Raw genomic sequence first — 54,164 nt, forward strand, 5'->3', positions numbered from 1 at the left:
TGTGGCTGTGCGCGGCTTTGGCCTGCTGCACGCTGACGGCTTCGGCGCAAATGCAACCGTTGAGCGAAGAAGAACTGTCCAACACGCGTGGACAAGGTCTGGTCGCGCTCACCAACACCAGCCTGGGCGGCTTTGATTTCAGCAAGGTCGCGCTGGACGCCGACATCACGCTGAGCGCCAACCTGCGCTATATGCGCCTGGGCGAATACGCCTACGCCCCGCGCAACGGCAGCGGCGCCGACCTCGACATCGGCCTGCTGCAATTCGGCCGCAGCGATGGCACCGAGGCGCAGCGCCTGGTCCACATCAGCAATCCCTATTTCGAATTCGTGTACAAGAACGCGGCCGATGGCGCCTCGCGTGAAGCGGTGGGCATGCGCTTCGGCTTCGAGGGCATCAGCGGCGATATCGGCATGAAGATCAACAGCCTGTCGGGCTCGATGCGGGTGACGGGCCTGGCGGCCGACGGCACCGGCGTGGTGCTCGATTCGCGCACCGACACGCTCGGCGGCGGCAAGCGCTGGGACGGCGGATGCACCGCGCCTTGCCTGTCGCTGGCGCAGCTGGGCGGCGTGACGGCCGGCGACGCCGCCGGACCGAGCCGCGATTTCTGGATATCCGTATTGAAGACCGGCGTGCAGTTTCCGACCGCCGCCGGCGTGCCGGCCACCGATGCGGCGCAGGCCGGCATCTGGATGAACTGGCGCGACAAGCTGCAAGCCTTGAACACGTCCGGCCTGGTGCCGCCGAATCTGCCGAAGGGCCGTTGATGACGGTCGCACGCGCTTCCTTGCTGATGCTGCTGGCCGCCGTGTGCGCGCCGGCGCCGGCGATGGAGCCCTTGAATGACGCGGCCCTATCGACGGTGCGCGGGCGCGATGGCGTCAGCTTCGACCTGAACGGCTTCGCCATGAGCGGCGATGCGCGCGTGAGCTACACCACGCCGGTCGGCTCCAGCCTGTACGTGGAAAAATTCAGCGCGTCGCGCAGCGACAATCCGCTGCCGTTTTCCGATCCCTACAAGCTCGATATCGTGGCCGGTGCGCCCGGCCTGGCCGATGTCATCAACATCGCTTTTCCGCTGAACGTCAATGCCGACCAGCGCTGGCAGGCCGCCTACGATTGGGGCGTGACGGCGGATGGTGTCACGCGTGAGCAGGGCAGCGTGGTCATCAAGGATCTGGTGTTTTCAGGCGGCGGCTTGCAGTTCTCCACGCCGCAAGTCAATGACGGCGTGGCCTTCGGTGCGGCGCTGCGCATGGATATCGGCAAGCTGTCGTTCCAGCCGCGCGGCCGCAACGACGCCACCGAGGCGATGGTGCTGAGCGGCGTGCACATCGGCGGCGTCGATGGCAATGGCGTGTTCAACAATACGCCGTGGATGCTGGCCAATGTGGCGTCGCAGCCGGCGGTGATCAATGCGCTCAACGACGAGACCGGTCCGCGCCTGCACATCGGTATCGACTGGCCGGATGCGCGCTACGGCAGCGGCGTGGCGCCGGCCGGCGGCGTCGTGGTCGACAATATTTCCTTCGTGAGCCCGGGGCAGCCGACGGTGGATCTTGGCTCCTCGCGCATAGGCTCGATCCAGATCCAGTATCTCGACATAAAGTTCAAGCACTGATGGCGCGCGCTCTGTTCCTGTGGATGATGCTGGCGGCGGGTGTGTCGCAGGCGGGGCCGTTGCAGGCGCTCGACGACGCCGAGCTGTCCAGGGTCAGCGGGCAGGACGGCATCAGCTTCGCGGCCCATATTTCGCTGAACGATCCGACGCTGGTGGGCGCGGTCAGCGACAGCCGTTTGTCGCTGGGCTTCAAGGGCGACGGGCAGAACCGCTACATCGTGTTCAAGAATGTGCGCGGCACGGTGGACATGTTTGCCGTCAGCCTGGGCGTGCAGACGCGCACCGACGGCGGCGGCGACTACATCGCCATCGGCTTGCCGGGTTATGTGCGCTACACCAACTTCGGCTTCGAATCGCTGAGCGTGCAGAGCGATCCGAACGCGCCCGTCACCGGCAACCTTGGCAGCCTCAACATCAATGGCACCGTGTCGCTGCAGGGGCAGGTGCGCCTCTGGTCGCACTAACAATCTGGGGTCAAGTCTGACATTTGGACACGAGCTCTGCCGTAGCTGGCGCTACGGCAGAGCTCGTGTCCAAATGTCAGACTTGACCCCAAGGTTATTCGGTGGCGAATACGCACAGCGCGGTGACGGGGAAGGCCAGGCCTGCCCACAGCACGCCGCTCCAGCCGTGCGCGGCAAACATCCAGCCGCCCAGCGATGATCCCAGCGCACCTCCCATGAAGAACAAGGCCATGTAGAGCCCGTTCAGGCGGCTGCGGATGTCCGCCGGCAGGGCGAAGATCGCCCGTTGCCCTGTCACCAGGTTGGCCGAGACCCCCATGTCCAGCACGATGGAGGTCAGCACCAGCACGCCCAGGTCGACCAGCCGGCCGGCGTGGATCAGCAGGGGCAGGGCGAAGGCCAGCGCACCCAGCGTCAGCGCGACAGCGGTGGTGGAGCGGCTCTTGCCATGGTCGGCGCGGCGGCCGGCGATCGGCGAGGCGATCGCTCCCGCAACACCCACCAGCGCGAAGATGGCGACGCCGGTCTGGCTCAGCTGGAAACGCGGGCCGGTCAGCTCCAGCGATACGCTGGTCCAGAACAGGCTGAAGGCGCCGAACATGCAGGCCTGGTAGGCGGCGCGGCGGCGCAAAACAGGCGTGGTCTTCAGCAGCTGCCACATCGATCCCAGCAAGGCGAAATAGTGCAGGCCCGAATCCGGCTGCCGCTGCGGCAGGCGCGCGCGCAGCAGGAAGGCCAGCGCGGTGGTGCCGACCGCCGAGATGACGAAGATCGCATGCCAGCTCAGCGCATCGGCCACCAGGCTGGCCACGGGACGCGCCAGCATGATGCCCATCAGCAGGCCGCTCATCACCTTGCCCACGGTCTGGCCGCGCGTCTCGGGCCGCGACAGGTGGGCGGCGAACGGCACCACGATCTGCGCCGCCACCGAACCCAGTCCGATGCAGAAGGCCGCCAGCAGGAACAGCGTGGCGCTGCTGGTCAGCGAGGCCGCCAGCAGGGCCAGCGCCGTGGTCAGCAGGGCGATGAAGATCAGGCGGCGGTTTTCCAGCAGGTCGCCCAAGGGCACGATGAACAGCAGGCCGAGGCAGTAGCCGATCTGCGTCAGCGTGACGATCAGGCCGGCCGCGCCGGGGTCGAGGCCGGTGGCGCGGCTGATCGGGCCGATCAGCGTTTGCGCGTAGTACAGGTTGGCGACGATCAGGCCGGTGGCGGTGGCGAACAGCCAGACCATGCCTGGCGAAATGTCGCGCTGGGCGTGGGGCGGGCTCACGCGCGCACCAGCGCCTGCCGCACTTCGGCGGCGATTTCATAGGAGCGCAGCCGCTGCCCATGGTCGAAGATCTGCGAGGTGATCATCAGCTCGTCGGCGCCGGTGCGGGCGATGAATTCCTGCAGCTGGCGGCTGACGGTGTCCGGCGCGCCGATGGCCGAGCAGGACAGCACTGCGTCCAGCATCGCCCTTTCCTGCGGCCCCAGCGATTGCAGATAGCCGGCCTTGGGCGGCGGCAGCTGCGACGGCTTGCCGGTGCGCAGGTTGACGAAGGCTTGCTGCATCGAGGTGGCGCGGTAGTGCGCTTCCTCGTCGCTGTCGGCGGCGAACACATTGAAGCCGAGCATGACGTGCGGCTTCGCCAGTTGCGCCGACGGCTGGAAATTGCCGCGGTACAGGGCGATGGCCTGCTGCATCATCTGCGGCGCGAAGTGCGAGGCGAAGGCGAACGGCAGGCCCATGTGCGCGGCCAGCTGCGCGCCGAAGGTGCTGGAGCCCAAAATCCACAGCGGCACCTTGGCGCCTTTGCCGGGCACGGCCAGCACGCGCTGGCGCGGCGTGTCGGACAGATAGTCTTGCAGTTCCAGCACGTCTTGCGGGAAGGCGTCGGCGTCGCTGTCGAGGTTGCGTCGCAGGGCGCGCGCGGTGGTCTGGTCGGAACCGGGCGCGCGGCCCAGGCCGAGGTCGATGCGGCCGGGGTAGAGCGCTTCCAGCGTGCCGAACTGTTCGGCGATCACCAGCGGCGCGTGGTTCGGCAGCATGATGCCGCCGGCGCCGACCCGGATGGTCGAGGTGCCGCCGGCCACGTGGGCCATGACGACGGCGGTGGCGGCGCTGGCGATGCCGGGCATGCCGTGGTGTTCGGCCAGCCAGTAGCGCTGGTAGCCCCAGCGTTCGCCGTGCTGCGCCAGGTCCAGCGTGTTGCGGAACGATGCGGAAGGATTGCTGCCTTCGGCGATGGGGGAAAGATCGAGGATGGAAAATGGAATCATGGTGCTTGTCCGGCCGATATGGACCAGTAAGCATACACAGAATGCGCGTAGCGCGCTGGCGGCGCCTTAAGTCGTGATAATCCGATAATTAATAATCATTTAAACAGTATTTTTATTATTGAGCTGCTATTTAACTGTGTTTATTTTGCCGATATTCTCGGCGAAGGTTAAAAAAATATTTCCCCGCGCGTGGTCATGATTTACCATTGGAAACAGTAACGCGCCTCGCCTTACTCCTCCCATATTCCTTTTTTATTCGTTCGATGGCATGCCCTGCTATCGCGGGGAAACTCATGCCTAAGAAAATTGCCATTCTATTTAGCCTGTTGATCTGCTGCTGTCAGATGGCGTTCGCGGCCGGTGTGGTCGAGCCTGCGACGTCCGCGCATCGCGGCCAGCTGTACCGGATCACGCACGATGGCAAGACCGGCTATCTGTTCGGCACCATCCATGTGGGCAGGGACGGCGTTTATCCGCTGGATCCGGTGGTGACGCGCGCGCTGCGCGACGCCAGCGCGCTGGTGATCGAGCTGGATATCCGCCAGGATGCGCCGTTCCAGCTGGCGCTGGCGCGCCATGGCCGCTATCCGGAGGGCGACATGGTCCAGCATCATCTGTCGCCTGCCGCGCTGGGCCTGATGGTGCAGGCGCTGGCGCGGGCCGGCATGTCGCTGCAATCGGTGCAGCAGTACAAGCCGTGGCTGATCGCCAACCTGTTGATCGGCGCGGAGATGGAGGTGCATGGCTTCCAGCGCAGCCAGGCGGTGGAGTACGCGCTGCTGGCGGCGGCCAAGAACCAGGACAAGGCCGTGCGCGAACTGGAGAGCGCCGATTATCAGCTCAGCCTGTTCGATACGCTGGACGAGCGCCAGCAGGAGCAGTATCTGCTGGAGAACCTGGCCGAGCTGGCCGATGGCGCCTCGCTGAAAAAATCCACCGCGCTGATCGAGGCCTGGAGCGCGGCCGACGCGCCGGGCATCCATGCGGCGTGGCAGTCCGCCACCAGCGGCGACACGATCTCCGCCGGCTTCATGAACCGGGTGTTGCTGGGCAAGCGCAATCCCGAAATGGCCAGCAATATCGAGCGCATCCTGCAGCAGGACCAGGTCGCTTTTGTGGGCGTCGGCCTGCTGCATCTGGTGGGCGAGGATGGCTTGCCGCAGCTGCTCAAGCGGCGCGGCTACCAGGTCGAGCAGCTGTACTAGTAGCTGCTCACCATGCCGTTGTTGTAGCGCACGCGGTCGCCGATCTTGTAGCTGGGCATGGAGTCGGCCACCACCATCTGCGTGCTGCCGTCGTCCAGGCGCACGGTGACGCGATAGACTTTGTCCGTCGGTAAGCCGACGCTGCCGCCTGCCGCCGCCGCGCCCGCGAGACCGGCGCCCACCTCCTGCCGCTGCATCTGGTCGATGGCTTGTACGACGCCGTAGCCCGTCTGCGCCGTGGTGCCGGTGGATGCGCTGCTGGGGGCGACGGTGCCGGTCATGCCGCTGGTCATGGTGCCGGTGGTGCTGCTCTGGTTGCCGGTCGTGCCGGTGGTGCCGGTGGTGCTGCTCTGGTTGCCGGTCGTGCCGGTGGTGCTGTTCGCATTGGGCTCGCCGCTGCGCTCCGACGCGCAGCCGGCCAATGCCAGGATGGTCAACGCGATCATGCTATTTCTGTTTGTGTTCATTTCATTCTCCCGTGGTCACTCATCAAAAAGGCTAGCCTTTTGATTCAGAGGACAAGCGCGCGGTTTTGTTCCCTTCACATCCCGGGGCAGTTGATATACATCAATTGCGGCGTGCTACTCGCACGCAATAATTGTTGGGTATCACTTTTAAGGATATCGATATGTTGACACGCGTGACAGACACTATTATCGAAGAATTAATTAACTCAACCTGTGGAGAAGCGCCGGACCCGCGTAGCCGGCATTTATTGACACATTCATTGCACGAGTTGGTACGCGTGGCCAAAGCCGAGCAATTACAGCAGATGCGCCTGGATGTGGAGTTGGCAGTGGGCAGGCCCGGGGAGCGCGCCGGGAATGTCAGTTTGACGGCTGGATGCGATAACGGGTCCACAAGCAGTACATGAACAAGGCCGTCAGTACCGCAGCATTGCAGTCGACCAGCCAGTCGGACACGGTCCCGTGGCGGTACGGGAAGAAACTTTGCACGTATTCGTCCAGCGCGCCCATCAGGGCGATGGTCAGCACGGCCTTGCCGGCCCGCAGCCTCAGGCTGCCGGTTCCGCCGGTGAAAATCAAGAAAGTCAGTCCTGCATAAGCCAGCGAATGCAGTATCAGCCCGGAAGCGACCTGGCCGATGTCCTGGCGGGCGCCGGGCAGCGAGCCGAGTATCAGGATCAGCAGGTACAGGACGATGGCGGTCCAGTATCGCAGCCGGGCGTGGGAATTGGTCAGAAGGAATTGTTTGATCATGAACCAGACAATACCATGCAGTGCGGGGAAGGGGGAGTGGTGCACCGGAGCCCCGGTGCACCTTTCTTCCGTCATGCCTATCGGTTGCATGTACTGAAGATGTGACCAGTATAGGAAGCGAATATGACGCCGTCATGACGGCGAGCAAAAAAAAAGCCCGCTGGTTAAAGCGGGCTTAAAACTATTTTCTTGGAGGAGAATAGTGGAGACAGGTGTAATTATGGGGGTCTCCGAGATATGTGTCTAATTGTTGTTTCAGATACCAGACATCAATAATGCGTATAACTCTTTATTTGACCGGCACCGTGTAGTTCAGGGCCAGGCGGCCGCCGTCCACGTACAGGGTCTGGCCGGTCATGTAGCTGGCGTCGTCGCTGGCCAGGAAGGCGGCGATGGACGCCACTTCCTCCGGTTCGCCGCAGCGGCCCATCGGCGTGCGCGACAGGATGGTGTTGCGCGCTTCCGGGCTGGCCATCACGGCCTGCTTGGCCAGTTCGGTCAGGATGGTGCCGGGGCCGATGCCGTTGACGCGGATGCCGTGCGTGACCAGGTTCAGCGACATCACCTTGGTCAGCTGGTTGATCGCGCCCTTGGACACCACGTAAGGCACCTGGTTGGGGATGGCCAGTTCGGCGTTCACGCTGGACATGTTGATGATGCAGCCGCTCTGCTGCTTGACCATCTGGCGCGCGACCGCCTGGCCGCACAGGAACATGGACTTGAGGTTGATGCGCAGCACGCGGTCGAAATCGTCCTCGCTGAGGTCGAGGAAGTCGGCGGCGTGGGTGACACCGGCGTTGTTGATCAGGATGTCGATGCGGCCGAATTCGGCCATCGTGGCGGCCACCAGGGCGTCGACGTCGCATTTCTGGCTGACGTCGGCGGCGAAGAAGCGGGCGGACTCGCCCAGCGTGGTGGCGGCGGCCGCGCCTTCGGGCTTGATGTCGACCAGCATGACCTTGGCGCCCTCGGCCACCAGGCGCTGCGCGCAGGCCAGGCCTATGCCCTGGGTGGCGCCGGTGACGATCGCGACTTTATTCGAGAGTTTCATGGGATGTGCTTTCTAAGGAGAGAGGGCAAATTTTAACAGCCCGATGCGGGCGCGTTACAATAGAGGGTTTGCAACAAAAGCTAAGGGTGCGTCGTGACTTTCATCAACAAATTATCTGCCGCCTGGACGGCCAACGACTCGCTGCTGTGCGTGGGCCTGGATCCGGACATGGACAAACTGCCGGCGCAGTTCCGGAACGACCCGCAAGGCATCTACCACTTCTGCCGCGAAATCATCGATGCGACCGCCGACCTGGCGTGCTCGTTCAAGCCGCAGATCGCCTACTTCGCGGCGCTGTCCGCCGAAGCCCAGCTGGAAAAAATCTGCCACTACGTGCGCGACAATTATCCGCATATTCCGCTGATCCTGGACGCCAAGCGCGGCGACATCGGCGCCACCGCGCGCCAGTATGCGCGCGAAGCCTACGACCGTTACGGCGCCGACGCCGTCACCGTCAACCCGTACATGGGTTCGGATTCGGTGGAGCCTTACATGGAGTGGAGCGACCGCGGCGTCATCATCCTGTGCCGCACGTCGAACGCCGGCGGTTCGGATTTGCAGTTCCTGAACGTCGACGGCCAGCCGCTGTATCAGCACGTGGCGCGCCTGGTGGCGCAGAAGTGGAACGCCAACGGCCAGTGCGCGCTGGTGGTCGGCGCGACCTTCCCGGAAGAGCTGGCGCAGGTGCGGGCGATCGTCGGCGACATGCCGCTGCTGGTGCCGGGCATCGGCGCGCAGGGCGGCGATATCGCGGCCACCGTCAAGTCCGGCAAGACGGCCGCCGGCGCCGGCATGATGATCAATTCCTCGCGCGCGATCCTGTACGCGGCGCCGCAGGCGGGCGAAGACTTCGCCGCCGCCGCCCGCCGCGTGGCGCTGGAAACGCGCGACGCCATCAACCAGCATCGCGCCTAAGCCGGCCTAGTGCGCTGGAGCGATCAGCTCCACGTACTCGTACAGCTCGGCCAGGATCTGTTCGGCACGCTCATCGGCATCCTGTTGCAGATGGTCGATCTCGCCGAAGAACTGGTCGATGCTGCGCGCACCGCCGGCGCCTTCGTAGAAGCGCGCCGCGCGGTGCTGTTCCCAATGCTCCATCTCGCCTTCCGATAAAGTCTCGGGGAAGTTGCGCGCGCGGTAGCGGAACAGCAGCTCCAGCAGGCGCGGATCGCTGAACGACGGCGACGCCGTGGCCAGCCGGGCCGGGGTTTCCTTGCGCAGCGTGTCGAGCATGCGGCGGTCTTCCTTGCCGACGAAGCCGTTGTACAGATCCTCGTCCACATCGAGCTCGGCGCCGGCCGGGCGGTGGAATACCTGTTCCCACACGATGTCCATATTGCGGCCGGCCGCGGCCAGCGCGGCGTGCGCCTTGCCCTGCTCCAGGTCGATGCCCCATTTGGCCGCCATCGCCGGCGACAGCGTCTTCAGGTTGGACACCAGCATCGGCGACTTGTTCAGGTGGATGCTCTTGACCGGCAGCCGCGTCATGCCTTCCGGCAGCGCATCGGCGCGGCTGAAGATGCGGGTGCGGATGGTGTCGGCGTCCAGCGTGAACAGTTCGGTCGGATCGTAGGTGCAATCCCAGACGATCACTTCATTCTTGTTGGTCGGATGCGTGGCCAGCGGCCACACCAGCGCGATGCAGCCGCGCTCGGCCGGGAACATGCCGGACACGTGCAGGAAGGGCGCGCGCAGCGCCGGCGCCAGGTGCATGCCGATCTCGTCGGCCACGCGGTCCTTCTTGTGCAGCGCCAGGCAGAAGTCGAACAGCTTGGGTTGCTTTGCGCGGATCAGGCGGGCCAGCGCGATGGTGGCGCGCACGTCGGACAGCGCATCGTGCGCCGCCTCGTGCAGCAGGCCGTTGGCCTTGGCCAGGTGCTCCAGTTTGAAGCTGGGCTTGCCGTCCTCGCGCATCGGCCATTCCATGCCTTCCGGGCGCAGCGCGTAGGTCATGCGCACCACGTCCAGCAAGTCCCAGCGGCCGCACTGGTTTTGCCATTCGCGCGCGTACGGGTCGATCAGGTTGCGCCAGAACATGAAGCGGGTGATCTCGTCGTCGAAGCGGATGGTGTTGTAGCCGACGCCGATGGTGCCCGGCTTGGAGAAGGCTTGCTCGATGGTGGCGGCGAACTGGTGCTCGGGCACGCCCCGTTCCAGGCACTGCTGCGGCGTGATGCCGGTGATCAGGCAGGATTGCGGATCCGGCAGGAAATCATTGGCCGGCTTGCAATACAACATGATGGGCGTGCCGATCTCGTTCAGCTCGGCGTCGGTGCGGATCGCGGCGAATTGCGCCGGGCGGTCGCGGCGCGCCTGGGCGCCAAAGGTTTCGTAGTCGTGCCAGAGAAAGGTCTGTGTGGTCATAGGTGCGGTCAAGGGGGCTACAGTTATTCTTAAATCTGCCGATAATTACAGGATATTCCATCAGGAGCAACATCATGGCGACTCCAGTATCGGCAACATCGGGCAGTACGGCTGCCACGTCCAGCGCACCGGTCCAGGCCAGGGACGACAGCAATGTGTCGGTCGCCGCCAAGGCCAAGGCACAATTGAACGTGTCCATCGTACAAGCTTCCTTGACGGTTTCGCTGAATTCTTCCAACGAACCGCTGTCGGTGCTGCTGAAAACGGCGCTTACCGGCATCAACGAGGCGCTCAAGGACGATTTCGGCGACAACGCCATCCAGAACGCGGTATCGCAGGATAATACGCCGGAAGGCACGGCGAGCCGCATTGTATCGCTGTCGACGGCGTTTTACGAAGCGTATAAGCAGCAACATCCCGGCGAAGAGGGCGATGCGGTGCTGAACAAGTTCATGGAAACGCTGAAAAAAGGCGTGGACCAGGGCTTCGAGGAGGCGCGCGGCGTGCTCGACGGGCTGAAGGTGCTGAACGGCGACATCGCCAGCAATATCGACAAGACCTACGAGCTGGTGCAGAAGGGGTATGCGGACTTCGCGGCTGCGCACAAGGCGCAGCCGGTCAAGCAGAGCGAGGCTTAAGTCTTTACATCTTGTAGTTCAGGCCGATGAGGAACTGGCGTCCGAAGCGGTTGGTGTAGCGCGGGCGCAGTTGATCAGGGTCCGGGCCGCCACCGACGTTGCTGTAGTAGGTGACTTGGGTGTCGAGCAGGTTGTTGGCCTGGAGTAGGATGGACAAGCCTTTGTACGGGCCGGTCTCGAAGTTATACCCCAGCTGCATGTCCACCACCCGGTCGGCCGAGTGCGCGCTGATGAATTTCTGCAGGTAGACATCGGTCGACGTCGCCGTGAACGGTGCGCGGTAGCGCTCGCTCACGCGCGCCGAGAAGCCGTTCTTTTCATAGTAGGCCGTGGCATTGAAGGCGGTGCCGGACAAGCCGTCGAGCTTGACTTCGTTGCCTGCCTTGTCCTGCAGATCGCTGCCCAGGCGAGAGGCGCCGAGGATCACGCCGAAGCCGTCCAGCGACTTGCTCAGCAATTCCCCACCCAGTGCGGCCGACAGTTCCAGGCCATGCAGCGCGCCGCCGTTGCCGTTGACCGGGCGCGTGTACGAGCCGTAGCGCTGGACCACGATGTCGGCCGGCAGCGTCGATGGCCGCGGCAGGAAGTTGTTGTCGCGCTCGGTGGTACCGTCGAACACATAGCTGAGCAGCTTCTTGTGGAAGGCGGCGGCGGCCACGTAGCTGCGCTTGCCGAAATACTTTTCCAGCGACAGATCGGTGCCGTTGGCCAGCCAGGGCTTGAGCTCGGGATTGCCGCCGGAAGCGCCGGTCCATTCGCCGTAGTGGTCGCCCGGCTTGTCGATGATGCTCGGCGTGCTGGTGCCGGCGCGCAGCTGCTGCATATTCGGCCGCGCCATCGTCTTGGCCAGGCCGAAGCGCAGCACCCAGTCGTTCTTCAAGTCGGCGATCAGATTCAGGCTGGGCAGGAAGTTGCGGTAGCTGGCGCCGCCCGAGTGCGGGAACACCAGCTTGGGATCGGGCGTGACGTTGTTGCCGCGGTATTCGAAGCCGTCCGAGTTTTGCTTGGAGTACACCGCCTGCATGCCGAGGTTGCCGCGGATCTCGTAGCCGGCCACGGCGGTGTCGAGGTCGAGTTTGGCGTAGGCGGTGGAGATGCGTTCGTGCACGCCGTAGTCATTGCTTGCCTTGCCGCCGAACAGATCCTTGTTCGAGACCACGCCGCTGGCGACCACGTCCGGCGCGCTGATGCGCGGCACGTAGCCCAGGCCCGCCCATGACATGTCGATCGGGTCGCGCACTGCCGATGCCGGCACGTCGCGCACATAGCCGCCCTTGCCGTCGGAGGCGAGCAGCAGCAGGGTGTCGCCGTTGGTGATGACCTTGTCGCGCTTGGTGACGTTCAGGCCCAGGTCGATGCTGCGGAAGGGGCCGTCGAGGTCGCGCTTGGCGCTCAGGCGCAGCGTCTTGAGCTCGTCCTTGAGCGGGCGGGTGCGCACGCCGCCGGCCCAGGCCGGCGCGTCGCTGGTATGGTAGCCGTGGGCGTCGCCCAGCACCGTATCCTTGAAGGTGTTGGGATTGACCGGCGTGAACGATTGCGCGGAACCGTCGTACGGGATGTTCCAGCTGAAGGCGCTGCGCTGCCAGTTGTTGATGGCCTTGTTGAACGGCGCGCCGTAGACTTCATCGTATTCCTCGTCGCGCTTGTCGCGCGAGAAGCTCAGGTCGGCGATCCCCTTCCATTTGTCGGCCAGCTTGAGTTCGGTGTTCCAGCCCAGCGCGGCGATGCTGTCGCGGCGCCGCGTTTCGGCGTTGCCGATCACGAAGCTCAGGTTGTCGGCGGTGCCGGTGGTGGCATAGGTGTTGCGGCCGACCTGGGTCGTGCCGACATTGCTCAAGGTGATGCGGTTGGCGGCGGCGCCGTAGGCGTTGTACATATTCTCGCGGAAGAACACGCCCACTTCCTTGGTGTCGAAGCGCGAGTAGTAGAAATCCAGCGTGCTGTGCAGGTCGCGGTTGGGCTTGTACTCCAGCACGCCCATCAGGCCGGTGCGGGTGCTGCGCTTGGTGTTGGCCGTGGTGTCCCAGAACAGCGGCAGCAGCGCGCGGTTGTAGCCGTTGGCCGGCTGTTGCTGCGGCGGCGCGCCGTCGATGGGGATGCCGATCTGGTCGCGGAAGTTGGCCGTCTGCGTGCGCTTGATCTGGCTGCCGCGGTCGAGGCGGGCCAGGCCCAGCGCCACGCCGATGGTGTTGTCGGCAAACTGGTCGATGTAGGATGCGCTGAAGCGCTTGCCGATCGGCGAGGCGACGTCGCTGACCAGGGTGCCGTTGGAATTCTTTTCGGCGCGCAGGTTGAGCGCGACTTCGCGGCCGCGCGTGGCCAGCGGGCGGCGCGTGTGCAGGTCGATGGTGCCGGCCAGGCCCTGGCCGATCAGCGCGGCGTCCGGGGTCTTGTAGACCACGGCTCCGCCGATGAGCTCGGAAGGGAACTGATCCAGCTCGACGGCGCGCGATTCGCCCGAGCTGACCATCTCACGGCCATTGAGCAGGGTGCTGGAGAATTCGGGCGACATGCCGCGCACCGATACCCGGTCCACATTGCCGTCGCCGCCGCGTTCGCCGGTCACGCCGGGCAGCCGGGCCAGCGCCTCGGCGATGCTGGAATCGGGCAGCTTGCCCAGGTCCTCGGCCGACACCGCCTCGACGATGGAGGTGTTGCCGCGCTTGACGGTCAGCGAGTCTTCCAGGCTGCGGCGCAGGCCCTTGACGATGACGGTGTTGGCGGCGGGGGCCGGCTCGGCCGCGCTGACGGCTTCGGCTGGCGCCTGCTGGGCGTGGGCCGCCCCGCACAGCAGGACGGTGGCCGCGCAGGCGGCGGCGATGGGGTTCAGCCTGAACAGATTGTGGGCGCGGCGATGGGCGCGCTGGGAATTGAAGGTTTGCAAAGCAGACTCCGTGAATGATGTGGATGTAATCGATAAGATTCAGACGCGCAAACCGCTGACGCGTCTGCTATGGAAAGCTTTCCAATTTGGTGTTGAGTTATCCCCTAAAAAAGTACCGCCGCTCACTGAGTGAGTCTGTTGGCGGTGGACAAAAAATTACCTCATCTATGTGGCCAGGATCAGCGACCGTCTTGCACGCAGCGAAAACCCAATGCCCCGGCGCGGTCGCGCGCGGGCGCCATCAGCAGGTATTTGCCGTGTTCGGTGAGCTTGCGCGCCTGCGGGAAGTACCAGTGCGAACCGGCAGGCTGGTAGAAGCTGCCGCCGCGCAGGATGGCGGTGCGGGTATGCGCGTCTTGGAATTCATCGGTCCATTGCCACACGGTGGCGACCATGTCTTCGACGCCGAACGGACTGGCGCCCTGCGGATGCTGGCCGACCGGCGGCAGCGGCGGCAGCTCGCGCGCCGACGACGGCGCCGGCACCAGCGCGGCATTCCATTCATTGCCCCAGGGGTAGAGGCGGCCGTCGCTGCCCTGGGCCGCGTACTGCCATTCCCACTCATGGGGCAGGCGCTTGCCGGCGGCCTTGCAATAGGCGCGGGCGTCTTCGATCGACACCCAGGTGACGGGGCTGTTCGCCTCGGCAGGGCGGGGCGCGCCGTCTTGCCAGTGGCGCAGGAAGTTGTGGGCGTCGGCCGGACGGTAGCGGGCGCCGTCGACGAAACGCTGGAACTCGCGATTGGTGACAGGGTAGCGGTCGATGTAGAACGCGGCCAGCTGCATGCGCCGGAAGTGGCCGCGGCGCGGCGCGTCTTCCCACGGATACTGGACGTCCATGCCGGGCCGGTTTTCGCCTTCGATCTCGATGCCGGTCACGCGGAAGTCGAAGCTGCCGGCCGGCACGCCGACCATGCCGGCCGGCGCCTGGCCGGCGCGCCCGGTGGCGGCGATGGGGACCGCCGTCTGCGGCAGGAATTCCCAGTTGCCGGAATACGATTGCAGCGGCTTTTGCGCCAGTGCGCGCATGGTCGCCAGCAGGGGAGCGACGTCGGCCGGAATCTGCGCGCCTTCGAATTGCAGCACCGCGCCGTAGCCGCGCGCTTCGAGCGGCAGGTCGAGCACGGCCTGGCCGCCATCGATGCGCGCTTGCAGTTCGCGGCCGTGCCACAGGTCCAGGTAGCGCTGTCCGGCGCGATGGTCGATGCGCAGGATGCCTTCGTCGATGTTGAACTCGTTGCGGTTGACCAGCGTCCACAGGCTGCGGCCGGCGCCGGGGAAGCGGCTGGCGTAGACGCCGTAGTGCAGCGTCGGCACATGGGGCGTCCATTGCGCGCTCACCAGCAGCTCCGGCACGGCGCGGTAGATGGTGGAGATGCGGCGCAGGGCTTCGCCGTCGCGCGGCGTCATGCGGTTCCACCAGCCCCAGACGTTTTCCCAGCTCTGCACGCCGACGCCGTTGAAGAAGGCCGCCTGGAAAGTGTTGCTGCGGTCCGTGGCCCAGCGATCGCTGACGTGCGGCATGTGGCGCGGTTCCAGCCACTTCCATTTGCTCACCAGCGGCACCGGCGAGCCGTCCCAGTAGGCCCAGCTTTGGAGATTGTTGGCCAGCATGGCGTCGTCCTTGAACGACAGTTCCGGCTCCAGCACCAGCGCGTGGCCGGTCTTGGCGGCGGCGTCGGCGTAGGCTTGCGGCAGGCCGTTCATGGTGTCGCCGTTGATGCCGTCTGCGCCGACCTCGGCCATGAGGAGGGCGGTCGCGTCGGCCGGCGCCATGCCCGGATCGCGCGAACCGCCGTCCCACGGCAGCGTCGGGAAGAACACGCGCACGCCCTGGCGCTGGAACTCCTGCACCATCTGGCGCGTGGCGGCCACGCCGCCCGGCAGGTCGCGCAGCAGGTCCCACTGGTTGCGGTGATCGATGCCCATGTTCGGGTAGAGCGGCCACAGCAGGACGCTGTCGATGCCGCCGTAGCGGCGCTTCAGGTCGTCCAGGAAGCGCTGCACCGTGTAGCGCCGGGTGACGGGATCGTACAGGTAGCGGTCTTCGATCATCGCCTGGGTCTGGATGAAATTCTTCTGCGTCCAGCGCAGTTCCGGGCGCCGGTACTGCGCATCGTCGTAGCCGATTTTAGCCAGGTGCCTGGTGCGCCAGTCCTGCATGGCCGCCAGCCATGAGGGCTGGGCGCTCGCGGTGTCGCGCTTCCAGTTGTTCAGGCGCGCCAGCCAGTCCGGTTCGCCGAGGTCCATTTGCGCAGGCCCGGTGAGCTGGCTCTCGCGCACCGCGAACGGCAGCGCTTCCGCGGCCCGGGCGGCGTGCAGCGCGCACAGGGCCAGCGCCGGCCAGCAGGCGGCAAGACGCCGTGCCAGGATGGTGGGGACGCTCTTTTCGCCTGTGTTCATTGCCAGTCTCCGTCGTAGTCAAGATGGTGAAGTACCGCTATCGAGCATGTTGGCGGTTTTGAAATATTGCAAAGCAAACGTTTGCGCAAACGTTTGCCAAGGTAGACTAGCTATTTAAAGTTGTCAATATAAACATCGAAAATCTGCCGCGGCCGTGCCAAAATCGGGCGCCGGGCAGAATTCGCCGAGATTTTCTTGACAATCGATAAACGAATAGCTACCGTAGAAAACGTTTGCGCAAACGTTTTCTTTTTTGCGCGTCCTGTCAGGCAGATGCATTTTTCGATGGAGATGTCAGGTGGTAGCTTACAAATTCAAGATGGTCGTGGCCGTTGCTGCGGCATTGCTGGCGCTGGCGCCGGCGCAGGCACAGGACAAGCCGCGCGTCGGCCTGGTGATGAAGTCCTTGTCCAACGAGTTCTTCAAGAACATGGCCGACACCGCGCGGGCCTACCAGGTCAAGCGCGGCGATTTTGATCTAAAGGCGGTCGGCATGAAGGACGAGACCGACGTCGATTCCCAGGTGGTGGCCGTCGAGAGCATGACGGTGCAAAAGTCGCACATCATCGTGCTGGCGCCGGCCGATTCGCGGGCCATGGTGGCGCCGGTGGTCAAGGCGCTCAAGGCCGGCATCATGGTCATCAACATCGACGTCGCGCTGGACGAGGCCGCCAAGAAGAAGGCCGGCATCGAGCTCGCCTTCATCGGCCCGGACAACCGCGAGGGCGCCAGACTGGCCGGCGATGCGCTGGGCAAGGCGCTCAAGCCCGGCGACAAGGTGGTCATCATCGAAGGCAATCCGGGCGCCGACAATGGCCAGCAGCGCAAGGCCGGCTTCCTGGACGCGGTCAAGCAGCACGGCCTGAACCTGGTGGTGTCGCGCAGCGCCATGTGGGGAACGGACGAGGCCAACCAGGTGTTCACCAACATCCTGACGGCCCATCCCGATATCAAGGGGGTGATGGCGGCCAACGATTCGATGGCGGTGGGCGTCGTCAAAGCCATCGACGCGGCCGGCAAGAGCGGCAAGATCAAGGTGGTGGGCTTCGATAACATCCCGGCCGTGCGGCCGCTGATCAAGTCGGGCAGGATGCTGGCCACCGTGGACCAGTTCGGCGCCGAGATGGCGGCCAATGCGATCGACCTCGGCCTGAAGGCGCGCAAGTCCGGCGTGCCGCTCAAGGGCTGGGTCAAGACGCCGGTCGCGCTGGTCACAGCCGCCGACCTGAAGTAGGCCGCCGCCACCATGCCCGCTGCCATTGACACCCAGGCCGACACGCCGGCGCTGCGCATCCGCGGCGTGAGCAAGCGCTATCCGGGCGTGATCGCGCTCGACGGCGTTGACCTTGACCTGTATGCCGGCAGCGTTCACGCGCTGGCCGGCGAAAACGGCGCGGGCAAGTCCAGCCTGATCAAGGTGCTGTCCGGCACGGTGGCGCCGGACGGCGGCAGCATGGCGCTGGCCGGCGTGCCGTATTGCCCGCACAGTCCGCTCGACGCCATGCAAAGCGGCATCCGCGTGGTGCACCAGGAATTGCTGATGCTGGAACACCTGACGGTGGCCGAGAACCTGCTGTTTTCCGCCTTGCCGCGCACCCGCTTCGGCTTGATCGACCGGGCGCAACTGCACCGCCGCACCAGCGAGCTGTTGAGCCTGGTGGGGCTGGATGATGTCTCGCCCGGCCAGACCGTTCATACGCTGGGCATCGCCCAGCGCCAGTTGATCGAGATCGCCAAGGCCTTGTCCGGCGCCAGCCGCATCATCGTGCTGGACGAGCCGACCGCGACGCTGACCGCGCGCGAAAGCACGCGCCTGCTGGACCTGATCGTCCGCCTGCGCGACAGCGGCGTGGCGATCCTGTTTGTATCGCACCATTTGCAGGAACTGTTCGCGGTGTGCGACCGCGTCACGGTGCTGCGCAACGGCCGCTCGGTGACGACCGAGCCGATCGCCGCCCTCACGCCGCGCAAGCTGGTCAACCTGATGGCCGGCTGCGACGTGCCGGCGCTGCCGGCCCGCGTGCGGCCGGACGCCGCCGCCGCCGCGCCCGCGCTGCGCGTCGACGGCTTGCGCTTCCGTGGGCAGGGGCAGGGCAAGACCATCGACTTCGCGGTGGGCAAAGGGGAGATCGTCGGCATCGCCGGCCTGGTCGGCAGCGGCCGCACCGAAACCCTGCGCGCCATCTTTGGCGCCGACGCCATGCAGGCCGGCCGGCTGCTGCGCGACGGCGTGCCGGTGCGGGTGCGCAGCCCGGCCGAGGCCATCGCCCACGGCATCTGCCTGGTGACGGAAGACCGCCGGGGCGAGGGCTTGTTGCTCGACATGCCGATCCGCGCCAATCTGTCGCTGGCCACGCTGGAGCGCAACGCCCGCGCCGGCTGGCTACAGCGCGCCCGCGAAAGCGAGGCCGCCGAGGCCATGGCGCGGGCGCTGCACATCCGCATGCACGGCGTCGAGCAGGCGCCGCGCACGCTGTCCGGCGGCAACCAGCAGAAGGTCGTGCTCGGCAAGTGGCTGTTGCGCGAGCCGGCGGTGCTGCTGCTCGATGAGCCTAGCCGAGGCGTCGACGTGGTGGCGCGCGCCGAGATCCACCGCCTGCTGCTGGCGGCCGCCGACGGCGGCATGGCGCTGGTGGTGGCCTCGTCCGACCTGGCCGAACTGATGGAGATCGCCGACCGCATCGTGGTGCTGTCGCGCGGGCGCGTCGCCGGCGAGGTGGGCCGCGATGACTTTGATGAAACCCGCATTCTTGAACTCGCATACAGCGAACTGATGCACTCTGGAGAACCCGATGTCGAAACCGTCTGACAGCGCCGTCGCCGCGCCGGCCTATCCCGCCACCCTGCTGCCGTCCGGCTTGCGCGCACTGGTGCGCGAATCGGGCATCGCGCTGGCCTTGCTGCTGCTGGTCGCCGTGTTTTCCATGCTGTCGCCGCTGTTCCTGACGGCCGACAACGTCAGCAATATCTTCACCCAGATCGCCATCAATATCTGCCTGGCGGTCGGCATGACGTTCGTGGTGCTGATCGGCGGCATCGACTTGTCGGTGGGGTCGCTGACCGCGCTGTGCGCGGTGGTGGCCGGCACCGTGCTCAAGCTCGACAGCCTCAGCGTCGGCATGGCGATCGCGCTGGCGGTGGCGGCCAGCATCGCGGTCGGCGCCGTGTGCGGGCTGATCAACGGCTGCGTGGTCAGCCGCTGGGGCGTGCCGTCCTTCATCGTCACGCTGGGCATGCTGTACGTGGCGCGCGGCGCCGCGCTGCAATGGACCGACGCCCGCTCGATCTATGAATTCCCCGACCTGTTCAACGAGTTCGGCACGGCGACGGTGGCCGGCATGCCGGCGCTGTTCCTGGTGGCGCTGGCGCTGGTGGGCCTGGCGTGGCTGGTGCTCACGCGCACCGTGTTCGGCCGCATCATCTACGCCATCGGCAACAACGAAGAGGCGGTGCGCCTGGCCGGGCACGATGTGTTCCGCTACAAGATCCTGGCCTTTACCATCTGCGGCGCCGCCGTCGGCATCGCCGCCGTGCTGTACATGACGCGGCTGACGGTGGCCAGCCCCATCCTGGGCGTGGGCTTCGAACTGAACGCCATCGCCGCCGTCGTCATCGGCGGCACCAGCCTGGCCGGCGGACGCGGGTCCATCATCGGCACGCTGCTGGGCGGCTGCATCATCGGCGTGCTGGCCAATGGCCTGGTGTTGATCGAGGTGGGCGATTTCGTGCGGCAGATGATCACCGGGGTGGTGATTATTCTCGCCGTTATACTCGACACCTACCGTTTGCGCAAAACCACCCGCAGCTAGCGGACGCACAGCGTGTGGGCCGCCGCCCATCCGACCATTCAATTTATCCGCAGGGAGTGAGCAGCAGTTTATGGCCAATATCAAGGATGTCGCACTGCGCGCCGGCGTGTCGGTGTCGACCGTTTCGCACGTCGTCAACGGGACGCGCTTCGTCAGCAAGGAGGCGCGCGAAAGCGTCGAGGACGCCGTGCGCGTACTGGGCTACGTGCCCAGCGCCGTTGCCCGCAGTTTGAAGAGCAACAACACGCGCACCTTCGGCATGGTGATACCGAATAACTCCAATCCGTATTTCGCGGAGATCATCCAGGGCGTGGAGGAGCGCTGCTACGCCGCCGGCTACAACGTCATCATCTGCAACTCCAACGACGATCCCGAACGCCAGGCCTCGTATATCCGGGTGCTGGCCGAGAAGCGCGTGGACGGCCTGATCCTGGTGGCGGCCGGCAGCGACGAGATCGTCCGCGCCACCATCGGCGAATTGAAGATCCCGCTGGTGCTGCTCGACCGCGAGGTGGCCGAGCTCGACTACGACCTGGTCGAAGTCGACCATGTGGCGGGCGGCCTGATCGCCACGCGCCATTTGCTGGAGCTGGGCCATCCCCGCGTCGCCTGCATCAGCGGGCCGTCCGGCTTGTCGCCGAGCTCGCAGCGCAACGCCGGCTGGAAGCAGGCGCTGGCCGACGCCGGCGTCGAGCGCTTCGACAGCGACCTGGTGCGCGGCGACTTCACGCCGCTGGGCGGCTACCTGGCCATGCAGGAGCTGCTCAAGTGCACGCCGGCGCCCAGCGCGGTGTTCGTCTGCAACGACCTGATGGCGATCGGCGCGCTGGCGGCCGCGCGCGAGGCCGGCGTCTGCGTTCCGGACCAGCTGTCCATCGTCGGCTTCGATGATATCGACCTGGCGGCTTACTCTGCGCCGCCGTTGTCGACGGTGGTGCAGCCCAAGCTGACCATCGGCACGCTGGCCGCCGAACTGCTGCTGGAACGGGTGGAGGAACATCGCGACAGCCAGCGCCACATCGTGCTGGCCCCGGAGCTGAAACAACGCGCGTCGACGGCTCCCTATCGGCGTCCGGAGGGGGCACATGAAGCGTAGCGACCCCGCCGCCGGTGCTGCCGCCAAGCCGGTAGTGGTGGTCGGCTCCCTCAACATGGACCTGGTGTTCCGGGTGCCGCGCGTGCCGGCGGCCGGCGAAACGCTGCATGGCCATGGCTACACGACCTCGCCCGGCGGCAAGGGCGCCAACCAGGCCGTCGCCTGCGCCCGTCTCGGCTGCCCGGTGGCGCTGGTGGGGCAGGCGGGCCGGGACGGCTACGGCGACGACCTGTGCGCGGCGCTGAGCGCCAACGGCGTCGATATCCGCCACGTCCGGCGGACCGGCGACGCCACCGGCGTGGCGATGATCATGGTCGACGACCAGGGCCAGAACCGCATCGTGCTGGCGGCCGGCGCGAACGGCGCGCTGCGCCCGGCCGATGTCGACGCCGCCGGCGAGCTGATCGCGGGCGCCGGGCTGCTCATCGTGCAGCTGGAAGTGCCGGCGGCGGCCGTGCTGCAAGCCTTGCGGCTGGCGGCGGCGGCCGGCGTGCCGGCGCTGCTCAACCCGGCGCCCGCCCAAGCCTTGCCCGATCCGTTCTGGCCATTGATCGACATCCTGGTGCCCAACGAAAGCGAGGCCAGCCTGCTGACCGGCATCGCCGTCACCGACGTGCCGAGCGCCTACCAGGCGGCGCAGCAGCTGCGCGCGCGCGGTGCGCGCCGCGTGCTGGTCACGCTCAGCGACAAGGGCGTGGTGCTGCTCGATGAGCTGGGACCGCGCCACCTGCCGGCGCGCGCGGTCAGCGCGGTCGATACGACGGCGGCCGGCGACACCTTCATCGGCGCGCTGGCGACCGGCCTGCACGAGGGCTTGACGCTGGATGAGGCGGCGGCCTTCGGGCAAAGCGCCAGCGCCCTGTGCGTGATGCGGGCGGGCGCGCAGCCATCCATTCCTTACCGGCATGAGCTGACGCCCTGATGCCGTCCCACCCACCATCGAACGAGGAAGCGCTGATGCCAGCCATTGCCCCCACTTGCACCCCATCCGCCGCGCGCACGCGCCTGGCCCTGGGCCTGGCCGCCGGCCTGTTCTGCCTTCACGGCGCAGCGTGCGCGCAGGCGTTGAACGTCGACGTGATGTCGTTTAACGTCCGGGTGCCGGTCGACCCGGCGCCGCATGACTGGGCCTCGCGCAAGGCGCGCGTGGCGGGGCTGGTGCGGCAGCAGCAGCCGGATTTCCTGGGCCTCCAGGAAGCGGTGCCCGAGGTGGTCGCCGACCTGCGCCTGGCCCTCGGCGAGTACGCCGCCATCGGACGCGGCCGCGAAAGCGACGGCGGCGGCGAGGGCACGCAGATTTTCTACCGCACGGCGCGCTGGCGCATCGATGCGCTCGACCAGGGGACGGTCCAACTGTCGTCGACGCCGGACGTGGCCGGCTCCAACGACTGGGGCATGCAATGGCCGCGCATCGCGACCTGGGCGCATCTGCGCGAGCAGGCCAGCGGACGCGGCGTCTACGTCTACAACACGCATTTCCCGCTGAAGCCGGAGGAGCGCGAACAGGCCGCCCGGCTGCTGGCCAAGCTGATTGCCGCCCGCAAGCAGCCCGGCGATCCGGTTGTGCTGACCGGCGACTTCAACGCCTGCGAGCAGGAACCGGCGGTGCGCTACCTGCTCGGCGAGGCCGGTTCGCCGCTGGCGCTGCGCGACAGCTATCGCGCCGTGCATGGCGACGCCGCCGCCGTCAGCTTCCATGCGTTCGGCAAGGAGCGGAATATGTGCCGCATCGATTACATCCTGGCCTCGCCCGATGCCGGCGTTGCGCGCGCCGAGGTGCTGGTCGATGGCCAGGACGGCCAGGGTTTTGCGTCCGACCACTATGCGGTCGTTGCCAGATTGTCGCTGGGGGCAGGGCAGCCGAAGCCGCGCTGAGCCGGGCTTGCGCGGCTCAGGCCGGCGGTTCGTGATGGGCCACGCGGTTGCGGCCCAGTTCCTTGGCGCGGTAGAGCGCGCCGTCGGCGGCGGCGATCAGCGCCGATTCGTCCTGCCCCGCCTGCAGCGTCGCCACGCCGAACGAGGCCGTCACGTGCGGCAGCGGCAGGCGCATATCGCCAAACACCACGGCCTGCTGCATGCGCTCGCACAGGCGCTCGGCCACCGCCACCGCGACCTTGTCGCTGGTGTCCGGCAGCAGCACCATCATTTCCTCGCCGCCGTAGCGCACGGCGAAATCGGTGGGCCGCAGCGCGCTGCTGAGCACGTGGGCGGCGGCGCGCAAGGCCTGGTCGCCGGCCAGGTGGCCGTGGCTGTCGTTGAATTTCTTGAAATGGTCGAGGTCGATCATGATCAGCGCCAGCGGCGCGTGCGAACCCTGCGCGGTGGCGACCATGGTCGGCAGCAGGTCGTTGAGCCAGGCGCGGTTGTACAGGCCGGTCAGGCCGTCGATCATCGACAGCTGGCGGTAGAACTCGCCCAGCTTCTGGCGCCGGCGCAGCTGCGCGTTGGCGGCGCGGATGCGGAAGGACAGCAGCCGCAGCAGGTTGCGCGCCAGCACATTCGATTCATCGATCAGCTTCCACACCAGGTCGGCTTCGATGACCAGCACTTCGCTCTGCTCCAGCGCGGTGATGCTGGACAGGTTGGCTTCCTCGTCCAGCACCGATTGCTCACCCACGCTTTCGCCCGGCAGTATCTTGCTGACGGTGCCGTCGGCCATGCCGGTGCGGGTGTCGGTGGCCACCGACAGCGCGCCGCGCAGCACGATGTAGAGCCGGGCGCGGTTCGACTCGGCCACCGCCTGGCCGCTTTCCAGCAGCATCACGGGGCAGTGCGCCAGCAGCCTGGCGAGGGCGGCGTCATCGTCCGAATTGCGCAACAGTTGCAAGTCGCTGATCTGGTAGCCGGAGCCGCCGAATGTGCTGATTTGTTTCAAAGTCGTCTTTCGAGGTGCTGATGGGCAAGCAAGCTAATCATAGCTGAACTGTCCTGGGCACTGTGTAAATTTCGTCCCTGTAGTTGTTGCGCGATGTATCCGCAGATGCTTCAATACCGCCATTGCCCACACTGGATGAGAACATGGAATATACCGACGCGATCGGCAACAAGCACCCGGCCGATCCGAACGCCCGCATCGTCTCGCTGGTGCCGTCGATTACCGAGCTGCTGTGCGACCTGGGCCTGGCCGGGCAACTGGTGGGCCGCACCGGCTTCTGCATCCATCCGGCCGAGGTGGTGCAGGCCATTCCCAAGGTGGGCGGCACCAAGGATGTGAATATCGACAAGATCCGCAAGCTGGCGCCGACCCATCTGGTGGTCAATATCGACGAGAACGAAAAGCCGACCGTCGAGCTGCTGGCGGAATTCATTCCGCACATCGTCGTCACCCATCCGCTGCGTCCGCGCGACAACCTGGAGCTGGCCCGGCTGATGGGCGGCGTGTTTTGCCGCGAGCCGGCGGCGGCCGGGTGGTGCGCGGCGTTCGAGGCGGAGTACGCGCTGCTGCGCGCCATGCCGCCGTCGCGGCCGCAGACGATGTTGTACTGCATCTGGCAAGACCCGTGGATGACGGTGTCGCGCGACACTTACATCGCCCGCATGCTGGAGGAAATCGGCTGGAGCGTGCCGGACCTGGGCGAGCAGCGCTATCCGCGCTTCGAATGGTCGGCCGAGCTGATGGATGGGGTGGATGGGGTGTTGCTGTCGAGCGAACCGTATCGCTTCACCGAGGCGCATGCCGATGCGCTGGAAAAGCAGCTGGGCAAGCCGGTGCTGCTGGTCGATGGGGAGATGATGTCGTGGTATGGCAGCCGGTCGCTGCAGGGCTTGAGGTACTTGAGGGAGCTGGCACGGCGCTAGCTCCCTCCCGATGGAATTATTCGGTGTCGTCGACGTCGGCTTCGGCCGGCACGGCGCCGTTGGCGTGGCGCTTGTCCTTGTCATGCAGGCGGCCCAGGGCGCTGTCGATGGCGCGCTTGAGTTTTTCCGCCGAGCCGCCGATGGCCTGGTGCAGCGTGGCGGCGTGATCGCTGACGGCGATCGGTTGATACCCGGTGACGCGGGCTTCCATCAGGCAGCGGTTGTCGCCGTCGGCCGATTTCTGCACCAGGTTGTCGCTCAGGTGGACTTCGACGCGGGTGATCTGCTCGCCGAAGCGGTGGAGGGCATTGCTGACGACCGTTTGTACATGTTCATCCAGACCGGCGTGGCGGTCGATGGTTTTGTCGGCATTGATATTGATTTGCATACGCTTGCTCCTGTTTGTTGAACTGCAAAACAATATTACTCCTTTTCTCCTTAGGTTCGCGTTAAGTCGCTAACGTTGAGCTAGCCATTGATGAGCGAAGCGGCAATATTGATCGATAAACCGAGGATGGCCAGGTTGTAGAAGAAGCACAGCACGGACTGGCCCAGCACCACCTGGCGCATGGCGCGGCTGCGTACGGCCACGTCCGAGGTCTGCACCGCGACCGAGATCGTGAACGAGAAATACAGGAAATCCCAGTAGTTCGGCGTCAAGGCCTGGTCGGGGAATTCGAGCGGCTTCTCGCCGTCGTCCTTGATGTAGTACAGATGGGCGTAGTGCGAGCAGAACATGGTGCCTATCATGAACCACGAGCCGGTCAGCGTCAGCGCCACGAAGCCGTAGTGCAGCGCCATGTCGGCCGTCTTCAGGTCCTTCAGCGTCGACAGCTGCGAGACGATGGCCGCCAGGCTGATCATGATGGCCACCGACAGCGTGGCCAGGATCACCGGCCCTTTTTCATCCTGGCGGCAGGCGGCGCGCTTGATGTCGTGCTGGTCGGCGCGCATCATCATCCAGGCCATCATCAGCAGGTAGGACCAGACGACGATATTCCAGGCCGTCAGCAGGCGGGCCAGCAGCGGCCAGGCGTGCGGCAGCAGCGGGCCGACCACGACGCCCAGCGCGACGGCCAGGCTCAGGTGGGGGCGACTGTGGATGATGCCGGGCAGCGGGATGCGTAGAGTCATTGCTTGTCCTCATGAGGGAAACGGTCCATGCGCGACAGTACAGGGAACAGCACGGCCCAGGCGCCGGTCACGGCCAGCGTGGCGGCGCCGCCGAACAGCACCGCGCGCGTCAGGCCCATCCAGCCGGCGGTCAGGCCGGACTCGAATTCGCCCAGTTCGTTGGAGGCGCCGATGAACACCGAGTTGACGGCGCTGACGCGGCCGCGTATCGCGTCCGGCGTTTCGTACTGCACCAGCAGGTGGCGCACGTAGACGCTGATCATGTCGCCGGCGCCCATCAGGAACAGCGCGACCAGCGCGACGATGAAGGTGGAGGTCGCGCCCAGCACCAGCGTGCAGACGCCGAACACGCCGACGCCGCCCAGCATCCACAAGCCGACCCGGCGCGTGATCGGGAAGAAGGCCAGCGCGATCGAGCAGAGGGCGGCGCCGGCGCCGGGCGCGGTGCGCAGCATGCCGAGGCCGGTCGGGCCGACGTGCAGCACGTCGTGCGCCAGCGCCGGCAGCAGCGCGGTGGCGCCGCCGAACAGCACGGCAAACAGGTCGAGCGAGATGGCGCCCAGCACCACCGGCTTGGACCAGACGAAGCGCAAGCCTTCGAGCACGGTGTGCCAGGTGGCTGGCTCGCGGTTGCTCGGCTGCTTGACCGATTTGACCAGGCTCATCATCACCACCGCGGCCACCAGCAGCGCCGAGGAAATCATATACACCGTTTTCGGTCCGGCCAGGTAGAACAGGCCGCCCAGCGTGGGGCCGAGGATGACGGCGACGTGGAAGCTCGACGAGCTGAGCGCGACGGCCTTGCTGAAGCTTTCCGGCGGCACCAGGTTGACCAGGATGGCTTGCGTGGCCGGCCCCATGAAGGCGCGCGCGCTGCCGAACAGCACCAGCACGGCAAACACCGGCCACACGGCGCCGAGCCCGGCGACGGTGAAGGCCAGCAGCATCAGCCCGCACAGCAGCTGCGCGCCCAGCGCCAGCGCGATCAGGTTGCGGCGGTCGTAGCGGTCGGCGGCGTGGCCGGCGATCAGGATCAGCAGCAGGAAGGGCGCGAACTGCGCCAGGCCGATCAGGCCGAGGTCGAACAGGTTGTGGGTCAGCGCATAGACTTGCCAGCCGATGGCGACGTTCTGCATCTGGACCGCCACGGTGGCGAGGGTGCGGGCGGAAAGGTAGAGGGTGAAGTTACGGTGGCGCAGGACGCTGAAACCGTTGGACGAGCTCGAACTGTCGGACATGGGCGCTTTCAGGGAGCAGAGCCTGGGGACTCTGCATCCCTGTCTGCTCCCGGTGGGGATGGATGCTTGCTGGTTAAGGCTTGTTGATGTCGGCTTCGGTGGTGAAGGCGTCGGCGTAGAACTCCTCCTCCGGCAGGCGGCATTGCGCGACAAAATCGCGCTTGGCGGAATCGACGACGATGGGCGCGCCGCAGGCATACACCTGGTGGCCGGACAGGTCGGGCAGGTCGGCCATGACGGCGGCGTGCACGAAGCCGGTGCGGCCGGTCCAGTGGTCTTCCGGCTGCGCGGCCGAGATCACCGGCACGTAGCTGAAGTTCGGCAGGATCGCTTCCCACTGGCGGCACAGCGCGTCCATGTACAAGTCCTGCGGGCGGCGGCCGCCCCAGTACAGCACCATCTGGCGCTGCGAATCCTGCGCGCGCAGGTGTTCGATGATGGCCTTGATCGGCGCGAAACCGGTGCCGGAGGCCAGCAGCACCATCGGCTTGTCGCTGTCCTCGCGCACGAAGAAGGTGCCCATCGGGCCTTCGAAGCGCAGGATGTCGCGTTCCTTCATGGTGCTGAACACCTGGTCGGTGAACAGGCCGCCCGGCATGTGGCGGATGTGCAGGCTCAATGGCTGGTCCTGGTCCGGCGGCGAGGCCAGGCTGTAGCTGCGGCGCTTGCCGTCGCGCAGCATGAATTCGATGTACTGGCCGGCGCGGAATTTCAGCGTTTCGTTGGCCGGCAGTTGCAGCGTCATGACGACCACGTCCGGCGCCATTTTTTCCATGGTCGCCACGCGCGACGGCATCTTGCGGATCGGGTAGTCGTCGCTGCCGGCCACTTCGCGCGCTTCGATGGTCAGGTCCGAGTGCGCGGTGGCGCAGCAGAACAGCGCCTGGCCGGCCGCTTCCTCGTCCTTGCTGAGCGCGCGTTCCTGGTGCGCCTTGTGCGTGACCGAACCGGCAATCACTTTGCCTTTGCAGGAGCTGCATGCGCCATTCTTGCAGCCGTAGGGCAGGCCGACGCCGGCGCGCATGGCCGCGGCCAGCACGGTTTCGTCTTCCTCGCAGCTGAATTGATGGCCGCTGGGCTGTACAGTAATTTGAAACGTCATACAATCCTTCAAATGAAAAAACTCACTAGTCAAAAATTCAAGCTGCCGCGCCTGCTGATCGTGGGCTGCGGCGATGTCGGCATGCGGCTGTTGCCGCTGCTGCGTCCGTATTTCCGCGTGTTCGCCACCACCAGCCAGCCGTCGCGCTGCGCCGAATTGCGCGCGATGGGCGCCGTGCCGCTGGTGGCCAACCTGGACCAGCCCGCCACGCTGCGGCGCCTGGCCGGGTTGGCGGCCTATGTCGTGCACCTGGCGCCGCCGCCCGCCGAGGGCGTGCTGGACAGCCGTACGCGCTGTCTGACCGCCATTTTACCTGAGCATGCCCGTATGGTTTATGTCAGCACCACCGGCGTCTACGGAGATTGCGGCGGGGCGTTGTTCGACGAGAGCCGTCCGGTGGCGCCGCGCAACGCGCGTGCGCTGCGCCGGGTGGACGCCGAGCGGGTGTTGCGGGGCTGGGCGCGGCGGGCCGGCGCGCAATTGTCCATCCTGCGGGTGCCGGGCATTTACGCCGGCGACCGCCTGCCGCTCAAGCGCCTGCAGGCGGGGACGCCGGCGCTGATCGAGGCGGACGATGTCTACACCAACCACATCCACGCCGACGACCTGGCGGCCATCATCGTCAAGGCCCTGTTCCGGGGCGGACCGAACCGGGTGTATCACGCGGTGGACGACAGCGATATGAAAATGGCGGCGTATTTCGATGCGGTGGCCGATGCCTTCCAGCTGCCCAGGCCGCCGCGCCTGCCGCGTGCTGAATTGCAACAGGTGGTGACGCCGGCCCTGTTGTCCTTCATGTCCGAATCGCGGCGGCTAGGCAACGGCCGCATCAAGCGCGAGCTGGGCGTGCGGCTGCGTTATCCCACCGTGGCGCAGATGCTGGCGACGCGCTGATCAGGCGCGTGGCGGGCGTTTCTTCTGCTGTACGCGCTGCTGCTGCTTCTTCTGGGTCTGTACCTTGTTCTGTTTGGCTTCGTACAGGGCGACGGCGTCGGCGCGGGCCTGTTCCGGATTGCGCAGCTCAGGCTGGTCGTCGTGCTTGACGAAATACTCGGCGTCCTGGGCGTCGACCACCAGTTTGATGGCGGCGGCGTCGTCCAGGTCGTAGATTTCGTGGAGCAGGGTTGTTACTTCGTCGAGGAATTCTTCGTAGGTCATGGGAAATGTAAAAACAAGTAAAGACAGGGCGGAAATTGCACTAATGCAGGCCGTTTTTGTAGCGTTTGTGCCAAAATGGCAACGCGTTTTGGCTGATCTATATCAATCAAGTCGTCACATGATACGATATTGTTAGCTATCTTACGAAGGAGCCATGCGCATGCCAGCCACTTCCCATCCTACCAAGGAACAGGTTCGTGCCTACATGCATCAGCGTGAGTGCGATCACCGCCCTCCGCCGACTCCCGACGAGATCCGCCGCCAGCTAGGCTGGCACCAGTATCCAGACGGCATAGGTTTTCCCGCCGCATCCTCCTTGCTCCTCCCAGGCACTATCGCCCAACTGGCCGCCTTGATGGCCGTTGAATGGTGTTTTCGTGCCGCCGGCCTTAGCCGTTCCAGCTGAATTTACAAAGATTTATACCTTTTCTTACAACAAATATCTTCCTAGCATAAGAAATAGGGGTAAAATCTCTCTAAATCTCACAGAAATGTCTGATGAGTTAGCCGTTCGTTAACGTAAACGTGTATTATCTCGGCTAAGCACTAAAAACCGGCATAAATGTCTGTGTTTTGTAGTGCTTCATTGGTAATAGAGCTAAAAATTTTTTTTACCCATGTGTCGTTTTTTGTCTAAGACGGCCAGAAACCTACTTAAAAACATTATGTCTATCAAAGAAATCACCGCATCGCCGACCTACAACCCAAACCGCGTGCTGGACGCCATCATCGAGAAGCTGCAACTGAAAAATGATGCCGCCCTGTCCCGCGCACTGGAAGTAGCGCCACCGGTCATCAGCAAGATCCGTCACAACACGCTGCCTATCGGCGCGACCATCCTGATCCGCATGCACGAGATCAGCGATTTCAGCATTCGCGAACTGCGCGAATTGATGGCGGCCTGATGACGGCCTAGTCGCAAAGAAAACGGCGCGGACCTCTCGGTCACGCGCCGTTGTCTTATGCGGCCCGGAGGCCGGTAATCAGGCCGACGTGCTGATGGTGGTGCCGATGCGCTGGCCGCTGGTGTTGACGGTCGGCGCGGACGCCGCTTGCGGCGGCGGGGGCGGAGCCGGCGGCGCGACGCGTTCGGCTGGTTGGGCCACTGCCTTCACCGGCTCAGGCTGGCGTGGCGGTGTCGCTTGTACTGTGGCGGTACTGGAAGCTACGGTATTGACAGCCATGATGCACTCCCGTCATCGATAAATATCCCCAGAGTATGCCACTTATTTGAGCAGCCTGCCTGTTCGCGTCGCCGTTTGTGGCGCAAACGCCAGCGCTCAGGCGGCCGGCGCCAGGCGCGGACGGTCGCTGTAGAAGCTGGCCAGCCGTGCTTTCTCGACGGCTGCGCCGGCGTCGGCTGCGGTTTGCAGGCCTTCCGCCACCTGGCCGGGAGCCGCCGAGTAGGCGGTCACGCCTGGCGCGGCCGAATACGCGGTCTTGGCGGCGTGGCCCGGGGCCGCCGAGTAGGCGGTCTTGGCCATCTGGCCCGGCGCGGCCGAGTAGGCAGTTTTCGCCATCTGGCCCGGAGCGGCCGAGTAAGCCGTTTTCGCCGTCTGGCCCGGCGCGGCCGAATAGGCGGTCTTGGCCATCTGGCCTGGAGCGGCCGAGTAGGCGGTTTGCGCCATCTTGCCGGGGGCGGCCGAATAGGCGGTCACGCCGGGCGCGGCCGAATACGCGGTGGCGCTCTGGCCTGGCGCGGCCGAGTAGGCCACGTCCTGGTGCGCGGCGCCGCGCAGGTAGGATTCGCCGAAAGTCTCTTCATACAATTCCTGCATGCGATGGCCCAGGCGCTCGTGCGCCTCCAGGTCGTCCTCGCCGCGCAGGCCGATGTAAGGGAAGTGGTGCAGGAAATAGCCGAACACGGCGTCGCAGTCGACGGCGTATTTCATCGTGTCCAGGATATGGTAGTGCCAGAAAGTGTCGACATCGACCAGCGGCGCGGTTTGCTCATTCGGGAACTGCTTCATCAGGAACAGGAAACGGCGGTACTCGGTTTCGATGGCGTTGGCGCGTTCCAGCGACCAGCCCTCGCCGGACTCTTTGTGCATCAGCTTGACTTTGATAGGTTCCAGGTCCAGTGCGTTGATGGCGTTCATGGCATTTCCTTTGCTGTGATGATGCGGGTTGAAAAAAAAGAAACAAAGTAATTTTTATCCGGCAAGAAAGCCGGGTTGTTGATCTTTCTCAATGTTTGTCAGGAATTTCCTAACATCGGAGGAAAATACTGAACGTCAGGCGCTGGCGCCGGCCGGCAGCGGGGCGCCGGCGTTGAAATCGTCGGGCGCGTGCGGCAGCAGGTAGTCCACCGGCACCGAGATCGATACCGTGGTGCCCGCGTTGTGGCCGCCGGTGATGGCGCAATGGCCGCCGAGCAGGCTGACGCGTTCCTCGATGCCGACCAGGCCGAAGGAGCCCACCTTGTTGCGGCTGCTCTCGCGCAGGCCGACGCCGTTGTCGCTGATGGTCATGGTGAGCATGCCGCCGGCCTGCTTCAGCTCGACCCGCACCAAGCTGGCGCGCGCATGCTGGGCGATGTTGCTCAGCGATTCCTGCAGCACGCGGAAGAAGGCGGTGGCGCAGCGGTCGTCGATGCGGATATCGCTCTGGTGTTCGATCAGTTCGCAGACCATGCCGGAGCGCTGGCGGAATTGCGCGATCTGCCATTCCACCGCCGCGTTCAAGCCCAGGTCCAGCACCGTCGGGCGCAGGTCATTGATGATGTGGCGCACGCTCTTGATGGTGCTGTCGATCTGGATCAGCGTGCTGCGCGCGCGCGCGTGCAGGCGCGGGTGGCGGTGGCGCGTGCGGCTGGCCAGCAGGTCGGCCTCGATGCGCAGCACCAGCAGGTTCTGGCCCAGGTCGTCGTGGATTTCGCGGGCGATGCGTTTGCGCTCCTGTTCCTTGATCTGGTCGGCGTGGGCAGCCAGCTGGCGCAGCTTGTGGTGCGACTGCTGCAGCTTGGCCTGGCTGTCGCGCAATTCCTTGGTCATGGCCTTGGCCATCTTGATGGCGCGCAGGCGCGACGACGACAGCGTGTGGAACAGCAGGTAGAACAGCATGGCGCCGACGAAGCCGCAGGCCAGGGCCAGCCACGGCAGGAAGGCGTCGAAACGGCTGTACCAGACCGACTTGGGGGCGCTGAAATGGGCCGACCACTGCCGTCCGTTGAAGTCCACCGGCAGCACGATGGCGAACTGGTCGGACATGCGCGGCGTGTGCTGGGTGCTGCCGCGGTTGTCGTACAGCAGGGTTTGCGGCGAGACGCTGCCGTCGGCGTTCTTGCCGTCGTCGTACAGCATCAGGTGCACATCGCGCACCTGCATCTGCTCCATCGCCGCCTGCACCAGGCGCGGCACGCTGAAGCCGATGCCGACCGAGCCGATGTAGGCCGCGCGGCGCTGCGCCACATCGGTCAGCGGCAGATTCTTGCGGTACAGCGGCAGGCGCATTGCCAGCGCCCAGCCCTGGGCGTTGCGGGTGTTTTCGATCGGCATGCCGGAGGTGATCAGCTCGCCGGTGTCGCGCGCCTTGGCGATCGCGCGTGCCGCCTGTTCGCGGGCGTTGATGTCGACCCCGAGCCGGTGGCGGAACGGCGCGACCGGCTCGATCATGGTCAGCACCGAGTACTCGGCGCGGCGGCCGGGCGGCTTGATGGCGAAGTCCGGATAGCCGTCCGGCCGGCCGTCGCCACTGTGGGCCGCTTCGCGCTCGAAGGCGTCGCGCCTGGCGTCGGTGACGTATTCCGTGAAGTTGATGTTGTCGAGCGCGGGGAAATGGCGCTCCAGGTCCAGCCCGCCGACGTAGCGGTGGAAGCTGGCGCGGTCGACACGGGCGCTGGCGTCGAAGAAGCTGGCGGTGCCGCGCAGCACGTCGGTGTAGGCGTTGATACGCGAGCTGATGTTGTACTGGGCGTTGCGGGCCTGCTGGTTGAAGCGTCCGGCGGCGTCGTATTCGATGGTCTTGAAGACCGTCACATAAAACACCGCTCCCACCCCTAGCGATAACAGGACGCCAGCCCACCAGACGGGTTTAGTCGGCGAGAACAATTGTTTTTGCGCGAGAAACGTTGCCATATGAATTGCCTGAAGCACCTCCTGGTAGCGGTGACGTAGGCTGAATATAGGAAACTTTGGCAATGCTAGTCAAGTAAATTTGCAAATTTGCTATTTGTCCTGGACGTTTTGTCATTATCGTTAATGCAAAAGGCCGGCGCCTCCCGTGGGGGACGGCGCCGGCCTCTGGCATTTTGGCTGCTTGCGCCTACTTGGCGACCCAGCTGTCTTTCAGCGTGACGATGCGGTTGAACACCGGCTTGCCTGGCGTGGAATCGACGCGGTCGGCGACGAAGTAGCCGTGGCGCTCGAACTGGAAGCGCTGGTCCGGCTGGGCCGCGCTCATGCCCGGCTCCAGCCAGGCGGTGACGACTTCCTTGGCGTTCGGGTTCAGCAGGGAGATGAAGTCCTTGCCGCCGGCGTCAGGGTTGGCGTCGGTGAACAGGCGGTCGTACAGGCGCACTTCGGCTTCCAGCGCGGTGGCGGCGGAGACCCAGTGGATGTTGCCCTTGACCTTGTAGTTGTCCGAACCCGGCGTGCCCGATTTCGAATCCGCGAAGTAGTTGACGTGGACGGCGACGACTTTGCCGTTCTCGTCCTTGTCGTAGCCGGTGCATTCGGTCACGTAGCCGTGGCGCAGGCGCACGCGGCTGCCCGGCTTGTCGTCGATCGGCGGGTAGTAGCGGAAATAGCCCTTGCTCGGCACTTCCATGAAGTCCTCTTCCTCGATCCACAGCTCGCGCGTGATCGGGAAGGTGCGCACGCCCATTTCCGGGTGGTGCGGGTGGACCGGCGAGGTGCATTCCTCGGTCAGGCCTTCAGGGTAGTTGTCGATGATCAGCTTCAGCGGGCGCAGCACGGCGGTGGCGCGCGGCGCTTTCGGGTCCAGGTCTTCGCGGATGCAGCCTTCCAGCGTGCTCATGTCGATCCAGCCGTCGGCCTTGGTGACGCCGATGCGCTCGCAGAACAGGCGGATCGCTTCCGGCGTGTAGCCGCGGCGGCGCAGGCCGACGATGGTCGGCATGCGCGGGTCGTCCCAGCCGTCGACGATGTTCTCTTCGACCAGCTGGCGCAGCTTGCGCTTGGAGGTGACGACGTAGGTCAGGTTCAGGCGCGAGAACTCGTACTGGCGCGGCACCGGCAGCTTGAAGAAGCCGCCGGCCGACAGGGTTTCCAGCAGCCAGTCGTAGAACGGGCGGTGGTCCTGGAACTCCAGCGTGCAGATCGAGTGGGTGATGTTTTCCAGCGCGTCCGAGATCGGGTGCGTGTAGTCGTACATCGGGTAGATGCACCAGGCGTCGCCGGTGCGCACGTGGTGGGCGTGGCGGATGCGGTAGATGGCCGGGTCGCGCAGGTTCATGTTCGGCGAGGCCATCGCGTCGGCGCTGGTCTTGGCGCGCAGGATGTGCTCGCCGTCGGCGTATTTGCCGGCCTTCATGTCGCGGAAGATCTGCAGCGACTCGGCGGCCGGACGGTCTCGGAACGGCGAATTCTTGCCCGGGGTGTTGAAATTGCCGCGGTTGGCCGCCATCTCGTCGGCCGACTGGCTGTCGACGTAGGCATGGCCTTGCTCGATCAGGTACTCGGCCATCGCGTACAGCTGGTCGAAGTAGTCGGAGGCGTAGTGCAGATGGTGCTCGACGCCGCCGTCCGCCTTCGGATAGTCGTAGTCAAAGCCCAGCCATTTGACGCTGTCGATGATGGTGTCGACGTATTCCTGTTCTTCCTTGGCCGGGTTGGTGTCGTCGAAGCGCAGGTTGCAGCGGCCCTGGTAGTCGCGCGCCAGGCCGAAGTTCAGGCAGATCGATTTGGCGTGGCCGACGTGCAGGTAGCCGTTCGGCTCGGGCGGGAAGCGGGTGATCACGCTCGGCATGCCCTCGCGGACATGGGTGCCGGCCGCCAGGTCGGATTCGACGATGGCGCGCAGGAAGTTGGAGGTCAGGACGGGCGCTGGGCTGTTTTTGTCGTTGCTCATCTGAAAAGTTGGCTTTGCAAAAGTTCGAGTAAAGGGCATTTTACCGTATCCCCCCTATGAGAGCGGCGGAAATGCTGCGTTGCGGCGGTCCGGCGGGAAAATGCACTGCTCACACGGGTATAATTCGTCTTTAATTGTTCGGCATCACGGCCCGGAGTTTCCAAAATGGAAAATTACTACAACACACTGGGTATCGCGCCTAACGCCACCGACGACGAGATCAAGAAGGTCTACCGCTCGCTGGCGATGCGTTTCCACCCGGACCGCAACCAGGCGCCCGGCGCGGAGGCGCGCTTCAAGGCCATCACCAAGGCCTACGAAATCCTGTCCGACCCGGTCAAGCGCGAGGAATACAACCAGAGCGTGAACCACCGCATCATCATCGATGCGGAGGCCGAAGCGTACCAGTTGTGGCGTTCGGTGTTCAACCTGCATGGCACCGTGCTGCCACCGGCCTGAGCCGGCCACACAACAGAAAAATAACGAAAGTTTGCAATGTCTAGAAAAGTACACCCTGAGTTCGCCTATCAATCGCGCGAGCTGGAAGGCCAGATCGAGGGCATCCTCGGCGATCCGCCCGACCGCAAGAACTACCAGCGCATGATCGACGCGCTGGTGTCCGAGTACGCCAGCGGCGGCGGCATCGAGGACGTCAACATGCTGGCCTTCGCGCTGGTCGACCACCTGGAGTTCAACAATCCGAAAGGCCTGCTGGCCGAGGCGGAAGACTACGAGTTCGGCGACGCCGCGCGCGTGTTCGCGATGGCGTCGTGCAAGGGCGAGGAAGCGGCGCGCATGTACGCGGCGCTGGAAGAGAACCTGCCCGACCTGGCCCGCCAGGCCATCATCACCGCTTTCCTGTACAAGAATCCGCGCAAGTGGGACGACGACGACCAGTCGCTGGACCAGCTGTCGGCCAACGACGACGGCGACGATGTCGACGACGAAGACCAGGCGACCGACGACTTCGCCCAAATGTTCGATCAGGATGGAGACTAACCATGACCGAGAAAAGTAATCTGCCGGCGCTGAGCAAGCAAGTGACCGAGCTGGTGCTGGCCGGTTCGCTGAGCCACGCCGAGCAAGCCTTTGCCGAGGCGGCCGACCAGTTCGGCGACCTGGCGGTGGTGGAAGTGCTCAACAACATTCCGCCGCAGGTGACGGCGCTGCACATGGCCGGCTTCGACGGCGGCAAGATGTCGCTGGCGACCTTGCTGGTGCCGCCCAAGGCCTGGGCCGACAGCCTGGCCTTCTTCGCCGCGACCTGGCCGGACGACCTGATCGAGGACGACCCGGAGCGCATCGCCGAATCACTGTTCGCGCACATCCACGGCGTGGTGTTCTCCACCGACGACGAGGAACGCCGCAACGAACTGCTGGCGGCCGCCTCGGCCACCGACCACGGCTCGACCGCGTTCGCGATCCTGTTCTCGATGGCGCCGAAGGAAATCCTGGAAGTGGCCGGCGAGATCATCTCGAAAGGCCCTTACCTGACCGGCCAGACCTCGTCCGACAACGACGTGGTTCCGCTGGCGATCGCGCTGGCGCAGGCGTCGGAAGACGGCTGGGACCGCGCGCTGTTCGAGCTGTTCCCGGAGTTCCGCCACAGCGCCGACCTGGCCGACGCCGAATTCAGCGACGACCCGGACGACGAGCCGACCTTCCTGCAGCGCTCCACCAAGGAATTGCTGTATCGCTTGCGCAAGCAGGTGCCGTCCACGCGCAGCGCCGCCAAGCCTGGTTCGCGCCGCAGCCTGGGCACCGGCATTTTCTCGTGATGGGTGTCTGATACATGCTGCCAGCAATCGTCGTAGAAAATTTACCGCGCCTGACCCGCGCCATCCAGCAACTGGCTGCCCATCCGGACGATGACGCCGCCTACGCGCTGGCCGATGAACTGACCGGCATCACCGCCATGGTGGCCGAGAAGTTCACCAACGACCGCACCGCCGACGGCATCCAGAAAGCATTGCAGCTGACGGTGGGCGGCGTGTCGCTGGGCCTGGACCACGCGCTGATGCACGAGGGCGACCTGGCGGCGTTGGACTTCCTGGTCGAGCACGGCGCGGAGCACGCGTTCCAGATCGGCTTCCGCCTGATCAAGGAGCTGTCGGCCCTGCCGGAGGATGCGCTGGTCGGCGAATACGATACCGATCCGGTGTACTCGGCCCGCCGCCTGCGCGACCTGTTCATCGATTTGTGCCAGACCGATCCGAATGAAAACTGGAACGGCCTGGAACGCTACGAGGTCATGCTCAAGCAGCGCAAGGAAGTGCAGGCCGTGGTGCGCCTGGCCGGCTGGCTGCGCCGCCACAACAGCGAAGGCCCGGTCAGCGATACCGACCTGAACGCCGAGGGTGTGATTGCGCTGTCCATCATCTTCGCCATCGAGGGTGGCGGCCGCGTGGTTGCGCGCACGGGGCAGAAGGAGTTCGAGCGTTTCGTCAAGTCGGTGCGCAAGGCCAAGCCGGATTACGAGGAAGGCTGGGCGGCGCTGGTGGCCAAGGTGCCGGTGCAGCATCATCCGGTGCTGCTGGACCGTATCGCCAGCTACCGCAGCAGCTGCACGGTGATCCAGAATATCAAGGGCCGCACGGCGATGAAGACACTGTTCGCGGAGCTGGAGAACTACGCCGGCTCCGAGCTGGACGCCGACTACAATTAAGCCGCGGCGGCCTCCGTTGCAATCGCGACGAAGGCCGCCACCAGCGGCGAGACTTCGTCCTTGCGCTGCGCCAGCAGCAGCGTGGTGTTGGCCTCCGGGTCCGCCAGCGGGCGGTAGCAGACGCCGCCCATGCGGATGATGTCGAAGGAGCTGGGCAGCACCGAGATGCCGCAGCCCGCCGCCACCAGGCCGATGATGGTCGACGCTTCGTTCGCTTCCATGGCGATGGTCGGCAGGAAGCCGGCGGCGCGGCACAGGCGGAAAATCTGATAGTAAATCCCGGTGCCGGCCGTCTTCGGATACATGACGAATGCTTGTCCCTGAAGGTCGCTGATGGCGACCTTTTTCTTTTTGGCCAGCGGATGCTCCAGCGGCAGCACCAGCGTCAGCGGATCGTGGCGCAGCACGGTCATGCCGACGGCGTCGGACACGGCCACTTCGGGCGGGCGCACCAGGCCCAGGTCCAGCGTGCGGTCGGCGATGGCTTCGAATTGCGGCACGGTCGACATTTCCAGCAGCGTCAGCGTCACGCCCGGATAGCGCTGGCGGTAGCGGTTGACGATGGTGGCGAACAGCGGCGTGAGCGGAGTGGAGAAGGTGAAGCCCACGCGCAGTTCGCCGGCCTCGCCGCGTTCGGCGCGGCGCGCTGTCTGCACCGCCTGTTCGGACAGCGCCAGCACGCGGCGGGCGTCGTCCAGGAACAGCTTGCCCGCTTCCGTCAACCGCACCCAGCGCTTGCTGCGTTCGAGCAGCAGCGCGCCTACCTCCGCTTCCAGCATCTGGATCTGGTGGCTCAGCGGCGGCTGGCCGATGTGCAGACGCTCGGCCGCGCGCGTGAAACTGAGCTCCTCGGCGACGGCGACGAAGTAGCGCAGGTGGCGTAATTCCATCTCTGTTATCTTTTTAAAGTATGAGTAACGGCTTAAATATATATTGGACAGTGGTTCGGTGCAATCCTAAGATGAAGACATCGTACCTCTGAAGAGATCACCATCATGTCGTTGAGCGCCGCCGCAATCTCCCACATCGCCGTCGGCAGTCCCGAATTCAAGCGCAGCAGCCGGGCGCTGTTCTTCGGCGGCTTTTCGGCGTTCGCCCTGTTGTACAGCGTGCAGCCGCTGATGCCGGTGCTGTCGCACGAGTTCGCGCTGAGCGCGGCGCAGAGCAGCATGGTGCTGTCGGTGTCGACCGGGGCGCTGGCGGTGTCGCTGGTGGCGTCGAGCGCGGTGTCGGAGCGGCTGGGCCGCAAGCCGCTGATGGTGGTGGCGATGGTAGTGGCGGCGCTGCTGACGATCTTGTGCGCGTTTGCGCAGAGCTATACGCAGCTGCTGGCGATGCGCGCGACGCTGGGCGTGGCGCTGGGCGGCATGCCGGCGATCGCCATGGCCTATCTGGGCGAGGAGATGGAGCCGACTTCGCTGGGGGTGTCGATGGGCTTGTACATCAGCGGCAGCGCGTTCGGCGGCATGGCGGGGCGGGTGATCTCGTCGGTGCTGAGCGACCATTTCTCGTGGCGGCTGGCGCTGGCGGCGGTGGGGGTGGCCGGCCTGCTGGCGGCCTGGGAATTCTGGCGCTCCTTGCCGGCGTCGCGGCATTTCGTGCCGGTGCATAGTGGCTGGCGCGCGCTGCCGAGCGGCTTCCGCTTGCATCTGTCCGATGCGGGATTGCCGTGGTTGTTTGTGTTGTCCTTCCTGCTGATGGGGAGTTTTATCAGCCTGTACAACTACATCGCCTATCGCTTGCTGGCGGCGCCGTTTCACTTCAGCCAGAGCCTGGTGGGGGCCGTGTCGTTCATGTATCTGCTGGGGATTTATGGCTCGGTGTGGGCGGGGCGGCTGGCGGATCGTTACGGCCGCCGCCATGTGCTGTGGGCGGTGATGACCATCATGTTCGCCGGCCTGCTGCTGACCTTGTCGGACTGGCTGCCGTTGATCGTCGTCGGCGTGGCGCTGTTCACCTACGGCTTCTTCGCTTCGCATTCGATCGCCAGCAGCTGGGTGGGACGGCGGGCCACCAGCAACAAGGCGCTGGCGTCGGCCTTATATCTGTTCTTCTACTATCTCGGCTCCAGCGTGGTCGGTTCGGCGACGGGCGTGATGTGGGGGCGCGGCGGTTGGCCGGGCGTGGTGCTGGTGCTGGGCTTTACGCTGACGCTGGCCATGCTGGTGGCGCTGCGCCTGCGCCGGCTGGCGCCGCTGGCGCAGGCCGAGCGCTGATCATTTGGGGCAGAGGGTGTAGCTCTTGCGGCCGTCCGGGCGGATGTGGATGCAGTACTCGCCGACGGCGGTGATGATTTTGTAGGTGCGCGTCTTGTTCTCGCCGTCTGGCGTGCTCAGTTCGACGATCCGGGCGCCCTGGTACCACTTCGGCGGCACCGCGTCGTGCGCGGCGCTGATGCCGCGCTCCAGGCGGGCTTGCTTGCTGTCCGGCGGCGGCTCCGGCGGGCGCTGCCGATAGCTTGCGCGCAGTTCCTTGTCGATTTTTCCCACGTCCAGTTTGGCCTGGTTGAGGATGTCGCTGGCGCTCTGCGGGCGTTGCGAGGCCGGCGCCTGGGCGAACGGATCGTCGGGCAAGGCGGCTGCCGGCGGCTGCGGATCCGGCTGAGCGGCCGGGGCGTCGGCGGCTTTTGGTGGTGCGACGGCTCGCAGCGGCGGTGTGGCGATGGGCTGCGGTGCGGGCTTGGTCTGCGGTTTGCTTTGCGGTTGGCGCGGCGGCTCGATGGCGGGACGGGCCATCGGCAGCAGCCATTGGATCTCTTCCCGGTGCGCGCGCGGCGTGTCGGCCATGTGCTGGCGCTGCATGAATGCATAGATGATCGCTATGTGCAGCAGTCCGGTGACAAGCAGTCCCGGCAGGTAGCTTCTTCGAGGATTGACCATGCCGGGAGGATAGCTTGCAAAATAGATATTTGTCCATCTTTTAACATCTTCTTACAAAGGCTGTAAGGCTGGGGCCGGCGGCGCGACCAAGGTGGATCGTACTGAGACCTGGAGACGCCGTGAAGCATTTCATCCTGAGCCTGGCCGCTGCGGCCGCGCTGAATATTCCGCCAGCGCTGGCCGCCGCTTGCAGCGCGCAGAGTCCCGCTTATCGCATCGCCTTGCTGGAGTTGTACACGTCCGAGGGATGCAGCAGTTGTCCGCCGGCCGATCAGTACGTCAGCGGCTTGCGCGGCGAGGGTGTGTCGGCGCAGCAGGCGGTGCTGTTGTCGGAGCATGTCGACTACTGGAATTACATCGGCTGGAAAGATCCGTTTTCCAGCAAGACCTTTACCGAACGCCAGCGCTGGCTGAGCGACCTGGCCGGCTCGCGCACGATCTACACGCCGGAGATTTTTGTCGGCGGCAAGGAGCAGCGCGGTTGGCCGCGCGGCGTGGTGGAGACGGTCAAGCGTATCAATGGCTTGGCGGCGCAGGCGGACATCGCCATCACGCTGGGGGCGGCCGATGCTGGTGGCTTGCCAGTTGCCGTCACGGCCAAGTCCGGGCGCGAGGGGAAGTTGTTTGTCGCGCTGGTCGAGAATGGCGTGGCCAGCCAGGTGAGGGCGGGCGAGAATCGCGGCCGCTTGCTGCGGCATGATTTCGTCGTGCGGGAGTGGCTGGCGCCGGCGCCGTTGTCGTCGGGCGGCGCGGTGGTCAGCCGGACTTTGCCGCTGCCGGCGGGTGCGGTGGCGGGCAAGCTGGGCATCGCGGCCTTTGTGCAGACGGACAAGGGCGAGGTGCTGCAGGCGCTGGCGCTGCCGGTTTGCGGCGGCTAAATTTGAGGGCGCGCTGATCTGCGTCAGTGCTGCCGCGATCGGCGTCCCTTGCGTCGAAACTGGCGGCGGCCTCCACTGTCGAATCTGCACGGGCACGCCTGTGCCTGAGCAAACAGAGGAGGAGTTCATCATGCTGCAAACGAACGACATCCAGCATCGTTTTCATTTATTGGAGCAAGCGATAGGGCAGGCGGCGCAAGCCTGTTCGGCAGAGCCTTACATCCCCGGCGAACTGCGCGACAGCATCCAGCGCCTGGACCGGCAGTCCGATACGGCCAGGGAAGTATTGCTGTCCCAGGACCAAATGCGCATCCACAAACTGGTGCGTGAAATGGAGCGGCTGGCTGAGCGCGCCCGGCAGGTGTGCATCAACGTGCCGCGGCTGTCGGCCCATATGCGCAGCGCGGTCAATTACATGCACGGGCAGGTCATGGAGCTCAAGCGCGACTTGCGCATCAGTTCGTAACCACCAGGAGGCAGGCCGCCTTCGCGGCGGCCTGAACGGAAACGTTCAAGAGAATGAGTCTTTGGGAATCACATGCCTGAAGGTCGGCTCGATGTTTTTCTCGTGCAGGTGCTGGATGATGTCTTCCAGCGTCGCGTCCTTCAGCAGCAGGCCGGCTGGCGCCGAATGCGCCGCCGGCGTTGGCGTCTTGTGCGTGCGTTCCTTGCCGTGCGGCGGGTGCATGATGGTGATGGCTTGCGTGAACTGCTTGTCGCTGATGCCTTGCAGTCCTTCCAGGAACGCAGCCTGCGCCGCATACGGCGGCATCATCTCCAAGCCGGTGTCGTCCGCGAACGATGCGCCCATGCCGGGATTGATGAACGCGGCCCAGGTGCCGCTGCCCATGTGCAGGCAGGGCGGCAGTTCGGCCGTGGTGCTGGTCAGCGTGTCGGGACGCAGGCCGATCTCTTCGTTCGGTATGTCGGGGAAGTAGGTCTTGCGCAGCAGGTGCAGGAAATGCTGCGCCTGGTTCAGCGGGACCGGCCTCTCCAGCGACAGCCACAGCGCATAGCCGTTGCCGCCGTTGATGCTGACCGCCGGCGCGGGCAAACCCAGCTGGTCTTGCAGCGCATTGGCCACGCCGCACAGGCGGTCCCAGTGCTGCAAGGCCGGCGCGTCGCCCATGCGGTTGAAGTCGACGATCATCGTCCGCACCAGGCCGTTGTCGGAGACCAGGTTGAGGGCGATGGTCTTGTCGCCGCCCAGGTGCTGCGCCAGCATCTCAGGCGTCAGCTCGCCCGCTGGGAAGCACTCCTGGTCTTCGAGCAGGTACAGCCGCTTCAGTTCCGCGATCAGTTTTTCCATCATCACAGCACCCCCTGTGCGCGCAGGGCGGCGATGTCTTCGTCGCTCTGGCCCAGCATGTCGCGCAGGATTTCGTCGGTGTGCTGGCCCAGCAGCGGCGGCGCGACGGCGTTGTCGGTCGGCGTCAGCGACATCTTCATCGGGCTGCGCACCAGCCTGGTGGTGCCGGCGGTCGGGTGCGGTACGTTCATCACCAGCTCACGCGCCAGCACTTGCGGATTTTTGTAGACATCGTCGAGGTTGTTGATCGGGCCGCATGGCACGCCGACCGCTTCCAATTGGTCGATCCAGAAATCACGCGGCTGCGCCAGCACCATCTCGGCCAGCAGCGGCACCAGCTCGTCGCGGTGCTGCACGCGCAGCGGGTTGGTGGCGTAGCGCTCGTGCTGGGCCAGGTCGCCGCGGCCGCCCACTTCCACGAACTTCTGATACTGGCCGTCGTTGCCGGTGGCGACGATGATGTAGCCGTCGGCGCACTGGAAGGTCTGGTAGGGCACGATGTTCGGATGCGCGTTGCCCCAGCGCTTGGGCGGCTTGCCGCTGTTGAGGTAGTTGCTGCCCATGTTGGCCAGCATCGCCACCTGCACGTCCAGCAGCGCCATGTCGATGTACTGGCCTTCGCCGCTGCGGTCGCGGTGGGTCAGCGCGGCCAGGATGGCGATGGTGGCGTACATGCCGGTCATCAGGTCGGTCAGCGCCACGCCGGCTTTCTGCGGGCCGCCGCCGGGCAGGTCGTCGCGCTCGCCGGTGACGGACATCAGGCCGCCCATGCCCTGGATCAGGAAGTCGTAGCCGGCGCGGTGCGCGTACGGGCCGTCCTGGCCGAAACCGGTGACGGAGCAGTAGACCAGGTCGGGCTTGATGGCTTTCAGCGATTCATAGTCCAGGCCGTAGCGCTTGAGCTGGCCGACCTTGAAGTTTTCCAGCACCACGTCGCAATGGCTGGCCAGCTCGCGGATCAGCGCCTGGCCGTCGGCGCTGGCGATGTCGATCGTCACCGAGCGCTTGCCGCGGTTGGCGGCCAGGTAGTAGGCTGCTTCGGTGGTGTCGCGGCCTGCGGCGTCCCTGGCGTAGGGCGGGCCCCAGGCGCGGGTGTCATCGCCGCTGCCGGGACGTTCGATCTTGATGACGTCGGCGCCGAGGTCGGCCAGATTCTGCGAGCACCACGGTCCCGCCAACACCCGGCTCAGGTCGAGGACGCGGATATGGCCTAGCGCTTTTGGAGCTGTCATGATGTGTGTAACCTTTTGAGTAATCCAATCAGGCCGCTAGTGTAGTGGCTCAGTCCGGCGCGTGCACCTGATTTTTTTGCAAGACGGCGGCCAAGGCGCGCGCGGCCTGCCAGCGCGTCAGCGGCGACGGGTAGTCGGGCTTGCTGCGGCGCGGCGAGACGCTGCCCCGGAACATCTTCTTGAAATAGCCGGCCAGCTGCTCCGCCGGCCAGCCGGCGCGCCAGGCCAGCTGCATGCCTTCGCGGTCGGCTTCGGCTTCCTGCTCGTAGTTGGTCGCGGCCAGCTGGTCGATCAGGGCGCTGTCGTGGTCGACCGCGTGTTCCAGTTCGAGGAAGGGGCGCCCGGCCCAGCGCGGCTCCAGCCGCAGCGCCTGCTGGTATTCCTTCAGGTTGTGGTGCAGGGCGGCGTGTTCGATTTCATGCGCCAGCAGCATGGCCAGTTCGGCGTCGGCCAACTCCAGCCGCTGCACGTAGGCCTGGCTGACCAGGATTTTGCCGCCGGCCATGCAGTCGGCGTTCTGGTCGGGATCGTTGGTGGTGTGGACTTCCCAGTCCCAGTCGGCGGTTTCCGGATAGTCGCGCCTGGCGCGGGCGATCAGGGTGGCGGCGATGTTGGTGACGCGGGCGGTGAAGCGGGTGTCGGCGTCGAGCACGTGGTCGTTCAGCCGCGCCGCGTACAGTTGGGCGGCGCGGGCTTCCACCAGTTGCTGGGTCAGTTCGGCGGCCTGCGGCGCGGCGGCGCAGGCCGCCAGCGCGAGCATCAGCATGCCTGCCTGCCGCCGCAGCCTATTTGACGCCCGCCGCATTCGTGATAATGTTGACATCGTTTCCATCTTTCGAGGCATCCACCATGTGGCCTTACCCAAGAATCGTTGCACATCGCGGCGGCGGCACGCTGGCGCCGGAAAACACCATCGCCGGCCTGCGCGCCGGGCTGGCCTACGGCTTCCGCGCGGTCGAGTTCGACGTGATGCTGTCGCGCGACGGCATCGGCATGGTGATGCACGATCCCGACTTCGGCCGCACGGTGGCGGGGCAGGGCAGCGTGGCCACCACGGATGCCATCGAGTTGTCGGGCATGGATGCCGGCAGCTGGCTGGGGCCGCAGTTCCGCGATGAGCCGGTGCCATTCTTCACCCAGTTTATCGATTATTGCAAGCAGCAGCGCATCTGGATGAATGTGGAAATCAAGCCGGCCGACGGCTTCGAGCGCGAGACCGGCAGCTGGGTTGCAAAAGTGACACGCGAGTCCTTTGCCGATGAAATCGCCGCCGGCGACCCGGCCGCCGTGCCGCTGCTGTCCTCGTTCAGCTTCGAGGCGCTCGCCGCCGCCCGCGACGCCGCGTCCGACCTGCCGCGTGGCTACCTGCTGGACCGCATCCCCGCTGACTGGCAGGCGCAGGCGCGGGAACTGGGCGCGGTGGCCATCCACACCAACCAGAAGCATCTGACGCCGGAACTGGCGGCGCAGATCAAGGCGGCCGGCTATGGGCTGTTTTGCTACACCGTCAACGATCCCGGGCGGGGCAGGGAGATCCTGTCATGGGGCGTGGACGGCTTTTGCACCGACCGTATCGATTTGATCGGGCCGGGTTTCGCCTAAGAGGACGTTTTAAAATGCCCACACCCCCCTGTTATTCTTTTAACTTTGCTCATCATGACGATTGGCCTACAATAAAATCGCCATGAATCGACTTGCCTTGATCGCCACAGCAATGATCCTGTGTTCCGCCAGCGGCGCCTACGCCGCTTGCGGGGAAGTGCGCTATGCCTATCCCAATCAGCACCGCCCTCCGTACTGGCTTGGCGAAGGCCAGGCGGTGCCGGACCCGCCGGGGGCGGGAGTTGAATTTGCGCGGGAGTTTGCGGCCAGCGGCAATTGCTCGCTTGTTCTTGTGCGCTTGCCTGTTCTACGTTTGCGAACGGCGTTGAGCAGCGGCGCCGTGGATTTTGCGCCGGTCGATATTACTGCCGACGGCCAGGCCGGCATCGTGATACCGCGCGATGCGCAAGGCAAACCCGATGCCAAACGCGCCACGCCCATCGTTGTGGTGCTGTTCGTGCGGGCCCAGGAAGGCATCAACCGGGAAACCGATCCGCTGGACTTTGTGCGCGACCGCCAGGTCGGCATGACGCATGGCGCCACTTATGGCACGATCTTGCAGCGCGCCGGAGCCAGGCTGGACCTCGGTTCGACTTCGGCCAGCGCCAATTTCGAAAAGCTGCGGCGCGGGCGAGTTGACGCCTTTGCCCTCTCGTTAATGACGCCCGGCGACATGGACAAATATGTCGAGACCCACTTTCACGGCGATATAGTAAGGCTGGAAAAGCCAGTCTCCAGAGTCCTGGTATGGGTAGGGAGCAGCCAGGCCTATTACGATGCCCATCGCGCCCAGGTGGAATCCATGTGGGATTGGCTTGGGAGCGATGGGACCCGCCGCTACTACTCGATCCTGAAGAAATACACCGAACAGTAGTCGAATTCACGAGGCTTTCCTTCGGCTGCCTGCGCGCTCATTTGCTGGCGCTCTCTTCAATGGCCGGCGAAGTCATTTTGCAACGTCTACTATGACCCTATGACTCTCACGGTCATATATAATCAACCCTTTGCATTTGCCAGCTACCACTGCTTACGACATGAAATCATCTGAAATCCGCGACAAATTCCTCAAGTTTTTTGAATCCAAGGGTCATTCGATTGTCCGTTCCAGCTCCCTGGTGCCTGGCAACGACCCGACCCTGCTGCTGACCAACAGCGGCATGGTGCAGTTCAAGGACGTGTTCACCGGTACCGACAGCCGTCCGTACACCCGCGCCACCTCCGTGCAGCGCTGCGTGCGCGCCGGCGGCAAGCACAACGACCTGGAAAACGTCGGCTACACCGCGCGTCACCATACGTTCTTCGAGATGCTGGGTAACTTCAGCTTCGGCGACTACTTCAAGCGCGACGCCATCAACTACGCATGGGAACTGCTGACCAAGGTCTACGCCCTGCCGGTCGACAAGCTGACCGTGACCGTCTACATGGAAGACGACGAAGCCTACGATATCTGGGCCAACGAAGTGGGCGTGCCGAAAGAGCGCATCATCCGCATCGGCGACAACAAGGGCGCGCGCTACGCGTCGGACAACTTCTGGCAGATGGCCGACACCGGCCCATGCGGCCCGTGCACCGAGATCTTCTACGACCACGGCGCCGACATTCCGGGCGGCCCTCCAGGCTCGCCCGACGAAGACGGCGACCGCTTCATCGAAATCTGGAACCTGGTGTTCATGCAGTTCAACCGCGACGAAGCGGGCGTGATGCACAAGCTGCCGAAGCCGTGCGTCGACACCGGCATGGGCATGGAGCGCCTGGCCGCCGTGCTGCAGCACGTGCATTCGAACTACGAGATCGACCTGTTCCAGGCCCTGATCAAGGCCGCCGCGCGCGAAACCGGCGCCACCGACCTGGAAAACAAATCGCTGCGCGTGATCGCCGACCACATCCGCGCTTCGGCGTTCATGATCGTCGACGGCGTGATCCCTGGCAGCGAAGGCCGCGCCTACGTCCTGCGCCGCATCATCCGCCGCGCGCTGCGCCACGGCCACAAGCTGGGCCAGACCAAGCCGTTCTTCTACAAGCTGGTGGCCGACCTGGCGATCGAGATGGGCGCCGCCTATCCCGAGCTGGAAGAAGCCAAGGACCGCGTGGCCCAGATGCTGAAGGCCGAGGAGGAGCGTTTCGGCGAGACGCTGGAAACCGGCATGAAAGTGCTGGAAGCCCAGCTGGCCAAGGATGGCAAGGGCATCGACGGCGCCACCGCGTTCACGCTGTACGAAACCTACGGCTTCCCGCCGGACCTGACGGCCGACATCTGCCGCGAACGCGATATCGAGTTCGACCAGGCTGGCTACGACGCCGCGCTGAAGGAAAGCCAGGAGCTGTCGCGCAAAGGCGGCAAGTCGACCAAGGACGCCAAGGTCGAGTACACCGGCGAGAAAAACAAATTCGTCGGCTACGACAACCTGACCCACAACAGCAAGATCGTGGCGCTGTACGCAGCCGGCACGCCGGTGCAGGAACTGAAGGCTGGCCAGGCCGGCATCGTGGTGCTGGACACCACGCCGTTCTACGCTGAATCGGGCGGCCAGGTCGGCGACCAGGGCGTGATCGCCACCGGCGCGGCGCAGTTCGCCGTCAGCGATACGCTGAAGATTCAAGCCGATGTGTTCGGCCACCACGGCGTGCTGGAATCCGGTTCGCTGAAGGTCGGCGACGCCGTCAGCGCCAACGTGGACGAAGCCAAGCGCGCGCGCACCATCCGCAACCACTCGGCCACCCACCTGATGCACAAAGCCCTGCGCGAAGTGCTGGGTTCGCACGTGGCACAGAAAGGTTCGCTGGTCGATCCCGACAAGGCCCGTTTCGACTTCAGCCACAACGCACCGATGACCGCCGAGCAGATCGCCCAGGTGGAAGCCATCGTCAACCGCGAAGTGCTGGCCAACACCTCGGTCCAGCAGCACCACATGTCGTTCGACGACGCCGTCAAGCATGGGGCGATGGCGCTGTTCGGCGAGAAGTACGGCGATGAAGTGCGCGTGATGGACATCGGCAGCTCGAAAGAACTGTGCGGCGGCGTGCACGTGCACCGCACCGGCGACATCGGCCTGTTCAAGATCATCTCGGAAGGCGGCGTTGCGGCCGGTATCCGCCGCGTGGAAGCCGTGACCGGCGAAGGCGCGGTGGCGCTGGTGCAGGCTATGAACCGTCGCCTGCTGGAAGCTTCGGCGGCGTTGAAGGCGACCCCGGAAGAGCTGACCGCGCGTATCGGCCAGGTGCAGGACCACGTCAAGGCGCTGGAGAAGGAACTGGCCGCGCTGAAATCGAAACTGGCTTCGGGCCAGGGCGATGAGCTGGTCACGCAAGCGGTCGATGTCAACGGCATCAAGGTGCTGGCTGCCGTGCTGGATGGCGCCGACGTGGCCCGCCTGCGCGAAACCATGGACAAGCTGAAGGACAAGCTGAAGACCGCCGCCATCGTGCTGGCCAGCGTCGCCGACGGCAAAGTCAGCCTGATCGCGGGCGTGACGGCGGACGCTACGTCCAAGGTCAAGGCCGGCGAGCTGGTGAACTTCGTTGCACAACAAGTGGGCGGAAAAGGCGGCGGACGCCCCGATATGGCGCAAGCCGGCGGTACCGATCCTAGCGGTTTGCCTGCTGCTCTGGCGGCGGTTCCGGCATGGGTGGGCGAGCGCGCCTAAGTTGCTAGAAAGCCTTGTAATGCAGTAACTATGCGGCCTGCGTATCTTACGCAGGCCGTTGTTGTCTGGAGCGAGCTGTTGTATACTTGCCAGTTCCCGTTGCAAACTTGCAACGCACTATGAACTATTTTGGTGCAGCGCGTCATGCGGTCCGTTTTGGAGTAGTATGACGACAGTCCTAACAAAACATGCGGGTTCTTGATGAGCGACACGATACTTGAAAACGAAATCATGGAATTCCACAAAGAACTCGACGCGCGCGGTTTGAACTGTCCGCTGCCGATCCTCAAGGCCAAGAAAGCCTTGTCCGAGTTGCAAAGTGGGGAAGTCCTGCGCATCATGGCTACCGACCCGGGTTCCGTGCGCGACTTCCAGGCTTTCGCCAAACAGACGGGCAACGCCCTGTTGTCGCATGTCCAGACCGGCCGCGAATTCGTCTTTTTGATGCAGCGCAAATAATCCTGCTGCGTATTTTTCCTAGAAACATCGTCTGAGAGATTTATTTTTTAGATGATTTCTACTAGCTAAAAAACGCACGATCGTGCTTTATTTTCTTGTGCGGGCTGAATTTCTCATATAATCTAGCCCACATAATTTAGTCCCGAATTCTTTAATTTTTCCAAAGGCACAGCTATGAAAGTCTTGGTACCCGTCAAACGCGTGGTCGACTACAACGTCAAGGTGCGCGTCAAGTCCGACGGCACGGGCGTCGATATCGCCAACGTCAAAATGTCGATGAACCCATTCGATGAGATCGCTCTGGAAGAAGCGATGCGCCTCAAGGAAGCCGGCAAAGTCACCGAAGTGGTCGCCGTATCGTGCGGCGTGACCCAGTGCCAGGAAACCCTGCGCACCGGTATGGCGATCGGCGCCGACCGCGGCATCCTGGTGGAAACCGCCGTTGAGCTGGAGCCGCTGGCCGTTGCCAAGCTGCTCAAGGCGCTGGCCGACAAGGAACAGCCACAGCTGATCATCCTGGGCAAGCAGGCCATCGACGACGACTCCAACCAGACCGGCCAGATGCTGGCAGCGCTGCTGGGTTGGCCGCAAGCGACGTTCGCGTCGAAAGTGGTGCTGGAAGACGGCAAAGTCACCGTGACCCGCGAAGTGGACGGCGGCCTGGAAACCCTGGCGCTGACGCTGCCTGCCATCGTCACCACCGACCTGCGCCTGAACGAGCCGCGCTATGTGACGCTGCCGAACATCATGAAGGCCAAGAAAAAACCGCTGGATGTGACCAAGCCAGAAGACCTGGGCGTCGATGTGACCCCGCGTCTGAAAACCCTGAAAGTCGTCGAGCCTGCAAAACGCTCGGCCGGCATCAAGGTTCCGGACGTCGCCACCCTGGTCGCAAAACTGCGCACCGAAGCTAAAGTCATCTAAAGGATAAATCATGGTCGCATTAGTTATCGCAGAACACGACAACGCCAGCCTGAAAGGCAGCACCCTCCACACCGTGACCGCCGCAGCACAATGCGGTGGCGACGTGCACGTCCTGGTCGCTGGCTCGAACGCCGGCGCCGCCGCTGCCGCTGCCGCGCAAATCGCCGGCGTGTCGAAAGTTATCGTGGCCGACGCCGCTTACTTCGCCGACGGCCTGGCCGAGAACATCGCCGAGCAAGTGCTGGCGCTGGCCGGTTCGTACAGCCACATCCTGGCCCCGGCCACCGCCTACGGCAAAAACATCCTGCCGCGCGTCGCCGCCAAGCTGGACGTTGCGCAGATTTCGGAAATCACCAAAGTCGATTCGCCGGACACTTTCGAGCGTCCTATCTACGCCGGTAACGCGATCGCCTACGTGCAATCGTCGGACAAGATCAAGGTCATCACCGTGCGTTCGACCGGCTTCGACGCCGCTGCCGCCACCGGCGGTTCGGCTGCGACCGAGACCGTCGCCGCTGTTGCCGACAACGGCAAGTCGGCCTTCGTCGGCCGCGAGCTGGCCAAGTCGGACCGTCCGGAACTGACCGCCGCCAAGATCATCGTTTCCGGTGGCCGCGGCATGGGCTCGGGCGAAGCGTTCAAGATCCTGGAACCGCTGGCAGACAAGCTGAACGCCGCCATGGGCGCATCGCGCGCCGCGGTCGACGCCGGCTACGTGCCGAACGACTGGCAAGTCGGCCAGACCGGCAAGATCGTCGCGCCTACGCTGTACATCGCCGTCGGTATCTCGGGCGCGATCCAGCACTTGGCCGGTATGAAGGATTCCAAGGTGATCGTCGCGATCAACAAAGATCCTGAAGCGCCGATCTTCTCCGTTGCCGACTACGGCATCGTGGGCGATCTGTTCGACATCGTGCCGCAACTGGTTGCAGAACTGGGCTAAGCAAGCCAGTGTGAATACAGGGCCACGCTGATCCGGAACACCGGATTGCCGTGGCCTTTTTCTTGGAGAGATAAGATGCCATATCAAGCACCCCTGAAAGACATGCTGTTCGTGATGAACGAACTGGCCGACCTGGCCGGCGTCAACGCGCTGCCGGGCAATGAAGACGCGACCCCGGACACGGCCGAAGCCGTGCTGGAAGAGAACGCGAAATTCGTCGCCAACGTGGTGGCGCCGCTGAACAACCCGAGCGATAAAGAGCCGAGCTTCTGGCACGATGGCCAGGTGACGACTTCCAAAGGCTTCAAGGATGCCTTCAAGGCCTTCGCCGAAGCTGGCTGGCAAGGCGTGCAGCATCCGGTGGAGTTCGGCGGCCAGGGCCTGCCGAAGCTGCTGGCGACGCCGTGCATCGAAATGCTCAACGCGGGCAGTATCTCGTTCGCGCTGTGCGCGCTGCTGTCGGATGGCGCGATCGAAGCGCTGCTGACCGCGGGCAGCGATGCGCAGAAAGCCACCTATCTGGAAAACCTGGTGTCGGGCAAATGGACCGGCACCATGAACCTGACCGAGCCGCAAGCCGGTTCCGACCTGGCCGCCGTGCGCACCCGCGCCGTGCCGCAGGACGATGGTACTTACAAAGTGTTCGGCACCAAGATCTTCATCACTTACGGCGAGCACGACTTCACCGAGAACATCGTGCACCTGGTGCTGGCGCGCACGCCGGACGCGCCTCCTGGCGTGAAGGGTATTTCGCTGTTCATCGTGCCCAAGTTCCTGGTCAATGCCGACGGCACGCTGGGCGCGCGCAACGATGCGCATTGCGTGTCGATCGAACACAAGCTGGGCATCAAGGCCAGCCCGACCGCCGTGCTGCAGTTCGGCGACCATGGCGGCGCCATCGGCACGCTGGTGGGCGAAGAGAATCGCGGCCTGGAATACATGTTCATCATGATGAACGCGGCCCGCTTCGGCGTCGGCTTGCAGGGCATCGGCCTGGCCGAGCGCGCTTACCAGAAGGCCGTGGCCTTCGCCAAGGACCGCGTGCAGTCGCGCGATCTGGCTGGTTCGGCTGGTCCGGTGTCGATCATTCATCATCCTGATGTGCGCCGCATGTTGATGTCGATGCGTTCGCAGACCGAGGCGGCGCGCGCGCTGGCCTATGTCGGCGCCGGCATCAGCGACGTGGCGCACAGCCATGCCGATGCCGAGGTGCGCAAGGCCAACCTAGCCGTGTACGAGTATCTGGTGCCGGTGATTAAGGGCTGGTCGACCGAGATGTCGCAAGACGTTACCCGTGATGGCGTGCAGGTGCATGGCGGCATGGGCTTCATCGAAGAAACCGGCGCGGCGCAGCACTACCGCGATTCGAAGATCCTGACGATTTATGAAGGCACGACCGCGATCCAGGCCAATGACCTGGTTGGCCGCAAAACCGTGCGCGATGGCGGCGCCGTGGCCAAGGGCATCATCGCCCAGGTGCGCGCGACCGAGGCGCAGCTGGCTGCGGTGGATAGCGCCGACTTCAAGGCTATCCTGGCGCAGCTGTCGTCCGGCAGCAAGGATCTGGAAGCGGTGGTGGACTATGTGGTCGCCAACATGAAGAGCGATATCAAGGGTGTGTTCTCGGGTAGCGTGCTGTACCTGAAGCTGGCCGGCCTGGTGCTGGGCGGCTGGCAGATGGCGCGCGCGGCCCTGGTGGCGCAGCAGAAACTGGACGCCAACGAAGGCGACGCCAGCTTCTACAAGGCCAAGATCGCCACCGCGCGTTTCTTCGCCGACCACATCCTGTCGCAAGCATCGAGCCTGCGCATCGCCATCATCGACGGCAGCGCCGGCGTGCTGGCCTTGAGCGAAGACCAGTTCTAAGCGGCGTTTTCGCCTCCAGCAAAAGCGGCCCTCGGGCCGCTTTTTTTTCGTCGAAGCTTAAGCGTTTCGTAGTTCGATTGCCCGGATACGCTAAGATGAAAACGCGGGAACTGATAGGAGTGAAAATGAAATTCCTGGTTATTGTTGAGGAGGGCCCCAAATCCTTTGGCGCATACGTGCCGGATTTGCCTGGATGTGTCGCGGTGGGCGTCACGCGAAATGAGGTCGTGGCGCTTATCCAGGAAGCCATTGAGTTTCATCTTGAGGGAATGAGGGCGGAT

Annotated in this window: 53 protein-coding genes (2 of these 53 running past the window's edge); 30 read left to right on the forward strand and 23 right to left on the reverse strand. The window is 64.8% G+C overall.

Annotated features, from left to right (window positions below):
- The 3 genes in view from DUGA2_RS04755 to DUGA2_RS04765 are tightly spaced (each overlapping or abutting the next) and all read left to right on the forward strand, a layout consistent with a single transcriptional unit that may run on beyond the window.
- On the forward strand, nucleotides 1–770 hold the 3' portion of the coding sequence (locus tag DUGA2_RS04755; protein WP_070267528.1) for a hypothetical protein. The gene continues 28 nt to the left of window position 1, outside the view; the window shows 770 of its 798 coding nt (coding positions 29–798); its start codon lies off the left edge, out of view; the stop codon is at nucleotides 768–770.
- Nucleotides 770–1,624, forward strand: coding sequence for a DUF6160 family protein (locus DUGA2_RS04760; protein WP_070267530.1), 855 nt, complete (start codon nucleotides 770–772; stop codon nucleotides 1,622–1,624). Before DUGA2_RS04755 ends, DUGA2_RS04760 begins: the two co-directional genes overlap by 1 nt.
- Nucleotides 1,624–2,088: a hypothetical protein gene (locus tag DUGA2_RS04765; RefSeq protein ID WP_070267531.1), complete on the forward strand. Its 465-nt coding sequence runs from the start codon at nucleotides 1,624–1,626 to the stop codon at nucleotides 2,086–2,088. Before DUGA2_RS04760 ends, DUGA2_RS04765 begins: the two co-directional genes overlap by 1 nt.
- Before the next feature lie 94 nt (nucleotides 2,089–2,182).
- Here DUGA2_RS04765 and DUGA2_RS04770 read toward each other — a convergent pair whose 3' ends face one another.
- Together DUGA2_RS04770 and DUGA2_RS04775 are read right to left on the reverse strand one after the other, a co-directional pair.
- Nucleotides 2,183–3,322, reverse strand: a complete 1,140-nt coding sequence (locus DUGA2_RS04770; RefSeq protein WP_070267532.1) for an MFS transporter — start codon at nucleotides 3,320–3,322, stop codon at nucleotides 2,183–2,185.
- Nucleotides 3,323–3,357: 35 nt separating this feature from the next.
- Nucleotides 3,358–4,353, reverse strand: a complete 996-nt coding sequence (locus DUGA2_RS04775; protein ID WP_070267534.1) for an LLM class flavin-dependent oxidoreductase — start codon at nucleotides 4,351–4,353, stop codon at nucleotides 3,358–3,360.
- Between the two features lie 293 nt (nucleotides 4,354–4,646).
- On the opposite strand from DUGA2_RS04775, the gene DUGA2_RS04780 reads away from it, so the two are divergent.
- Nucleotides 4,647–5,558 (forward strand): TraB/GumN family protein, encoded by a 912-nt coding sequence (locus DUGA2_RS04780; protein WP_070267535.1) that lies wholly within the window; start codon nucleotides 4,647–4,649, stop codon nucleotides 5,556–5,558.
- Here DUGA2_RS04780 and DUGA2_RS04785 read toward each other — a convergent pair.
- The 3 genes from DUGA2_RS04785 to DUGA2_RS04795 form a co-directional block, all read right to left on the reverse strand.
- Nucleotides 5,555–6,004: a hypothetical protein gene (locus tag DUGA2_RS04785; RefSeq protein ID WP_168167758.1), complete on the reverse strand. Its 450-nt coding sequence runs from the start codon at nucleotides 6,002–6,004 to the stop codon at nucleotides 5,555–5,557. The genes DUGA2_RS04780 and DUGA2_RS04785 overlap by 4 nt on opposite strands.
- A 381-nt stretch (nucleotides 6,005–6,385) precedes the next feature.
- Nucleotides 6,386–6,778 carry a VanZ family protein gene (locus DUGA2_RS04790; protein ID WP_070267537.1) on the reverse strand — a complete coding sequence of 131 codons (393 nt, stop codon included), beginning with the start codon at nucleotides 6,776–6,778 and terminating at the stop codon, nucleotides 6,386–6,388.
- A gap of 289 nt (nucleotides 6,779–7,067) precedes the next feature.
- On the reverse strand, nucleotides 7,068–7,829 hold the full coding sequence (locus tag DUGA2_RS04795; protein ID WP_070267538.1) for an SDR family NAD(P)-dependent oxidoreductase: 762 nt from the start codon (nucleotides 7,827–7,829) through the stop codon (nucleotides 7,068–7,070).
- Nucleotides 7,830–7,922: 93 nt separating this feature from the next.
- Between DUGA2_RS04795 and pyrF the strand changes: the two genes are divergently transcribed.
- Nucleotides 7,923–8,744: an orotidine-5'-phosphate decarboxylase gene (gene pyrF, locus DUGA2_RS04800; protein ID WP_070267539.1), complete on the forward strand. Its 822-nt coding sequence runs from the start codon at nucleotides 7,923–7,925 to the stop codon at nucleotides 8,742–8,744.
- Between the two features lie 6 nt (nucleotides 8,745–8,750).
- On the opposite strand, the gene sbcB is transcribed toward pyrF, so the two are convergent.
- Nucleotides 8,751–10,193, reverse strand: coding sequence for an exodeoxyribonuclease I (gene sbcB, locus DUGA2_RS04805; protein WP_070267541.1), 1,443 nt, complete (start codon nucleotides 10,191–10,193; stop codon nucleotides 8,751–8,753).
- 74 nt (nucleotides 10,194–10,267) lie between these two features.
- Between sbcB and DUGA2_RS04810 the strand changes: the two genes are divergently transcribed.
- Nucleotides 10,268–10,831: a DUF5610 domain-containing protein gene (locus DUGA2_RS04810; protein WP_070267542.1), complete on the forward strand. Its 564-nt coding sequence runs from the start codon at nucleotides 10,268–10,270 to the stop codon at nucleotides 10,829–10,831.
- A 4-nt stretch (nucleotides 10,832–10,835) separates the two neighbouring features.
- Here the strand turns inward: DUGA2_RS04810 and DUGA2_RS04815 are convergent, their stop codons facing one another.
- Both DUGA2_RS04815 and DUGA2_RS04820 read right to left on the reverse strand, forming a co-directional pair.
- The gene (locus DUGA2_RS04815; RefSeq protein WP_168167759.1) at nucleotides 10,836–13,715 is read right to left on the reverse strand and encodes a TonB-dependent receptor; all 2,880 of its coding nucleotides are present in this window, start codon (nucleotides 13,713–13,715) and stop codon (nucleotides 10,836–10,838) included.
- 179 nt (nucleotides 13,716–13,894) lie between these two features.
- Complete coding sequence (locus DUGA2_RS04820; protein ID WP_083296206.1) at nucleotides 13,895–16,117, reverse strand: SUMF1/EgtB/PvdO family nonheme iron enzyme; 2,223 nt, start codon at nucleotides 16,115–16,117, stop codon at nucleotides 13,895–13,897.
- A 298-nt stretch (nucleotides 16,118–16,415) separates the two neighbouring features.
- Between DUGA2_RS04820 and DUGA2_RS04825 the strand changes: the two genes are divergently transcribed.
- The 6 genes from DUGA2_RS04825 to DUGA2_RS04850 all read left to right on the forward strand — a co-directional run bounded on the left by DUGA2_RS04825 (nucleotide 16,416) and on the right by DUGA2_RS04850 (nucleotide 22,897).
- Nucleotides 16,416–17,351: a sugar ABC transporter substrate-binding protein gene (locus DUGA2_RS04825; protein ID WP_229214589.1), complete on the forward strand. Its 936-nt coding sequence runs from the start codon at nucleotides 16,416–16,418 to the stop codon at nucleotides 17,349–17,351.
- Between the two features lie 12 nt (nucleotides 17,352–17,363).
- Nucleotides 17,364–18,926 (forward strand): sugar ABC transporter ATP-binding protein, encoded by a 1,563-nt coding sequence (locus DUGA2_RS04830; RefSeq protein ID WP_070267543.1) that lies wholly within the window; start codon nucleotides 17,364–17,366, stop codon nucleotides 18,924–18,926.
- Complete coding sequence (locus tag DUGA2_RS04835; RefSeq protein ID WP_083296207.1) at nucleotides 18,910–19,926, forward strand: ABC transporter permease; 1,017 nt, start codon at nucleotides 18,910–18,912, stop codon at nucleotides 19,924–19,926. The genes DUGA2_RS04830 and DUGA2_RS04835 overlap by 17 nt, the downstream gene beginning before the upstream one ends.
- Nucleotides 19,927–19,996: 70 nt before the next feature.
- The gene (locus tag DUGA2_RS04840; protein ID WP_070267545.1) at nucleotides 19,997–21,022 is read left to right on the forward strand and encodes a LacI family DNA-binding transcriptional regulator; all 1,026 of its coding nucleotides are present in this window, start codon (nucleotides 19,997–19,999) and stop codon (nucleotides 21,020–21,022) included.
- On the forward strand, nucleotides 21,012–21,944 hold the full coding sequence (gene rbsK / locus DUGA2_RS04845; RefSeq protein WP_070267546.1) for a ribokinase: 933 nt from the start codon (nucleotides 21,012–21,014) through the stop codon (nucleotides 21,942–21,944). Before DUGA2_RS04840 ends, rbsK begins: the two co-directional genes overlap by 11 nt.
- 35 nt (nucleotides 21,945–21,979) lie before the next feature.
- Entirely contained in the window at nucleotides 21,980–22,897 is a 918-nt protein-coding gene (locus DUGA2_RS04850) for an endonuclease/exonuclease/phosphatase family protein (RefSeq protein ID WP_070267548.1), read from the forward strand.
- A gap of 16 nt (nucleotides 22,898–22,913) precedes the next feature.
- On the opposite strand, the gene DUGA2_RS04855 is transcribed toward DUGA2_RS04850, so the two are convergent.
- On the reverse strand, nucleotides 22,914–23,897 hold the full coding sequence (locus DUGA2_RS04855; protein WP_070267549.1) for a GGDEF domain-containing protein: 984 nt from the start codon (nucleotides 23,895–23,897) through the stop codon (nucleotides 22,914–22,916).
- Between the two features lie 143 nt (nucleotides 23,898–24,040).
- Between DUGA2_RS04855 and DUGA2_RS04860 the strand changes: the two genes are divergently transcribed.
- Nucleotides 24,041–24,820 carry a helical backbone metal receptor gene (locus DUGA2_RS04860; protein WP_070267551.1) on the forward strand — a complete coding sequence of 260 codons (780 nt, stop codon included), beginning with the start codon at nucleotides 24,041–24,043 and terminating at the stop codon, nucleotides 24,818–24,820.
- Between the two features lie 16 nt (nucleotides 24,821–24,836).
- Here DUGA2_RS04860 and DUGA2_RS04865 read toward each other — a convergent pair whose 3' ends face one another.
- From DUGA2_RS04865 to DUGA2_RS04880, 4 genes are all read right to left on the reverse strand, one after another.
- Nucleotides 24,837–25,208, reverse strand: coding sequence for an HPF/RaiA family ribosome-associated protein (locus DUGA2_RS04865; protein ID WP_008445929.1), 372 nt, complete (start codon nucleotides 25,206–25,208; stop codon nucleotides 24,837–24,839).
- An 80-nt stretch (nucleotides 25,209–25,288) separates the two neighbouring features.
- Entirely contained in the window at nucleotides 25,289–25,954 is a 666-nt protein-coding gene (locus tag DUGA2_RS04870) for a DUF1345 domain-containing protein (protein WP_083296209.1), read from the reverse strand.
- On the reverse strand, nucleotides 25,951–27,192 hold the full coding sequence (locus DUGA2_RS04875) for an MFS transporter (protein WP_070267552.1): 1,242 nt from the start codon (nucleotides 27,190–27,192) through the stop codon (nucleotides 25,951–25,953). The genes DUGA2_RS04870 and DUGA2_RS04875 overlap by 4 nt, the downstream gene beginning before the upstream one ends.
- Nucleotides 27,193–27,265: 73 nt before the next feature.
- Nucleotides 27,266–28,294, reverse strand: a complete 1,029-nt coding sequence (locus DUGA2_RS04880) for a CDP-6-deoxy-delta-3,4-glucoseen reductase (RefSeq protein WP_070267554.1) — start codon at nucleotides 28,292–28,294, stop codon at nucleotides 27,266–27,268.
- Between the two features lie 12 nt (nucleotides 28,295–28,306).
- Between DUGA2_RS04880 and DUGA2_RS04885 the strand changes: the two genes are divergently transcribed.
- Nucleotides 28,307–29,188, forward strand: a complete 882-nt coding sequence (locus DUGA2_RS04885) for an SDR family oxidoreductase (RefSeq protein WP_070267555.1) — start codon at nucleotides 28,307–28,309, stop codon at nucleotides 29,186–29,188.
- Here DUGA2_RS04885 and DUGA2_RS04890 read toward each other — a convergent pair whose 3' ends face one another.
- Nucleotides 29,189–29,452 (reverse strand): hypothetical protein, encoded by a 264-nt coding sequence (locus DUGA2_RS04890; protein WP_070267557.1) that lies wholly within the window; start codon nucleotides 29,450–29,452, stop codon nucleotides 29,189–29,191. It lies immediately after the preceding gene.
- 665 nt (nucleotides 29,453–30,117) lie between these two features.
- On the opposite strand from DUGA2_RS04890, the gene DUGA2_RS04895 reads away from it, so the two are divergent.
- A complete protein-coding gene (locus tag DUGA2_RS04895; RefSeq protein WP_008445950.1) occupies nucleotides 30,118–30,357 on the forward strand; it encodes a hypothetical protein in 240 nt (79 codons plus the stop codon).
- 78 nt (nucleotides 30,358–30,435) lie between these two features.
- Here DUGA2_RS04895 and DUGA2_RS33335 read toward each other — a convergent pair whose 3' ends face one another.
- From DUGA2_RS33335 to DUGA2_RS04910, 4 genes are all read right to left on the reverse strand, one after another.
- Nucleotides 30,436–30,636 (reverse strand): hypothetical protein, encoded by a 201-nt coding sequence (locus tag DUGA2_RS33335; RefSeq protein ID WP_141753190.1) that lies wholly within the window; start codon nucleotides 30,634–30,636, stop codon nucleotides 30,436–30,438.
- Nucleotides 30,637–30,732: 96 nt separating this feature from the next.
- A complete protein-coding gene (locus DUGA2_RS04900) occupies nucleotides 30,733–31,551 on the reverse strand; it encodes a hypothetical protein (RefSeq protein WP_070267558.1) in 819 nt (272 codons plus the stop codon).
- Between the two features lie 135 nt (nucleotides 31,552–31,686).
- Nucleotides 31,687–33,528 (reverse strand): CHASE domain-containing protein, encoded by a 1,842-nt coding sequence (locus DUGA2_RS04905; RefSeq protein ID WP_070267560.1) that lies wholly within the window; start codon nucleotides 33,526–33,528, stop codon nucleotides 31,687–31,689.
- A 187-nt stretch (nucleotides 33,529–33,715) separates the two neighbouring features.
- Nucleotides 33,716–35,482 carry a glutamine--tRNA ligase/YqeY domain fusion protein gene (locus DUGA2_RS04910; RefSeq protein ID WP_070267562.1) on the reverse strand — a complete coding sequence of 589 codons (1,767 nt, stop codon included), beginning with the start codon at nucleotides 35,480–35,482 and terminating at the stop codon, nucleotides 33,716–33,718.
- A 165-nt stretch (nucleotides 35,483–35,647) separates the two neighbouring features.
- On the opposite strand from DUGA2_RS04910, the gene DUGA2_RS04915 reads away from it, so the two are divergent.
- The 4 genes from DUGA2_RS04915 to DUGA2_RS04930 are packed head-to-tail and all read left to right on the forward strand — an operon-like array spanning nucleotide 35,648 to nucleotide 38,147.
- Nucleotides 35,648–35,941, forward strand: a complete 294-nt coding sequence (locus tag DUGA2_RS04915) for a DnaJ domain-containing protein (RefSeq protein WP_008445958.1) — start codon at nucleotides 35,648–35,650, stop codon at nucleotides 35,939–35,941.
- A gap of 36 nt (nucleotides 35,942–35,977) precedes the next feature.
- Nucleotides 35,978–36,481 carry a hypothetical protein gene (locus tag DUGA2_RS04920; protein ID WP_070267565.1) on the forward strand — a complete coding sequence of 168 codons (504 nt, stop codon included), beginning with the start codon at nucleotides 35,978–35,980 and terminating at the stop codon, nucleotides 36,479–36,481.
- Nucleotides 36,482–36,483: 2 nt separating this feature from the next.
- A complete protein-coding gene (locus DUGA2_RS04925) occupies nucleotides 36,484–37,260 on the forward strand; it encodes a hypothetical protein (protein ID WP_070267567.1) in 777 nt (258 codons plus the stop codon).
- A gap of 14 nt (nucleotides 37,261–37,274) precedes the next feature.
- The gene (locus DUGA2_RS04930; RefSeq protein ID WP_070267569.1) at nucleotides 37,275–38,147 is read left to right on the forward strand and encodes a hypothetical protein; all 873 of its coding nucleotides are present in this window, start codon (nucleotides 37,275–37,277) and stop codon (nucleotides 38,145–38,147) included.
- On the opposite strand, the gene DUGA2_RS04935 is transcribed toward DUGA2_RS04930, so the two are convergent.
- Entirely contained in the window at nucleotides 38,144–39,037 is an 894-nt protein-coding gene (locus DUGA2_RS04935; RefSeq protein ID WP_070267571.1) for a LysR family transcriptional regulator, read from the reverse strand. The genes DUGA2_RS04930 and DUGA2_RS04935 overlap by 4 nt on opposite strands.
- Before the next feature lie 105 nt (nucleotides 39,038–39,142).
- Here DUGA2_RS04935 and DUGA2_RS04940 point away from each other — a divergent pair, with 105 nt between their 5' ends.
- A complete protein-coding gene (locus DUGA2_RS04940; RefSeq protein WP_070267573.1) occupies nucleotides 39,143–40,363 on the forward strand; it encodes an MFS transporter in 1,221 nt (406 codons plus the stop codon).
- Here DUGA2_RS04940 and DUGA2_RS04945 read toward each other — a convergent pair whose 3' ends face one another.
- Complete coding sequence (locus DUGA2_RS04945; protein ID WP_141753191.1) at nucleotides 40,364–41,026, reverse strand: hypothetical protein; 663 nt, start codon at nucleotides 41,024–41,026, stop codon at nucleotides 40,364–40,366.
- 119 nt (nucleotides 41,027–41,145) lie between these two features.
- On the opposite strand from DUGA2_RS04945, the gene DUGA2_RS04950 reads away from it, so the two are divergent.
- Both DUGA2_RS04950 and DUGA2_RS04955 read left to right on the forward strand, forming a co-directional pair.
- Nucleotides 41,146–41,904 (forward strand): thioredoxin family protein, encoded by a 759-nt coding sequence (locus DUGA2_RS04950; protein ID WP_070267576.1) that lies wholly within the window; start codon nucleotides 41,146–41,148, stop codon nucleotides 41,902–41,904.
- A gap of 130 nt (nucleotides 41,905–42,034) precedes the next feature.
- The gene (locus DUGA2_RS04955; protein ID WP_070267673.1) at nucleotides 42,035–42,370 is read left to right on the forward strand and encodes a hypothetical protein; all 336 of its coding nucleotides are present in this window, start codon (nucleotides 42,035–42,037) and stop codon (nucleotides 42,368–42,370) included.
- Between the two features lie 45 nt (nucleotides 42,371–42,415).
- On the opposite strand, the gene DUGA2_RS04960 is transcribed toward DUGA2_RS04955, so the two are convergent.
- The 3 genes from DUGA2_RS04960 to DUGA2_RS04970 are packed head-to-tail and all read right to left on the reverse strand — an operon-like array spanning nucleotide 42,416 to nucleotide 45,211.
- Nucleotides 42,416–43,216: a hypothetical protein gene (locus tag DUGA2_RS04960; protein ID WP_083296210.1), complete on the reverse strand. Its 801-nt coding sequence runs from the start codon at nucleotides 43,214–43,216 to the stop codon at nucleotides 42,416–42,418.
- On the reverse strand, nucleotides 43,216–44,445 hold the full coding sequence (locus DUGA2_RS04965) for a CaiB/BaiF CoA-transferase family protein (protein WP_070267577.1): 1,230 nt from the start codon (nucleotides 44,443–44,445) through the stop codon (nucleotides 43,216–43,218). Before DUGA2_RS04965 ends, DUGA2_RS04960 begins: the two co-directional genes overlap by 1 nt.
- 49 nt (nucleotides 44,446–44,494) lie before the next feature.
- Nucleotides 44,495–45,211 carry a M48 family metalloprotease gene (locus DUGA2_RS04970; RefSeq protein WP_070267578.1) on the reverse strand — a complete coding sequence of 239 codons (717 nt, stop codon included), beginning with the start codon at nucleotides 45,209–45,211 and terminating at the stop codon, nucleotides 44,495–44,497.
- 83 nt (nucleotides 45,212–45,294) lie between these two features.
- Between DUGA2_RS04970 and ugpQ the strand changes: the two genes are divergently transcribed.
- The 8 genes from ugpQ to DUGA2_RS05010 all read left to right on the forward strand — a co-directional run.
- Nucleotides 45,295–46,047, forward strand: a complete 753-nt coding sequence (gene ugpQ / locus DUGA2_RS04975) for a glycerophosphodiester phosphodiesterase (protein ID WP_070267580.1) — start codon at nucleotides 45,295–45,297, stop codon at nucleotides 46,045–46,047.
- Nucleotides 46,048–46,129: 82 nt separating this feature from the next.
- Entirely contained in the window at nucleotides 46,130–46,921 is a 792-nt protein-coding gene (locus DUGA2_RS04980) for a hypothetical protein (RefSeq protein WP_070267676.1), read from the forward strand.
- A gap of 160 nt (nucleotides 46,922–47,081) precedes the next feature.
- Complete coding sequence (gene alaS, locus DUGA2_RS04985; RefSeq protein ID WP_070267582.1) at nucleotides 47,082–49,691, forward strand: alanine--tRNA ligase; 2,610 nt, start codon at nucleotides 47,082–47,084, stop codon at nucleotides 49,689–49,691.
- Between the two features lie 201 nt (nucleotides 49,692–49,892).
- Nucleotides 49,893–50,150 (forward strand): sulfurtransferase TusA family protein, encoded by a 258-nt coding sequence (locus DUGA2_RS04990; protein ID WP_008445984.1) that lies wholly within the window; start codon nucleotides 49,893–49,895, stop codon nucleotides 50,148–50,150.
- Between the two features lie 174 nt (nucleotides 50,151–50,324).
- On the forward strand, nucleotides 50,325–51,074 hold the full coding sequence (locus tag DUGA2_RS04995; protein ID WP_008445986.1) for an electron transfer flavoprotein subunit beta/FixA family protein: 750 nt from the start codon (nucleotides 50,325–50,327) through the stop codon (nucleotides 51,072–51,074).
- 10 nt (nucleotides 51,075–51,084) lie between these two features.
- Nucleotides 51,085–52,017, forward strand: a complete 933-nt coding sequence (locus DUGA2_RS05000) for an electron transfer flavoprotein subunit alpha/FixB family protein (protein WP_070267583.1) — start codon at nucleotides 51,085–51,087, stop codon at nucleotides 52,015–52,017.
- A 75-nt stretch (nucleotides 52,018–52,092) separates the two neighbouring features.
- Nucleotides 52,093–53,883, forward strand: a complete 1,791-nt coding sequence (locus tag DUGA2_RS05005; protein WP_070267585.1) for an acyl-CoA dehydrogenase — start codon at nucleotides 52,093–52,095, stop codon at nucleotides 53,881–53,883.
- Nucleotides 53,884–54,008: 125 nt separating this feature from the next.
- Nucleotides 54,009–54,164 carry the 5' portion of a type II toxin-antitoxin system HicB family antitoxin gene (locus DUGA2_RS05010; RefSeq protein WP_070267678.1) on the forward strand. The gene runs 60 nt beyond the window's last position, so the window shows 156 of its 216 coding nt (coding positions 1–156); the start codon lies at nucleotides 54,009–54,011; its stop codon lies off the right edge, out of view.

This window comes from Duganella sp. HH101 (assembly GCF_001758795.1).
Lineage (GTDB): Bacteria > Pseudomonadota > Gammaproteobacteria > Burkholderiales > Burkholderiaceae_D > Rugamonas > Rugamonas rivuli.

What these genes read in the sequence shown, in the direction of transcription:
- DUGA2_RS04760 (WP_070267530.1), top strand. Translation starts at nt 770, where the DNA reads ATGACGGTCGCACGCGCTTCCTTGCTGATGCTGCTGGCCGCCGTGTGC.
- DUGA2_RS04765 (WP_070267531.1), top strand. Translation starts at nt 1,624, where the DNA reads ATGGCGCGCGCTCTGTTCCTGTGGATGATGCTGGCGGCGGGTGTGTCG.
- DUGA2_RS04770 (WP_070267532.1), bottom strand. Translation starts at nt 3,322, where the DNA reads ATGGTCTGGCTGTTCGCCACCGCCACCGGCCTGATCGTCGCCAACCTG.
- DUGA2_RS04775 (WP_070267534.1), bottom strand. Translation starts at nt 4,353, where the DNA reads ATGATTCCATTTTCCATCCTCGATCTTTCCCCCATCGCCGAAGGCAGC.
- DUGA2_RS04780 (WP_070267535.1), top strand. Translation starts at nt 4,647, where the DNA reads ATGCCTAAGAAAATTGCCATTCTATTTAGCCTGTTGATCTGCTGCTGT.
- DUGA2_RS04785 (WP_168167758.1), bottom strand. Translation starts at nt 6,004, where the DNA reads ATGATCGCGTTGACCATCCTGGCATTGGCCGGCTGCGCGTCGGAGCGC.
- DUGA2_RS04790 (WP_070267537.1), bottom strand. Translation starts at nt 6,778, where the DNA reads ATGATCAAACAATTCCTTCTGACCAATTCCCACGCCCGGCTGCGATAC.
- DUGA2_RS04795 (WP_070267538.1), bottom strand. Translation starts at nt 7,829, where the DNA reads ATGAAACTCTCGAATAAAGTCGCGATCGTCACCGGCGCCACCCAGGGC.
- sbcB (WP_070267541.1), bottom strand. Translation starts at nt 10,193, where the DNA reads ATGACCACACAGACCTTTCTCTGGCACGACTACGAAACCTTTGGCGCC.
- DUGA2_RS04810 (WP_070267542.1), top strand. Translation starts at nt 10,268, where the DNA reads ATGGCGACTCCAGTATCGGCAACATCGGGCAGTACGGCTGCCACGTCC.
- DUGA2_RS04820 (WP_083296206.1), bottom strand. Translation starts at nt 16,117, where the DNA reads ATGAACACAGGCGAAAAGAGCGTCCCCACCATCCTGGCACGGCGTCTT.
- DUGA2_RS04830 (WP_070267543.1), top strand. Translation starts at nt 17,364, where the DNA reads ATGCCCGCTGCCATTGACACCCAGGCCGACACGCCGGCGCTGCGCATC.
- DUGA2_RS04835 (WP_083296207.1), top strand. Translation starts at nt 18,910, where the DNA reads ATGTCGAAACCGTCTGACAGCGCCGTCGCCGCGCCGGCCTATCCCGCC.
- DUGA2_RS04840 (WP_070267545.1), top strand. Translation starts at nt 19,997, where the DNA reads ATGGCCAATATCAAGGATGTCGCACTGCGCGCCGGCGTGTCGGTGTCG.
- rbsK (WP_070267546.1), top strand. Translation starts at nt 21,012, where the DNA reads ATGAAGCGTAGCGACCCCGCCGCCGGTGCTGCCGCCAAGCCGGTAGTG.
- DUGA2_RS04850 (WP_070267548.1), top strand. Translation starts at nt 21,980, where the DNA reads ATGCCAGCCATTGCCCCCACTTGCACCCCATCCGCCGCGCGCACGCGC.
- DUGA2_RS04860 (WP_070267551.1), top strand. Translation starts at nt 24,041, where the DNA reads ATGGAATATACCGACGCGATCGGCAACAAGCACCCGGCCGATCCGAAC.
- DUGA2_RS04865 (WP_008445929.1), bottom strand. Translation starts at nt 25,208, where the DNA reads ATGCAAATCAATATCAATGCCGACAAAACCATCGACCGCCACGCCGGT.
- DUGA2_RS04870 (WP_083296209.1), bottom strand. Translation starts at nt 25,954, where the DNA reads ATGACTCTACGCATCCCGCTGCCCGGCATCATCCACAGTCGCCCCCAC.
- DUGA2_RS04875 (WP_070267552.1), bottom strand. Translation starts at nt 27,192, where the DNA reads ATGTCCGACAGTTCGAGCTCGTCCAACGGTTTCAGCGTCCTGCGCCAC.
- DUGA2_RS04880 (WP_070267554.1), bottom strand. Translation starts at nt 28,294, where the DNA reads ATGACGTTTCAAATTACTGTACAGCCCAGCGGCCATCAATTCAGCTGC.
- DUGA2_RS04885 (WP_070267555.1), top strand. Translation starts at nt 28,307, where the DNA reads ATGAAAAAACTCACTAGTCAAAAATTCAAGCTGCCGCGCCTGCTGATC.
- DUGA2_RS04890 (WP_070267557.1), bottom strand. Translation starts at nt 29,452, where the DNA reads ATGACCTACGAAGAATTCCTCGACGAAGTAACAACCCTGCTCCACGAA.
- DUGA2_RS04895 (WP_008445950.1), top strand. Translation starts at nt 30,118, where the DNA reads ATGTCTATCAAAGAAATCACCGCATCGCCGACCTACAACCCAAACCGC.
- DUGA2_RS33335 (WP_141753190.1), bottom strand. Translation starts at nt 30,636, where the DNA reads ATGGCTGTCAATACCGTAGCTTCCAGTACCGCCACAGTACAAGCGACA.
- DUGA2_RS04900 (WP_070267558.1), bottom strand. Translation starts at nt 31,551, where the DNA reads ATGAACGCCATCAACGCACTGGACCTGGAACCTATCAAAGTCAAGCTG.
- DUGA2_RS04905 (WP_070267560.1), bottom strand. Translation starts at nt 33,528, where the DNA reads ATGGCAACGTTTCTCGCGCAAAAACAATTGTTCTCGCCGACTAAACCC.
- DUGA2_RS04910 (WP_070267562.1), bottom strand. Translation starts at nt 35,482, where the DNA reads ATGAGCAACGACAAAAACAGCCCAGCGCCCGTCCTGACCTCCAACTTC.
- DUGA2_RS04915 (WP_008445958.1), top strand. Translation starts at nt 35,648, where the DNA reads ATGGAAAATTACTACAACACACTGGGTATCGCGCCTAACGCCACCGAC.
- DUGA2_RS04920 (WP_070267565.1), top strand. Translation starts at nt 35,978, where the DNA reads ATGTCTAGAAAAGTACACCCTGAGTTCGCCTATCAATCGCGCGAGCTG.
- DUGA2_RS04925 (WP_070267567.1), top strand. Translation starts at nt 36,484, where the DNA reads ATGACCGAGAAAAGTAATCTGCCGGCGCTGAGCAAGCAAGTGACCGAG.
- DUGA2_RS04930 (WP_070267569.1), top strand. Translation starts at nt 37,275, where the DNA reads ATGCTGCCAGCAATCGTCGTAGAAAATTTACCGCGCCTGACCCGCGCC.
- DUGA2_RS04935 (WP_070267571.1), bottom strand. Translation starts at nt 39,037, where the DNA reads ATGGAATTACGCCACCTGCGCTACTTCGTCGCCGTCGCCGAGGAGCTC.
- DUGA2_RS04940 (WP_070267573.1), top strand. Translation starts at nt 39,143, where the DNA reads ATGTCGTTGAGCGCCGCCGCAATCTCCCACATCGCCGTCGGCAGTCCC.
- DUGA2_RS04945 (WP_141753191.1), bottom strand. Translation starts at nt 41,026, where the DNA reads ATGGTCAATCCTCGAAGAAGCTACCTGCCGGGACTGCTTGTCACCGGA.
- DUGA2_RS04955 (WP_070267673.1), top strand. Translation starts at nt 42,035, where the DNA reads ATGCTGCAAACGAACGACATCCAGCATCGTTTTCATTTATTGGAGCAA.
- DUGA2_RS04960 (WP_083296210.1), bottom strand. Translation starts at nt 43,216, where the DNA reads ATGATGGAAAAACTGATCGCGGAACTGAAGCGGCTGTACCTGCTCGAA.
- DUGA2_RS04965 (WP_070267577.1), bottom strand. Translation starts at nt 44,445, where the DNA reads ATGACAGCTCCAAAAGCGCTAGGCCATATCCGCGTCCTCGACCTGAGC.
- DUGA2_RS04970 (WP_070267578.1), bottom strand. Translation starts at nt 45,211, where the DNA reads ATGCTGATGCTCGCGCTGGCGGCCTGCGCCGCCGCGCCGCAGGCCGCC.
- ugpQ (WP_070267580.1), top strand. Translation starts at nt 45,295, where the DNA reads ATGTGGCCTTACCCAAGAATCGTTGCACATCGCGGCGGCGGCACGCTG.
- DUGA2_RS04980 (WP_070267676.1), top strand. Translation starts at nt 46,130, where the DNA reads ATGAATCGACTTGCCTTGATCGCCACAGCAATGATCCTGTGTTCCGCC.
- alaS (WP_070267582.1), top strand. Translation starts at nt 47,082, where the DNA reads ATGAAATCATCTGAAATCCGCGACAAATTCCTCAAGTTTTTTGAATCC.
- DUGA2_RS04990 (WP_008445984.1), top strand. Translation starts at nt 49,893, where the DNA reads ATGAGCGACACGATACTTGAAAACGAAATCATGGAATTCCACAAAGAA.
- DUGA2_RS04995 (WP_008445986.1), top strand. Translation starts at nt 50,325, where the DNA reads ATGAAAGTCTTGGTACCCGTCAAACGCGTGGTCGACTACAACGTCAAG.
- DUGA2_RS05000 (WP_070267583.1), top strand. Translation starts at nt 51,085, where the DNA reads ATGGTCGCATTAGTTATCGCAGAACACGACAACGCCAGCCTGAAAGGC.
- DUGA2_RS05005 (WP_070267585.1), top strand. Translation starts at nt 52,093, where the DNA reads ATGCCATATCAAGCACCCCTGAAAGACATGCTGTTCGTGATGAACGAA.